This is a genomic window from Caulobacter vibrioides (assembly GCF_002858865.1).
Classification (GTDB): Bacteria; Pseudomonadota; Alphaproteobacteria; order Caulobacterales; family Caulobacteraceae; genus Caulobacter; species Caulobacter vibrioides.
The window spans coordinates 111,481-166,577 of record NZ_PJRR01000012.1 but is presented as its reverse complement, the minus strand read 5'-3'; the positions used below and the strand labels follow the sequence as shown (position 1 = coordinate 166,577).

Below are 55,097 nucleotides of genomic sequence, written 5' to 3'. Positions count from 1 at the left end.
GTCCGGCTTCGGATCGATGGCGTGCTGACCGAGGTGTTGAGCCTGTCGCCGCGGATCGCCGCCATGCTGGTGTCGCGGGTCAAGGTCATGGCCAAGCTGGACATCGCTGAAAAGCGCGTACCGCAGGACGGCCGGATCTCTCTGGCCCTGGGCGGCAAGAGCCTGGACGTCCGCGTCTCGACCCTGCCGGCCCGCATGGGCGAGCGGGTGGTGATGCGGATCCTCGACAAGGACCAGGCGGGCCTGCGTCTGTCCGACCTTGGCATGTCGCCTGATGTGCTGAGCGCGCTGGAGACCGCCGTGCGCGAGCCGCACGGGATCATTCTGGTCACAGGGCCCACGGGCTCGGGCAAGACGACGACGCTCTATGCCGCCCTGGCCGTTCTGAACGACAACAGCCGCAACATCCTGACCATCGAGGACCCGGTCGAATACGCCGTGCACGGCATCGGCCAGACCCAGGTCAACACCAAGGTCGGCATGACCTTCGCCGCGGGCCTGCGCGCTATCCTGCGCCAGGATCCCGACGTCGTCATGGTCGGGGAAATCCGTGACTCCGAGACCGCCCAGATCGCCGTCCAGGCCAGTCTGACAGGCCACCTCGTCCTGTCGACGGTGCACACCAACGATGCGGCGGGCGCGGTGGTGCGTCTGCGCGACATGGGCGTGGAGCCCTTCCTGCTGGCCTCGACCCTGCGTCTCGTGATCGCCCAGCGCCTGGTGCGTCGCCTGTGCGAGCACTGCCGCACGCCCGAGCCGGCGGACGCCGCGACGGCGGCCCTGGTGGGCCTGCCCGAGGGTGAGATCCTGTATCGCCCCGTCGGCTGCGCCCATTGCGGCCACACCGGCTATCAGGGCCGGATCGGCGTCTATGAGGCCTTGCGCGTCGACGACCACCTGCGCCGCCTGATCGGCGGTAACGCCAGTGAGCAGGAGATCACCGAGGCCGGTCTTGATCGCCGTCTGGGGCAGGAGGCGCGGCACTATGTTCTGGCCGGCCTGACGACGGTGGAGGAGGCGCTCCGGATCACGGGGCAAGGGGCGCGCGATGGCGACCTTTGACTATGTGGCCCTGGATCTGTCCGGGCGCACGCGTCGGGGTCAGCTGAAGGCCGTCGACGAGGCCGCCGCAGCCGATCAGTTGCAGCGCAAGCGCCTGGCGCCGGTCAAGATCATGGCGTCCGTCGCCAAGCCGGCCCAGGTCGGCCGCTTCGCCCTGGGTCAGGGTCTGAGCGCCAAGGACCGCTCGATGTTCACCCGCCAGCTGGCGACCCTGACGTCGGTCTCGACGCTGGAAGAGGCGCTGCGCACGATCGCCCTGCAGGCCGACAAGCCGAAACTGAAGCAGGTGATCGGCGAGGTTCACGCCGCCGTGCTGGAGGGCTACCGGCTCTCGGACGCCATGGGCCGTCCCGCCAAGGCCTTTCCGCCGCTGTACCGCGCCATGGTCGCAGCCGGCGAGTCGTCCGGCGCCCTGCCGGCGATCCTGGATCGTCTGGCGGATCTTCTTGAGCAACAGCAGCAGGTCCGGGCCAAGATCACCACGGCCCTGGTCTATCCGATCGTGCTGGCGGTGGTCGCCTGTCTGGTCGTCGCGGCTCTGATGGTCTTCGTCATCCCCAAGGTGGTCGAGCAGTTCGACTCGATGGGACAGACCCTGCCGCTCCTGACCCGGCTCGTCATCGGCCTGTCGACCGGTCTGCAAACCTTCGGCTGGCTGATCGTCGTCAGCGCCGTGGTCGCCGTCTTCGCCTTCCTGCGCGCCCTGCGCCATCGGCCCTTCAAGCTGGCGGTCGATCGCTGGCTGCTGCGCCTGCCGATGATCGGACGCCTGATCCGGGACGTGCACGCCGCGCGCCTGGCCCGTACCCTCGCCACCATGGTCGCCAGCGGCCTGCCGGTGCTGGAGGGCCTGATCCTGACCGCCGGCACGGTGCGCAACGCCGTCCTGCAGGCGGCGCTCGACGACATGATCGCCGCCATCCGCGAAGGGGGCGCGCTGTCGGTGGCCATGCGCCGCGCCGAGGTCTTCCCGCCGGTGCTCGTCTACATGACGGCCAGCGGCGAGAGCAGCGGGCGCGTCGAAGCCATGCTGATGCGGGCGGCCGACTATCTGGAACGCGAGTTCGAGACCTTCACCGCGACGCTGCTGAGCTTGCTGGAACCCGCTATCATCGTGCTGCTGGGCGGCGTGGTGGCGACGATCGTGCTGTCGATCCTGCTGCCGATCCTGCAGATCAACAATCTCGCCCTGACCTAGGAAGCCAAGCCATGTCGACCGCAAACGCTGAAACGAAACGCCGCCGGGCGCGCCGGGCCGGCTTTACGCTGGTGGAGATGATGGTGGTGATCGTCATCCTGGGCCTGCTGGCGACGGTCGTGGCGATCAACGTCCTGCCCAACCAGGAAAAGGCCATGAAGGGCAAGGCGCGCGCCGACGTGTCGGTCCTTGAGCAGGCCCTGGAAAGCTATCGTCTCGACATCTTCGCGTTCCCGACCACCGAGCAGGGCCTGCAGGCCCTGGTGGCCCCGCCGGCCGGCCTGACCCAGGTCGATCGTTATCGTGAGGGCGGCTATATCCGCCGTCTGCCCAAGGATCCGTGGGGCAACGACTACCAGTACCGCGCGCCGGGCGCGCATGGCGCCATCGATGTCTATTCGTTCGGCGCGGACGGCCGCGAGGGCGGCGAAGGCAAGGACGCCGACATTGGCAACTGGAGCTGAGGCCAGACACGCTAAAGCGCGTCGCGTCGCGCAGGCCGGCTTCACTCTGGTCGAGCTCATGGTCGTGCTGATGATCATGGGCCTGCTGGCCACGGCGGTGATCCTGACCCTGCCCGAGGGCAAGATGTCGCTATCGCAGGAGAGCGCGCGGTTCGCCGCGCGCCTGCTGCGGGCGCGCGAGGAGTCTCTGCTGGTCAATCGCCAGGTGCGGGTCAATGTCACCGCCGCCGACTATCGGTTTGATATCCGTGATGGCCGCGCCTGGCGGGCGCTGGACACCGCGCCGTTCGTGACCACGGCGTGGGTCGAGGAGACCCGGGTCTCGGGTCGCGATGGCGCAACGGTGGTGGTCTTCGAGCCGACCGGTCAGGCCAGCGGCGCGGAATTCACCCTGGGGCGCGGTGGGTCTGGCTATGTGGTCAGCGTCGACGTCGCCGGAAATGTTGCCGTCCATGCCGCCCAAGCGCTCTGAAGCCGGCTTCACCCTCATCGAGCTGCTGGTCGCGCTTGCGATCTTCAGCCTGGCGGTGCTGGCCCTGCTCAATCTGGCGGGCGAGAACACGCGCGCCGGCGGCCGCCTGCAGGATCGCATCCTGGCCGAGGTGGTGCTGGACAATCGCGCCATTGAAGCCGTCACCAGCGTCATGCCACCGGCCCTGGGCCGCGTTTCCGGCGCCGACCGCGTCGCCGGCCGCCCCTGGCTGTGGACGCGTCAGGTGAGTCGCACCGATGATCCGTCGATCCTCCGCGTCGACATCGCCGTGATGTCGCCCAACAGCCGCCAGCCGGCGGCGGCGGCGACCTTGTTCAGGGCCGCCCGATGAAGGGCTTCACCCTGATCGAGATGATGGTGGCGCTGCTGATCTTCGCGCTGATCACCGCTGCGGGCGTGGCGGTGATGAGTTCGACGCTCAACAATCAGACCGCCGTCCGGGTTCGCGTGGAACGCTATGCCGAGCTGCAGCGCATGCGGGCCGTCGTCAAGGCGGACCTCTCGCAGGCGGCCACGCGCCGGACGCGCGGCGAGGACGGCCTGCCGTCCCTGACCGCCTTCGCCGGGGTCAGCCCCTGGGCCGCCGCCGGGCCTTTGCTGGCCTTTACGCGGCGCGGCTATGAGAATCCCGACCAGGCTCCGCGCGCCTCGCTGCAGTATGTCGAGTACGCTCTGGTCGAAGGCCGCCTAGAGCGCCGCGCGCGTCCCGCCCTGGACGGCGCGCGCCTTGGCCCGGCCCAGGTGCTGATAACCGACGTCGAAAGCATCCAGTCCGCCTATCTGCTGGACGGGGTATGGCGTCCGACCTGGCGCGGCGAGCCCACGTCCGACATTCCGAGCGCCGTGCGCCTGACCATGAAGCTCAAGGATCTGGGTGAGATCGATCAGCTGTTCCTCACCTCGGGAGAGGGCCGATGAGGCGCGAGGACGAGAAGGGCGCGGCGCTGCTGACCGTCATGCTGATGGTCGCGGTGATCTCGGTGATCGCGGTGGGCGTGCTGGACGATATCCGGTTTGGCGTCCGCCGGACGCTCAATGCGCGCATCGCCAGCCAGGCCCAGTGGTACGCCTTGGGGGCCGAGCAACTGGCGCGCACGCGCATCGCCCAGCTGATGGATCGCGAGCCGAACAAGACCACCCTGGAGGGCGGCTGGAACGGGCGGGTCATTTCATTCCCGATCGAGCAGGGCCGCATGGAGGCCAAGCTCACCGACGCCACCGGCTGCTTCAATCTCAACAGCGTCGTCGAGGCCAATCAGGGCGAGCCTTTCCGGCGGCGGGAGCTCGGCGTCCGGCAGTTCACGACCCTGCTGTCCCTGGTCGGGGTTTCCAACGGGCCAGAGCTTGCGGAAAATCTCGCCGACTGGATGGATAGCAACGACGTGGGCCGGGCCGAGGCCGAGGACCCCGGCTACGCGCAGCTGGCCCAGCCCTACCGCACCGCCGGCGGTCCGTTGGCCGAGGTCAGCGAGCTGCGGGCCATCCGGGGCTTCACGCCGAGCGTCTACGCCGCGCTCCGGCCCTATGTCTGCGCCCTGCCGACGACCGACCTGTCGCCGATCAACGTCAACACCTTGCCGCCCGAACGCGCCCTGCTGCTCACGGCGCTGACCGAGGGACGGATCGGTCGTGAGACGGCGGCCCGCGTGTTGTCCGGCCGCCCCGTCAATGGCTGGCCCGACGCCCAGGCGTTCTGGGGGCAGCAAGCGCTCGTGGCCACGCCGCCCGGCGACGTGGTGCGTGACCAGATCAAGTTCCGGACCCGCTTTTTCGCCTTGGACAGCCAGATTGTCTTCGCCGACATGCCGGTGTTCATGACCGCCCTTTTCGAAACGCCGTCGGCGAGCAAGGTGATCCTGGCTGCGCGACGTTGGACCCCCGAAGAATGACCTTGCTCAGCCTTCTGATCCTGCCGGCCGCACCCGACGAGCCGGCGCAACTGCTCCAGGACTATGGCCTGTCGGTTACACGGCGGACCTTGGCGCCCGACGAGCGGCTCGACGAGGTCGGCGCTGTGATCCTGGTCGCGCCGGGGGAGGAGGTCGTGGCGCGCTGGATGGACCTGCCGATGGGCAGCGCCGCCCAGGCGCGATCGGCGGCCGCCTTCCGCCTCGAGGACGAGGTGGCGCTGGGCGCGGAGGATCTGCACATCGCCGTCGGCGAGGCCGACGCCGCCGGTCGCACCCTGGTGGTATGGACGGCCCGAGACAAGCTGCAGGCCTGGCTGGACATGGCCCAGACCCATGGCCTCGCGCCCCAGGCGGTGATCCCGGACTACCTGCTCCTGCCCGAGGCTGAAGATGGCGTTCTGACGGTCGGACGACTGGGCGCGCGTCTGGCGCTGCGGGAGCCCAGCAAGGCGCTGAGCGCGGATGCGGATCTGGCCGCGCTCTTGTTCGAAAATCGCGAGCATCGCTACCTCGCCGGCAAGGAGCTCGACGCCCAGCTGATCACCGGGGCGCGCGCCCCTGTGATTAACCTGCTGCAAGGGCGCTTCGCCGTGCGGACCACGGGCGGGCGAGGGGGTCTCCGGCGGCTGGCGATCCTGACGGCGGCGGCGGTGCTCTCGCCCTTGCTGCTGATGATCGCCCAGATCGCCCATGATCAATGGACGGCGCGCGCCCTGGAGCGCCAGGCGACCAAGCTGGCGGTGTCTTTGGCCCCGCAAGCGTCGCGTTATGAGGATGCAGTGGGCTATGCCCTTTCCCGTCTGGCGGCTAGCCAGAGCGGTCAGGGTTTCGGCGATCTGTCGGCGAGCTATCTGAGCATGGTCGAGTCGACCCCGGGGGTGACCTTGGACACCCTGGTCTATGGCGAAGAGGGCGCGATCCGGTCGACCATCGTCTACAACAACTATTCGGACATGGATCAGCTGCGCCTGGGGGCCAAGCGCCTCGGGCTGGAGCTGACCGAGCAAAGCACCGCCAGCGAGGGCGGGCGGATCAGCAGCGATCTCATCATCAGGAGAAAGCCATGAACGGACGACTTGAGGCCGCCCGTCTCTGGTGGACCGGGCGCACAGGGCGCGAGCAGGTGCTGCTGGCGGTGATGGTTGCGGCGCTGGTCGTGGTGATCGGCTGGTATGGCGTCGCCACCCCGCTGTGGTCGGCCGCGAAGACCGCGCAGGTCCGGGTGGACAAGGCGGCCACGCAGCTGGCGACCCTGCGCGGTCTCGCCGCCGGGGCCAGCCGAGCCACGGCTGGCGGCGCTGCGCCCCAGGCGGTGGTCGAGGCCGCCGCCAGCCGGGTGGGCCTGCCGATTGCGCGCCATCGCCAGGACGCCAATGGGCGCTTCACCATCTGGATCGCCGCCATCGATTCCAAGATCCTCCTGCCCTGGACTGCGGGTCTGGAGCGTGAGGGAGCCGTCAAGGTCACCGACTTCACCGCTTCTCGTCTCGACAACGGCCTTATCGAGGCCGAGATCACCTTCGCGCGCGCCGCCCCATGAGCCATCGCCTTCTCCTGGTGATCCTGGTGATCGCCACCCTCGTCATGACCGTCGTCTTCGCGCCGATGCGTCTGCTGACCAAGGACCTGGCCGGGTCTTCGGCGGTGGGCGGGGCCGGCGTCAGCGGGGTGGTCTGGGCCGGTCGCCTGAAAGACGTCACGCTGGCCGGTGCGCCGATCGGCAGCTGGAAGGGCGGGCTCGATCCGCTGTCCCTGCTGACCGGCCAGGTCCGGATGGGTCTGCGGCACGATAAGACCGGCTCGGACCAGCGCGCAGTCCTCTGGCTGGCGGGGCGCGACCGGGGCGTTGAGCGGCTCAACCTCCGCACCGGCCTGGACCTCGCGGCTCTCGGCTTGCCGCTCAGCGGCGATGTGGCGTTTCGCGACGCCACGGCGGTGTTCCGCAAGGGGCGCTGCGCGCGGGCGGGCGGCGAGATCCGGCTGCGCCTGATCGGCGACGGGCCTCTGCGCGGCAGCGTGCTCAGCGGGGTGTCGGCGTGTCGCGCCGACAGCTGGTTTGCGACTCTGAGCGGCAAGGCCGGCGCAGCCGATCTGACGCTGGTCGGTCGTGTGGAAGGCGATGGCCGCTACCAGCTGGAGATGTCGGCGGCGACGACCGATCCGGATCTGATCCAGGCTCTCGTCGCCGGCGGCTTCACACGGGATGCGACGGGCGCGCGCCGCACGGTCGCCGGTCGGCTGACGTCGCGCTAGAGCATTTTCCGACGAAGTGGATCCGGTTCGTCGTCAGAAAATGCGTTAATACAAAGGGCTAGAGCATTTTCCGATGCGTTCCGAGGCGGCTATCGGATCGAAAGGAGCCCTAGGTCAGTAGAGCGTGCAGCGGACCCCAGAGCCACGTCAGCCAGGCGCCGATCGCCAGGAAGGCGCCGAACGGGAGTTGCTGATCGCCTGAGAAACGGCGACGGACGAGGGTCTGGGCGATCGCCACGCTCAGGCCTGCGACACACGCCCAGACCAGCACCGACGGCAGGCCTTGCCACCCCACCCAGGCCCCGATCGCGCCGAGCAGGCGCGGATCGCCGCCGCCCATGCCGTCAAATCCCCGGACCGTCTTGTAGAGCCAGGCGATCAGGGCCAGGCCGCCAAAGCCGACGGCGGCGCCGACCAATGGCGTCCAGACCGGGACCTCGCCGATCGCGAGCGTTGCGATGACGCCCAGGGCGCCGAAGGGCAGGGTCAGCCTGTCGGGAAGCCACAGATGCTCGGTGTCGATCGTCGCGATCAGCAGCAACGACCAGCCCATCAGGGCGGTCAGCAGGATCATGCCGCCCGTAAAGGCCAGCACGCTCCAGAGGGCGATCACCAGGCACCCGCCTTCAAGGAGAGGGTAGCGCCTGGGAATGGCCGTCCCGCAGGTCCTGCATCGTCCGCGCTGCACAAGAAAGCTGACCAGCGGAACCAGATCCACGACACCGAGCCGACGCTTGCATGTGTCGCACGCTGACCTCGACATCGCCCAGGGCCGGTCCGCCGGCAGGCGAAGCGTCAGCAGTCCGATGAAGCTGCCGACGAAGGGCGCGAGGATCAGCGCCGAAACAGCCCAGAGATGGTCGATGGTCAAGAGCGGCTCGTGTGGGGTTGGAGGAGCCTTGGCCCAAAGCCGCCCCAACGACAATCGCCTAAGCGATGCGAGGCCCAGTTTTCGTCGCATCGGGATTGGGAGTCACGCAGCGGTGGCTGACTCGATGGGCGTGCTCGCCGATCGGCCGCGCCGGGTCATGGGTCTGTTCGCGCGCGTCACCCATGCCCGGCCGATAGCCTATGATCCCCCTGGCGGAGCCGGGGTTTGGAGCCGTCTGGTTTGGATGGAGCCCTCCAAACCAGATCAAGAGGCTCTAGAACGCCGCCCGTAGGGTCACGCCCCAGGTGCGCGGGTCGCCCGGCTGGCCGGCGATCAGGCCGGTGTTGCTGGGACCCACAGCCAGTTGCTCGAAGTAGTTCTCGTCGAAGGCGTTGCGGACCCAGGCATAGAGGTTGAGTCCCTCAGGCGTGCGGAAGCCGGCCCGGAAGTTGGCGATCGTGTAGCTGTCAACCCAGGTGTAGGCGGAGGGCGAAGGGTTGGACGAGAACTTGCTGCGGTAGCTGCCGTCATAGCCGACATAGAACTCGCCCGTCTTGCCCAGGAAGTCGCCCGGAACATTGGCCTCGGCGCCCAGGGCTACGCTCCATTTCGAAACGCCCGGCAGTCGCTGACCCGAAACGTCGCAGTTGGCGGGGCTGAGCGCGCCGGCCACGCCGGCCGGGCCCGGAACCTGGGTCCCGGTCGCCACCGTGCCGCCCGACAGCTCCGGCGGGCACGGCGCGTCGACAAAGCGCACATACTTGGCGTCGGTATAGGCGGCGTTCAGATAGGTCGAGAAGCGGGCGTTCGGATGATAGGCCGAGTCCAGCTCCACGCCTTGCGTGCGCACCTTGCCGGCGTTGGCCAGATAGCCGCGCAGCACGCCCAGCTGGCCGTTGCTCACCGTGGCCTGGTAGTTCTTGATGTCGCTGCGGAACACCGCGAGGTTGGCCGTCAGGGTGCGGTCCAGCCACTGGGTCTTCAGGCCGCCCTCGAAGTGATTGATGTCCTCGGGCTTGATCGCGCCCGCGGCCTCGATCGGCTTGCCCGCCGCATCGGTCGGCAGGCCGTTCTGGTTGATGCCGCCGGTTTTGAAGCTCTTGGCGTAGGTGGCGTAGGCCAGGACGTCACGGTCCAGCTGGTAGCTGGCCGACAGGTCGTAGGTGAAGTTCCAGTCGTCGAAGCTGGGGGCGCTGACCTGCGGGGTGTAGACCGCCAGTTGGGCGGCGCGGCGCGCGCCGGTGTCGGTGAGCAGCACGGGCACGCCCTGGCCGTCTATGACCTTGCGCTCGTAGAAACCCGACTTCTCGTCGTAGTTCAGGCGCGCGCCGGGCGTCAGAGTGAAGGCGTCGGTGACCTTCCAGCTGAGCTGGCCGAACACCGCAAAGCTCGTGCTCTTCAGCCACTGGGTGTTGCGCGCCGTCAGGCCCGCCAGAACGGTCGGGTCATTGGACAGGGCGTTGCTGGGATTGATGTTCCAGCGGCTGGCGTTGACGCCCTGCTGCTCGGTGCCTTGAGTGTCGATGCGCTGGTGGAAGGCCAAGGCGCCGACCACCAGGTCATGAGAGTCCCAGGAACGGTTGAAGCGCAGTTCCTGGCTGTACTGGTCCTGCTGCGAGGGATTTTGCGACTTGGCCACGATCGACAAGCCCAGGAAATCGCGGTCGTTCTGCGGCTTCCAGTCCCAGAAGCGCCAAGCCGTGACCGAGGTCAGGGTTCCGCCCGCGACGTTCCAGGCCACCTTGGCCGAGGCGCCGCCGACCTTGTTGCCGGCGTTGAGCTCGGCGTCGACGTCCGTGACACGGTCGAAGGCGTTGGTGCTGGGAACGGCATAGCCGAGGGCGGACGTCAAAGCCGCGTACTGGCGGTTCAGCGCCCGCTGGGTGGCGCCGGTGCGCACATAGATCTGGGCGAAGCCCTCGGGGTCTTGGGCGCTATAGTCGGCGGCCAGGGTCACGGCCAGGTCTTCACTGGGCTTGAACAGCAGCTGACCGCGCAGGCCCAGATTGTCCTGCTCGTTGATGTAGCGGCGGCTGGTGACGTTGTAGATCGTGCCGCGCCGATGGGTGCTGGAGACCGCGAAACGGGCGGCCAGCTTGTCGCTCAGCGGTCCCGAGATGGCCGCCTTGGCCTGCTTGTAGTCCAGATTGCCCAGCGACACCTCGGCGTTGGCCTCGAAGTCGAAGGTCGGCTGGCGGGTGGTGATGTTGATCGCGCCGGCCGTGGTGTTCTTGCCGTACAGCGTGCCCTGCGGACCGCGCAGGACCTCGATGCGGTCGACATCGAGGAAGTCGAAGGTCGCAGTGGCGACCCGCGAGTTATAGACGTCGTCGACATAGATGCCGACGCCCTGCTCGAACCCGTCGCTGGTCAGGCCGAACGGCACGCCCAGGCCCCGGATGTTCACCGCCGTGTTGCGGGGGTTGGACGAGTAGAACTGCAGGGTCGGCGTCAATTGTTGCAGGCGACCGACATTGAACGAGCCCGTGCCGTCCAAGCGATCGCCGCCGACCACCGAGACGGCCAGCGGCACCCACTGCACGGTCTCGGACCGGCGACGGGCCGTGATGGTCAGGGCCTCGACCGTCGCGCCGGCCACATTCGAGCCGTCGGACTCGGCGCTCTCGGAGGCGGTCGCCACGGCGCCTGGGACGGTCGAGCCCTCGGTCACGCCGGCATAGGCGCCGCTGGCGCCGCCGCAGAGCAGCGCCGCGAGCAGCAAGGCCTTGGTCGCGCCGTTACGCTGGGTGAAAGACATGTCCAGTCCCCTCGTTAGAAATCCAGGGGAACTGATAGCCACTTAATCCTACGGGAATAATGGGATTTAACTGAGGCGGTCGTTAGCTTATCTCGTAACGGTGTTGTCTCCGGTGGCTGCCGATGGGGGAGCTAAGCAGGACGGAGCCGCGATGCGGCGTGGGCGGCCGAAGCTAGAGTCCGTCGCAGAAACAGGCTCATCTCGTCCTGAATGGAGAACGAGGGCCTTCCCTTGTTCGGGACTATTCCGGGAAATCGCGTCCCAAGCCACCCGACAGCGGCAGCTTGGTTTCCCTCGTCTGTGAACGAGGGCACGCCCCAGGCTAGCGCTGAGAAACCGCTTTTGTTGAGTGAAACTGGCGCACCCGACACGATTCGAACGTGTGACCTTTGCCTTCGGAGGGCAACGCTCTATCCAGCTGAGCTACGGGTGCCTGCGACCGTCCTGGAAACCCAGGAGGCGGGAAGCGGGTCTTAGCCGAAAGGCGAGGCCGGCGCAAACGGTCTCGCGATCAGGCTCACGCCTTTCCCATATAGATGAACCGCAGGACGAACAGGCCGGCCAGCACAAACAGCAGCCAATCCTTCGGCTTGGCCTTGCCGCGCAGCAGGGTGAGGCCCGCATAGGCGGTGATGCCGAACGCCAGGCCGTTGGCGATCGAGAAGGTCAGCGGGATGGCGATCACGGTCAGGAACGCGGGGATGCCTACGCCCGGATCGTCCCAGTCGACGTCGGCCAGGGCGCCGACCATCATCGCGCCGACGACGATCAGGGCCGGCGCGGTGGCCGCTACGGGGATGGCCTGGACCCAGGGGGCGAAGAACAGGGTCAGCAGGAACAGCACGCCGACGACGACGGCAGTCAGGCCCGTGCGGCCGCCCTCGGCCACGCCCGAGGCGCTTTCGATATAGCTGACAACGGTTGAAGTGCCGGCCAGCGAGCCGCCGATGGTGGCGATGGAATCGGCGGTCAGGATGCGGTTCAGGCGCGGGATGGAGCCGTCGGGCTGGACGAGGCCGGCCTTCTTGGTCACCGCCACCAGGGTGCCGACATTGTCGAACAGGTCGACGAACAGAAAGACGAAGATCACCTCGGCCAGCGCCATCCCGAACGCGCCGTTCAGGTGCAGGGCGGCGGGGACGTCGAGCTTGAAGGCCGTGGCGGTCAGGGCCGCCAGGCCGTAGTCGCCAGGGGCGATCTTGGCCAGGCCCAGCGCCCAGGCCACGCCGGCGGCGACGAGGATGCCGATCAGGATGGCGCCCTTGACCCGCCAGGCCATCAGGGCGCCCATCACCAGGAGACCCAGGATCGCCAGCACCGCCGTGGGCTTGGTCAGATCACCAAGAGCCACGGTCGTGGCGGGATCGGCGACGATGATGCCGGCTTCCTTCAGGCCGATGAAGGCGATGAACAGGCCCACCCCGGCGGCGACGGCCGAGAACAGCGGGCGGGGAATGGCGCCGACGATCAGCTGGCGGATGCCGGCGACCGTCAGGATTAGGAACGCCACGCCCGACAGGAACACGCAGCCCAGCGCCGTCTCCCACGGCAGGCCCATGCCCTTGACGACCGTGAAGGTGAAATAGGCGTTGAGGCCCATGCCCGGCGCCAGGGCGATCGGGTAGTTGGCGATCAGGCCCATCAGGATGCTGCCCAGACCTGCGGCGAGACAGGTGGCGGCGGCGACGGCGGCGATGGGCATGCCGGCCTGGCCCAGGATCGCCGGATTGACGATCACGATATAGGCCATGGTCAGGAAGGTGGTGACGCCGGCCAGCACCTCGGTGCGCACCGTGGTTCCCTGCGCCGACAGCTTGAAGGTCTTCTCGATCATTTCGCCGTCCCCCCGATGGCGGTCATGTCCGGTGTGTTGGCCTCGTAGCGGTCCCAGCGGGCGGTCAGTTCGCGCACCACCACCGAGCCGACACGATAGGCCGAGTCGAATGCGGACACTGCGCCCTCGTCATGGAAGGCGCGCGGAAAGGCCGGCGCGCCGAGCGGCGGACGCGAATAGTTGCTGGCGGTCCGCAGGACCATCACGCGCTGGAAGTCGACCCTGCCCGCCTTGGCGTAGAGATCGAGCACATCAAGAATGCCCTGGTCCTCGCAGTCGGTCATCACGAAGACCCCGGCGCCGTCGGTCCAGAGCTTGACCCAATCCTGCGCCCACTGGGTGCGCTTGGCGCCGTGCCAGAACCGGGTCGCGCCCAGGGCTTCGCCCTTGAGCACGAAGGGCGGCCTTTGGGCGTTGGGCTCTCCGGCGTAGGGGGCGCGCAGGGCGGCCAGGCCAGGATGATCGGGGATCTCGACCTTGGCGGTCAGGCCGTAGGCCCAGTCGACCAGTCGCCAGTTGAGCGCCCAGACCATGCCCGAAGAGCCCTCGGCCGAGCCCTTGACGTTCGGACGCTCGGTCTCGAGCGCATAGAGGCCGTAGGGCCAGTCGGCGGGGATTTCGCGATCGTCGACCTCGTAGATCGGATCGGCGTCGACGACATAGCGGGCCCAGGCGGCGCTACCGATCGAGGCGGCCTTGGGGTCGACGCCGGCGATCCCGGCCACCAGCCAGTAGGTCTTTGAGAAGTCGAAACGCTTGTCGAGCAGCAGGGCCGCGACGCTTTCGCGAGCCCGGGCGCGCATGTCGGTCATCACGCCCAGCACGCCGTCCTTGGGCGAGTAACGGGCCGGATGGCGGAGGCCGGGAACCGCGATGGTCTCGGTGAGCGGCAGCCCCTCGACCCAGGGCTGGAACTCGCCGGGTCTGTCGCCGGTGACCGCGCCGATCTCGAAGGTGGTCAGGACCACCACCTTGACCGGGATGGGCTTGGCGGGCTGGGCGTGCGCGACAGCGCCGAGCCCCAGCCACAATCCCAGGATCAGTCCCACCAGCCGCATCGCCCGCACGCCCCATCGCACCCCGAAGGCTGCGAAGCTGGCGCGCGCCGTCCAGGCTGGCAAGCGCGCTTCGTCGCGACAGGACGCTGATGAGGCGGGTGATCAGTCCTTGGTCGGATCGGCGGCGTTGGGATCGCCGTAGGTCAGGGCGACGAAGACGTCTTCCAGATCGGGATCCTCGGTGGCGATGTCCTTGATATGGACGCCGCTGGCGCGGACGGCCGCCAGCACCTGCTCGACGCTGGACTGGCCGGTGCGGTAGCTGACCGAGAAGGCGCCGCCCGAGCGCAGCTTGGTCTCGAAGCCCTCCAGGACCGGGGCGGCGGTCACGGGGCTTTCGGGCGTCACCACGACGTTGCGGCTGTCCATGCGGCCCAGCAGCTTGGCCGTCGGCTCGCAGGCCACGACCTCGCCCCGGTTGATGATGGCGATCTCGTCGCAGAGCTCCTGGGCCTCTTCCAGATAGTGGGTGGTGAGCACGATGGTCACGCCCAGTTCGTTGAGGCTGGTGACGTACTGCCAGAGCTGGCGGCGCAGCTCGACATCGACCCCGGCGGTGGGCTCGTCGAGGATCAGCACCGGCGGCTGGTGGACCATGGCTTTCGCCACCATCAGACGGCGCTTCATGCCGCCCGACAGCTGGCGGACATAGGCGCCCGCCTTGTCGCCCAGGCCCAGGGCGTTCAGCAGCTCGTCGGTGCGCCGCTCGCTCTTGGGCACGCCATAGAAGCCGGCCTGCACCTCCAGCGACTCGCGCGGGGTGAAGAATACGTCGGCGGCCAGCTCCTGCGGCACTACGCCGATCGCGGCGCGGGCGTCGCGCGGCCGCTGGTCGATGTCGCGGCCCCAGATGCGCACTGTGCCCGAGCTCTTGCGGACCAGGCCCGCCAGGATGTTGATGAAGGTCGACTTGCCCGCGCCGTTGGGTCCCAGAAGGCCGAAGATGGAGCCTCGCGGAATCTTCAGGTCGATACCGTTCAGGGCCCGCTTCTCCGGCGAGGTCTTGGTGCCGGCATAGGTCTTGTACAGGCCTTCGGCTTCGATGGCGTAGGCGGGCAGGTCCATGGAATGTCCAAAGCGGGGCGGCGAAGGGCCGCGAAACGTCATTAGAGGCGTGCGTCGATTGACGGCGCCTTTCAGCGTCGCATAGGTATGCCTCGTTCGCCGCCGCGCCAAGGCCGCGTTCGGAAATCTCGAGGATCCGCCTGATGGCCAAGACGCCCGCCGCCGCCCCGACCGCCACCGATCCCGTCGCGATTGCTGGACCGGCGCCGGAGACCATCGCCGTTCACGGCCACCGCATCGCCTGCGATGGCGTCGGCGGCGCCCTGGGCCATCCGCGGGTCTGGCTTGAGATGGGCGCGGCCGGCTTCGTCGACTGCCCCTATTGCGACCGCCGCTTCGTCGCCGCGACGGACGCCGGCCATGACGAGCATCTGGCCCCCGGCGTCTATGTCGACGCCGCCGGGCACTAGCTTGGACGGCGACGCCATCGCGGCGAACGCGCGGGCCGAGACGCTCGCCGAGGCGTGGGAAAAGGCCGAGTGGCCGCAGGAGGCGCCGGTGCTGCGCGCCATCGCCATGCCGTCCGACACCAATCCCGAGGGCGACATCTTCGGCGGTTGGCTTTTGTCGCAGATGGACCTGGCCGCCGCCTCGATCGCCTTCCATCGCGCGGCCGGCCGCTGCGCCACCATCGCGATCGACGGCATGACCTTTCTCAGCCCGGTGTTCGTCGGCGACGAGGTCAGTCTGTTCGCCAAGGTGGTCCATACCGGCCGCACCTCGCTGAAGGTCGCCGTCGAGGCCTGGCGTCGCCGGCGGGACGGCGAACAAGCTAACAAGGTGACCGAGGGCGTCTTCACCTTCGTGGCCATCGACGAGAACCGAAAGTCTCGCCCCCTGCCATAAAGGCCTCCGACGCTATCCATCGGATCGTTCGTCCGAACCGGCTTGCGTGACGTGGCGAGACGGGCGTCACATGCGCCGATGAACACGCCCGTCTTTGACCTGAACCTCTTGCCGTTCGCCGCCCTGATGGGCGTGACGATGACCCGTGTCGCGGTGGTCACCCAGACCCAGATGACCGTGGAATAGCCGTGATGATCCTGCGCACCACACGGCCGGGAGACCTCGGCTGGATCATCCAGCGGCATGGCGCGCTGTACGCCGCCGAGCAGGGCTGGGACCATCGGTTCGAGGGCGTCGTGGCCGGCGTCGTCGCCGACTATGTGAAGACCCATGACCCGGCCCGCGAGGCCTGCTGGATCGCCGAACATGAGGGAAGGCCGGTCGGTTCGATCATGCTGGCCAGAGAGACCGATACGGTCGGCCGCCTGCGCCTGCTGCTGGTCGAGCCCTCGGCGCGGGGGCTGGGCGTCGGCGAGGCCCTGATCGCCGCCTGCATCGCCCGGGCCCGAGAGGCCGGCTACGCCGAGATGGTGCTGTGGACCCAGAGCATCCTGCTGCCGGCCCGTCGCCTCTATGCCCGCTTCGGCTTCGTGCTGGAGGACAGCTGGGACTATGACGGCTTCGCCGACGGGCTGGTGTCGGAGAGCTGGCGGCTGAAGCTGTGATCAGCCGATCAGGTGATCCTTCCACGCCTGGCGCAGCACCTTCTTGTCGATCTTGCCCGTTGCGGTCAGCGGCACGGTGGCGAAGACCACGTCGTCGGGCGTCCACCATTTGACGATCCGGGGCGCTAGGTAGTCGAGCACGGCGGCCCTGGTGACCTCCGCGCCTTCGTGAGCCTCGATGACCAGCAGCGGGCGTTCCTCCCACTTGGGATGCGGCACGCCGATCACGGCGGCGATCTTCACGCCGGGACAGCCGACGGCGACGTTTTCCAGGTCGATCGAGCTGATCCATTCGCCGCCCGACTTGATGACGTCCTTCTGGCGGTCGGTGATCCGCATGAAGCCGTTGGCGTCCAGCGTGGCGATGTCGCCGGTGTCGAAGAAGCCGTCCTCGCGCGCGGCGTCGGTGTCTTTCCGGAAATAGCGCTTCACCACCCAGGGGCCGCGCACCAGGAGCGCGCCGGAGGTCTCGCCGTCCCAGGGCGCGGCCTGGCCGTCCTCGGTCTCGACCTTCAGCTCGATGCCGAACTGCAGGCGGCCCTGGCGGGTCCAGATCGCCTCGTCCATCGCCTCCTCGCCCAGCGCCGCCAGGGCCGGGGTGGGGGTGGCGACGACGCCGATCGGACAGGTCTCGGTCATGCCCCAGATCTGCAGGGTCTGGACGCCGTAGCGGCGCTTGAAGGTCTCGGCCATGGCGCGGGGTACGGCGCTGCCGCCGATGACCACCTTCTTCAGGCTGTCGGGCCGACGGTCGTTCTTGTCCAGCCAGTCCAGGTACATGGTCCAGATGGTCGGCACGCCTCCAGTGAAGGTGACGCCCTCGCCCTCGATCAGCTGGTGCAGACTGGCGCCGTCCATCTTGTCGGCGGGCAGCACGAGCTTGGCGCCGCAGATCGGGGCGCTGAACGGCAGGCCCCAGGCGGTGGCGTGGTAGAGGCTGGAGCAGGGCATCACCACGTCGAACGCCGTGAAGCCGAAGGCGCTGTTTAAGCCCCCCGCCATGGCGTGCAGCACCACGGCCCGGTGCGAATAGAGCACCCCCTTGGGATCGCCGGTGGTGCCCGAGGTGTAGCAGAGGAAGGCGCCGGCGTTCTCGTCGAAGCTGGGCCAGGGAAACGCGTCCGGCTCGCCTTCGATCAAGGTCTCGTAGCTGATCGCGCCGACCGCGCCGGGGACGGTCCGCTCGGCGTCTGACAGCATGACGAAGGTCTTCACCGTGGTCAGTTGCGGCGCGATGCGCTCGACCAGGGCCTGGAAGTTGCGCTCGAAGAAGAGCACGCCGCTTTCGGCGTGGTTGATCGTGTAGACGATCTGCTCGTCGAACAGCCTGGGGTTGGCGGTGTGCAGCACGGCGCCGATCCCCGGAACTGCGTAGAACAGCTCCAGGTGCCGGTGCGTGTTCCAGGCCAGCGAGGTGACGCGGTCGCCGGCCTTGATCCCCAGCCGCGTCAGGGCATTGGCCGCCTGGGCCGCGCGGCGCGCCAGGCCGGCATAGTCGTAGCGATGCAGGGGCTCGTCGATCAGCCGCGAGACGATCTCGCGCGCGCCATGGGCCTGGGCGGCGTAGGTCAGGATGCCGCTGATCATCAACGGCTTCGTCTGCATCAGGCCCGGGATCATGGGCGCCTCCCAATTCTTGTCGTTGGGAGGAGGTTAGGGGGTGAGACGGGGGTGGGGGAAGGCCCCGCGTCCTTTGAAGCGCGCTTAGGAGCGCACACCTCAGGATGAGGAAATCAATGCAATGAATCCCTCATCCTGAGGCGCCTGCGTAGCGGGCCTCGAAGGACGCAGTAAGCCTAAAGCGCCGCCAGCACCGCATCACCCATCTGGGCGGTGGTCAGCGAGCCGCCCAGATCACGGGTGCGGGCGCCGTTGTCGAGCGCGGCCTTCACCGCCGCCAGCAGGGCGTCGGCGGCCTGCGTCTGCTTGAGCGACCAGCGCAGGGCCATCTCGAACGACAGGATGGCGGCCAGCGGATTGGCCAGGCCCTTGCCGGCGATGTCGGGGGCCGAGCCGTGGATCGGCTCATAGAGGCCCGGCTTGCCCGGCGCGCCCAGAGCGGCCGAGGGCAGCATGCCCAGCGAGCCGGTCAGCATGGCCGCCGCGTCCGACAGGATGTCGCCGAACAGGTTGTCGGTGACGATCACGTCAAACTGCTTGGGCGCGCGGACCAGCTGCATGGCGCAGTTGTCGGCCAGGATGTGCTCCAGCTGGACGTCCGGATATTCGCGGGCGTGCAGCTCGGTGATGACCTGCTTCCACAGCAGGCCCGACTCCATGACGTTCGACTTCTCGGCCGAGTGGACCTTGTTGGTGCGGCCACGCGCGAGCTCGAAGGCCACGCGTCCGACGCGCTCGATCTCGCTGGTCGTATAGACCTGGGTGTCGAAGCCTTTCTTCTGGCCGTCGGCCAGGTCTTCGATGCCGCGCGGCTGGCCGAAATAGACGCCGCCCACCAGTTCGCGCACGAACATGATGTCCAGGCCCGAGACCAGTTCCGGCTTCAGGCTGGAGGCGCCGGCCAGGGCCTCGAAGCAGTAGGCCGGGCGCAGGTTGGCGAACACGTCCATCGCCTTGCGCAGGTTCAGAAGGCCCGCCTCGGGGCGCAGGTGGCGCGGGGCGTCAGCCCATTTGGGACCGCCGACCGCGCCCATCAGCACCGCGTCGCTGGCGAGGGCCTGGTCGCGGACCTCGTCGGTCAGCGGCGTGCTGTGCGTATCGTAGCTGGCGCCGCCATAGAGCGCTTCCTCGACCTTCAGGTCCGGGGTGAGGGCGGCGGCCACGCGGCGCACCTCCGCGCAGACTTCCGGGCCGATGCCGTCGCCGGGCAGGAGGAGAAGAGTCGCCATCTTAGATCTCGCGATAGTCTGAAACGTCGAAGGAGGACATGCGGCGCTCGTGAACGCCCAGCGCGGCGCAGGCCGCGCGCCACGCCGCCATATGCGGGCTGGCGCGGTGGAATTCCAAGGCCGCCGCGTCGGTGAAGTGCTCGAAAACCCGGATCAGGCCGCGATCCAGCGGGTCTTCGGACAGGGCGTAGGCCAGGCAGCCCGGCTCGCCGCGCGATCCCTCGACCTGCGCGGCAAGATGCGGACGCAGCTCGGCGAGGCGCTCTGGCGCGATGCGGATCGAACCGGCGAGGATGAGGGTCATCTCGGCATTCTCCCGAAGCTGCTTGTCATCCCGGCCGCAGCGAAGCGGAGAGCCGGGACCACGGCAAACGCCGGCGCTTCCCGCGGTCCCGGTTCGGCGCGCTCCGCGCTTGACCGGGATGACAGATTTTAAGGACTACGCCTCCAGCCAGGGCTGGCTGATGGCGCGCTTGCTTTCGAACAGATCGATGTCGCCGCCGTGCATCATCGTCTCGCCGATGGCGTCGAGACCCTTCAGCATCTTTTCCTTGCGCACGGGGTCGATGTCGAAGCCGATCGTCTTGCCCGAGGGCGAGATGACGGTCTGGGCTTCCAGATCGACGCTGACCATGTGGTTGCCGCCCTTGGCCTCGTCCATCAGCAGGGCGAGGTCCTCGGGGCTGACCACCACGGGCAGCAGGCCGTTGTTGAAGCAGTTGTTGTTGAAGATGTCGGCGAAGCTGGTCGAGATCACGCACATGATCCCGAAGTCCATCAGCGCCCAGGGCGCATGCTCGCGCGAGCTGCCGCAGCCGAAATTGTCGCCGGCGATCAGCACGCTGGCGCTCTTGTACTCCGGCTTATTCAGCACGAAGTCGCTGATCTCGTTCCCGTCGGCGTCGAAGCGGAAATCGTAGAACAGCCCCTTGGCCAGGCCCTCGCGCTCCACGGTCTTGAGGAACTGCTTTGGGATGATCTGGTCGGTGTCGATATTGGCCAGCTCCAGCGGAGCCGCGCGGCCGTCGAGGCGGGTGAAGGCCTTCATTGGGCGGTCTCCGAGAAGAGGGTGCGCACATCCACCAGATGCCCCGCGATCGCCGCCGCCGCCGCCATGGCGGGGGAGACGAGGTGGGTGCGGCCGGCGCGGCCCTGGCGGCCCTCGAAGTTGCGGTTGCTGGTCGAGGCGCAGCGCTCCTGTGGGGCCAGCTTGTCGGGGTTCATGGCCAGGCACATCGAGCAGCCGGGTTCGCGCCAGTCAAAGCCGGCGGCCTTGAAGATGGCGTCCAGGCCTTCTTCTTCGGCCTGTTCTTTCACAAGGCCTGAGCCCGGCACGACCATGGCCTTGACGTGCGGGGCCACGAGGCGCCCGTGCAGGAAGGCTTCCTGCACCACGGCGGCGGCGGCGCGCATGTCCTCGATGCGGCTGTTGGTGCACGAGCCGATGAAGACGCGGTCGATACGGGCTTCCGAGATCGGCTGGCCGGCCTTCAGGCCCATATAGTCCAGGGCCCGGTGGGCGGCCGCGCGCTTGTCGGGCGTGGCGAAGCTTTCCGGGTCGGGCACGTTGCCGGTGACCGGGATGACGTCCTCAGGCGACGTGCCCCAGGTGACCATCGGCACGAGGGCCGAGCCGTCGATGACGACCGTGCGGTCGAAGACGGCGTCCTCGTCGGTGAAGAAGGTCTTCCAGTGGCTCAGCGCCATGTCCCAGGCCGCGCCCTTGGGGGCGGCGGGCTTGCCCTGGATATAGGCGAAGGTCTTGTCGTCCGGGGCCACCAGGCCGGCCTTGGCGCCGCCCTCGATGGTCAGGTTGCAGAGGGTCATGCGGCCCTCCATCGACAGGCTGCGAATGGCCTCGCCGGCGAACTCGATGACATAGCCGGTGCCGCCGGCCGTGCCGATCTCGCCGATCACGGCCAGGGCCACGTCCTTGCCGGTCACGCCGGGCGGCAGCTGGCCGTCGACGCGGACCAGCATGTTCCTGGCCTTCTTCTGGCGCAGGGTCTGGGTGGCCAGGACGTGCTCGACCTCGGACGTGCCGATGCCGTGGGCCAGGGCCCCGAAGGCGCCGTGGGTCGAGGTGTGGCTATCGCCGCAGACGATGGTCATGCCCGGCTGGGTGCGGCCCTGCTCGGGACCCACCACATGGACAATGCCGTTGCGGATGTCGCCCATCGGGAAGAATTCGATGCCGTTGTCGGCGACGTTGCGGGCCAGGGTCTTCAGCTGCAGGCGCGCTTCTTCGTCGGCCACAGCGTCGACGCCCAGGGCCTGGCCCTCGGTCGGGATGTTGTGGTCGGCCACGGCGAGCGTGCGATCGGGCCGGCGCACCTTGCGGCCGGCCGCGCGAAGGCCTGCGAAGGCCTGCGGGGTGGTCACCTCATGGATGAGGTGCAGGTCGATATAGAGGATCGCTTCGCCGCCTGCTTCGCTGACGACGTGAGCGTCCCAGATCTTGTCGTAAAGGGTTTTGCCGGACATGGCGGGGATATAGGGCGGATCGTGCGTCAAAATCCAGAGGCGGGCGGGCCTGGGGCCAAATTCTTGCGCCGCTGATCGCGGTGTGACGACGCAAGGCGGGCTGGAACGCAAAGGGCGCACCCGTCTTTATGACCTGTCGGCGCGCCCTCGCATCGTTTTCAGCCTTCGGGGGCCGATGGGCTCCGCCCGAAGAGGGCCGTCCACTAGAAAGAAGACGGTCTGGAAGCCCGAGCGACAAGCGCCGGGGGTGACATCAGCTTCTCACGGAACGGTGGTTTGTCAATCTATGTGTGGTTGCACCCAAGCTTGACCGTACGGCGCGGGCAAGGGCGAGGGCTATTTTGACGTTGAGTGTTGTCAGCGTCGTGGAAACCGTCCTCGCCCTTCGACAAGCTCAGGGTGAGGACGACTAATGGCCACGGTTCGCACGAAATCCTCATTCTGAGCTTGTCCCCCGGGACCGACCGAAGGTCGGCCCGAGGATAAACTCCGGACGAGGATTTCCATCCAGGCTAGCGCCAACAGCCAGCGCGAAGTCAGCCAAAGAAAAAGGCCCCGGTGTCTCCACCGGGGCCTCGTTCATTTCCGAAGGTCGGAAGCTTAGGCTTCGGTCGAAGCCGAAGCCTTCGGGCCGCCCGCGCGCTCGGCGATACGGGCCGACTTACCGCGACGGTCGCGCAGGTAGTACAGCTTGGCGCGACGGACGACGCCGCGACGCTTGACTTCGATGCTTTCGATGCTCGGCGACAGCAGCGGGAACAGACGCTCCACGCCTTCGCCGAACGAAATCTTACGGACCGTGAAGCTCTCGTGCACGCCCGTGCCGGCGCGGGCGATGCAGACGCCTTCATAGGCCTGAACGCGCTCGCGCTCGCCTTCCTTGATCTTCACGTTGACGCGCAGGGTGTCGCCGGGACGGAAGTCCGGGATCGCGCGGGCGGCCAGCAGACGGGCCGATTCTTCTTGCTCGAGCTGAGCGATGATGTTGATCGCCATGATCATTACTCCTTGGGCTTACCCGTTTTCGGGTCGCCTTTTGCCTGTTGATTGGCGAGATGGGCCTCCCAGAGATCCGGGCGCCGCTCGCGGGTCGTCTCTTCACGCATACGCTTGCGCCATTGGTCGATCTTCTTGTGATCGCCCGACAGCAGCACCTCGGGGATGTCGAGCCCTTCGAACGTCCGCGGTCTGGTGTACTGCGGATGCTCGAGGAGACCGTCCTCGAAGCTTTCTTCCAGCGTGCTCTCGATATTCCCCAGAACCCCCGGGGCAAGTCGAACGCACGCCTCGATCACGACCATCGCCGCCGCTTCGCCACCGGCGAGTACGGCGTCTCCGACCGAGACCTCTTCGAACCCTCGGGCGTCGAGCACCCGCTGGTCCACCCCCTCGAAGCGGCCGCACAGCACCACGATGCCGGGCGCCTTGGACCACTCCCTCACGCGCGCCTGGGTCAGGGGCCTGCCCCGGGCGCTCATGTACAAAAGCGGCCGCCCATCGCGTTCGAGGCTGTCCAGCGCCGAGGCGATCACGTCCGCTTTGAGTACGGCTCCTGCGCCGCCACCCGCAGGGGTGTCGTCGAGGAAGCCGCGCTTATCCTTGGAAAAGGCGCGAATGTCCAGTGTTTCCAAACGCCACAGGTCCTGCTCCTTCCAGGCGGTCCCGATCATCGAGACGCCGAGCGGGCCGGGGAAGGCCTCGGGGAACATGGTCAGGACGGTGGCGGTGAACGGCATGGCCGCTGTTTAGCGGCTGGACGCTCCAGAGTCGAAGCCCCGCGCGGCGCGGGGGTTCATCAAGCGCATTTTCCAGTTGTTCACCGTCATCGGCGAAGTTCGGCGGATAAACTGAGGTCCACTTCGTCCCATGCCGACCAAGAGCCGTTTTCTTCGACGCCTTCGCGAGGGCGTCGCTGCTTTCGCCCGCCGTCTGAGACGTGACGACCGCGGGGCGATCGCGATCCAGTTCGCGCTGTTGGCCCTGCCGCTGTCGATCCTTCTGTTCGGTCTCTTGGATGTGGGCCGCCTCAGCCTGCAGCGGCGCCAGATGCAGGACGCGCTCGACGCGGCGACCCTGATGGCCGCCCGTTCCACGGCGACGAGCAGCGCTGATCTCGACACGACCGGCGATGCGGCGTTCCTGGCCGAGATCGCAGGCATGAACCTGGGGCTGACGGCTTCCAGTTCGACATTTTCGGCGGGAACCAACAACCGGGTTATCGGGACGGCGACGGCGACGCTGAGACCAATCATCGCCAACCTTTGGCAAAGCGGGAACTTTACCGTCACCGCCAGCTCGGAAGTCGTGCGCGCGTCCAAGAACCTGGAAATCGCCTTGGTTCTCGACATCACCGGCTCGATGGGTAACGGGACGCGGATCGCCGACCTGAAGGTCGCCGCCGCCGATCTTGTCGACGTTCTGGTTCGGGATACACAGACGCCCTTCTATTCCAAGATGGCGCTGGTGCCCTACTCTGCGGGCGTCAATGTCGGCGCCACCTATGCCGATGCGGTGCGTGGTCCCGTGCCGGTCAAGACCATTACTGGCGCCGCTTGGGCCTCGGGGTCGGCCAGGTCGATCACAGGGATCACCAGAGCCAACCCGGCAGTCGTCACCGCCAGCGGCCATGGCCTCTCCACAGGTGACTACGTTTACATCACCGGCGTCCGCGGCATGACCTCGGTGAACGACAAGATCTACAGGGTGACGAGATCTGACCCGGACAAGGTCAGCCTCAACAGCACCAACACATCGTCGGCCTCAAATTACACCAACGGCGGGACGATCCAGAAATGTCTGACGTCGACGTGTCAGGTCGTCATCACCACGAGCACCAGTCACGGATTTACAACAGGGGACGAGATCCGCTTCGCGGGCATGTCCGGCCTGACCAGCCTGAACGGCACGACCAGGACCATCACCGTCCTTACGAATACGACCTTCGATTCGAGCCTGACGGGACCGGGGAGCTCGACCTACAGCAGCGGTGGGACGGCGACCTGCGAAGAGAGCACCGTTCCGGGCTGTGAGAAGATACGCTTCACCAATGCCGATGGCTACGAGAGGGTCAACAGTCAGAGCACTTGCGCGACCGAGCGCATCGGCAGCCAGGCCTATACCGACGCCGCGCCCTCCACGGCCTATGTCGGGTCCCACTATCCGACTGCGGGCTCCAGCAGTTCCACCGTCTGCCCCACGGCGACGATCACGCCGCTCTCGACCGACAAGACGGCGCTGAAGGCCCAGATCAACGGGCTGACCGTTGGCGGGGCCACGGCCGGCCATATTGGCCTAGCCTGGGGCTGGTACATGGTCGCGCCGAATTTCGGCTATCTGTGGCCCAACGCCTCGCAGAGGCCCGCCGCCTACAAGGCCAGGGACCTCATGAAGGTCGTCATCTTGATGACCGACGGCGGATTCAACATGACCTACTGCAACAGCGTCGTCGCTCGGAACATCGGCTCTGGCACGAACATCGGGGATGACGAGAGGATCAACTGCGACGCCACCAACGGCAGCTCTTTCGATCAGGCCGCCGAGCTATGCGACTCCATCAAGGCGTCCGCGAACGACATCACGCTCTATACCGTCGGCTTCACGGTCGGGAACGACCAGACGGCCCGCAATTTCCTGACGAACTGCGCGTCGAGCACCGACAAGGCCTATTTCCCGGCCACGGGCCATGAACTCAAGGCCTCTTTCCAGGCCATTGCTCAGGAGATCTCCAACCTGCGGATCTCCAAATAGAAAAGCCCCGCCGGGGTCGGCGGGGCTTGTCCATCTTCGCAGGCGATGACCGTCAGGCCAGCTTGATCTCGCGCAGGCGCTGCTGGAGGAACTCATCGGCCGTGATCGACTCCGGATAGCGGTCCGGGTTTTCGGCCGTGACGCAGTTTTGCAGCGTCTTGATCTCGTAGTCCGAGGCGAAGTGCAGGAAGAACGGCGTCGAGTAGCGCGGCACGCCGCGACGTTCCGGCGGCGGGTTGACCACGCGGTGCACCGTCGAGGGCAGGAGGTTGTTGGTCAGGCGCTCCAGCATGTCGCCGATGTTGATGACCAGGCAGCCCGGGGGCGGGTTGATCGGCAGCCACTGGCCGTCGCGGTCCAGCACTTCCAGGCCGCCTTCCTCGGCGCCCAGCAGCAGGGTGATGGTGTTGATGTCGCCGTGGGCGCCGGCCCGCACGCCGGTGGCGTCCTTGGGGATCGGCGGATAGTGCAGCAGGCGCAGCACCGAATTGCCGTCCTGCACCGTCGGCTTGAAGAAGTCGCGCTCCAGCTTCAGGTAGGTGGCGATGGCTTCCAGCACCTTGCCGCCCATCCCGTCGAGGCTGTTGTACAGCCAGCTGACGTCGTGCTTGAAGGCCGGGATCTCGGCCGGCCAGACGTTGTCGGCCATGTGGGCGCGGAACCGGTGGCCGGGCGGCAGGTCGCGGCCCATGTGCCAGAATTCCTTCAGGTCGTAGTGGTCTGCGCCCTTGGCGGTCTCGACGCCGAAGGGGATGTAGCCGCGCGCGCCGCCCTTGACCCCGGCGTACTGCTTCTTGGTCTCGACCGGCAGGGCGAAGAAGGCCTTGGCGGAGTCGACGGCCGCGTCGATGCGCGCCTGATCCAGATCATAGTCGGACAGCACGGCGAAGCCGTAGCGTTCGAACGACGCGCCGAGCTCCTGGGCGAAGCGCGTGAAGTCCTTGGCGTAGAGAGAAAACGAAACCGGGTCGATGGCGGAGGTGGACACGTCTGCGAGCCTTGGAATGAGTAAGTTCCTTATTACTACACCGGACGCGGGTCGAAACGAAGGCTGTTCGTCTGCGTGCGGCGTTGCGGTCGGGAACTTGACCATAAGACGGGCGTTTGCCCGGGTGACTTGATCTACAGCAAAGATGCGAGGGTTGCGAGAATGCCGAAATTCGCTCGAAAGACGACGCTGGCGGTGGTGCTGATGAGCGCCGGCGCCTTGGCCGCCTGCACGACCACCGATCCCTATACCGGCATGCCGGTCCGCAATAATACCGGCACGGGCGTGCTGACCGGCGCGGGCGTCGGCGCGGTGCTGGGCTATCTGACCAATACCAACAAGGGTGAGCAGGGCCGCAAGAACGCCCTGATCGGCGCGGGTATCGGCGCGCTGGCCGGCGGCGCCATCGGCAACTACATGGACCGTCAGCAGGCCGACTTCCGTCGCAGCCTGGAAGGCTCGGGCGTAATGATCCGCCGCAATGGCGACCAGATCGTGCTGGTCATGCCCAGCGACGTAACCTTCGCGGTCGACCGCTCGGACGTGCAGCCCCCGTTCACCCGCGTGCTGGACGACGTGGCCCGCACCCTGAACGCCTATCCGCAAACCACCATCGACGTGGTCGGTCACGCCGACTCCAGCGGCCCGGACGACTATAACCAGACCCTGTCGGAGCGCCGGGCCAGCGCCGTCGCGGGCTATCTGACCGGACCTGGCGGCGTGCTTGTCGACCGCGTCTTCGTCGCCGGCATGGGCGAGCGCGCGCCGATCGCCGACAACGCCACCGCCGACGGCCGCGCCCAGAACCGCCGGGTCGAGATCATTCTGCGTCCCCTGACCTGATGGCTCTACGGGGCGGCGTTCGCGCGCCGCCCCGCCCCTTAGGGGCATGAAGCGGTTGCTTTTCCCGTGCTTCGTCGCCAAGTCGTCATCCTTCAAGGGCGCGGCGCGAGGAAGACGTGGCGAAAACGGCGAGCGATATCAGTCTGACCCGGCAGGCCATGAGCCTGACCGAGGACCTGATGACGCCGAACGCGGCCATCTACTGGACCGACCTGGCGATTTCGGCTGCGGTCATGTGGGGCGGCTTCCTGATCGCCGCGACGACGTCCAGTCTCGCCCTGGGTCTTGGCGCCGCGCTTCTGAGCATGCTCGCGCTCTACCGCGCGCTCAGCTTCATCCACGAACTGACCCACATTCGCGATGACGAGGCCCCGGGCTTCCGCGTCGGCTGGAACGTGCTGGTGGGCGTGCCGCTGATGACGCCGTCCCTGATGTACGAGGGCGTGCACAACATCCACCACATCAAGGATCGGTTCGGGACCAGGCTGGACCCGGAGTACCTGCCGCTGTCGCGCTTCACGCCGCTGAAGCTGGCGGGCTTTCTCTTCATCGCCCTGCTGGCGCCGCTGGGCGTGATCCTGCGCTCGGCGATCCTGATCCCACTGTCGTTCCTGGTTCCGTCGCTGCGCCGCTATCTGAAGACCAAGCTGTCGGCGCTGATCATCAATCCCGACTTCGTCCGCGAGGATCTGGGCCGCTGGCGCAAGGCGTGGGTGATCCAGGACGTCGCCTGCTGGCTCTGGTCATGGGCGGTGATCGCGGGCTTGGCCTTGGGCGTCGTTCCCGTGCGCGTCGTGCTGACGGGCCTGGCGATCTTTTCCCTGGCCACCTTCCTGAACCAGGCGCGCACCCTGGTGGCCCACCACTGGGACAATGACGGGGACAAGATGACGCTCGAGGAGCAGTTCCTCGACTCAGTCAACGTGCCGCCGCCGAACCTGGCGTCCGCGCTATGGGCGCCGGTCGGTCTGCGCTACCACGCCCTGCATCACCTGTTGCCCCGCCTGCCCTATCACAACATGGGCAAGGCCCACGCGCGGCTGGTCGAGGCGCTGGGAGCGGACTCGCTCTATCATCGGGCGTCCGAGCCCGGCCTCTTCGAGGCGCTGGGCGATCTCTTCCGCCGCGTTCGCCAGAAGAACGCTGAAGCGCGGAACCAGCCCGCGCATTAAGCGGCGGTTGAGGCGTCTTCGCTAAGACGGGTCCGTTTCACACGGAGACCGCAGGGCGTGGGCATCGCGCAGCCAGGGTTTGACTTCGCCGCCGCCGGTCATCGGCTGGTCGCGCCTCTGCTCGACACCCTGCTGCCGCTGGGTTCGACCTTTTCCCTCGCATCCCTGATCTGCGCGCTGCTGATCGCCACGGCTCATGTGGTCTCAAGCCGCCGCACGCGCGGCCGTCGGACCTCGGTGCGCCTGCTGCTCCGGGCGTTGTTTCCCCGCAAGGTCTGGCTGACGGCGTCCAGCCGCCTGGATCTCGTCTTCTTCGTGTTCAACGTCTGGTGCGCGGGCATCTTGCTGGGCGCAGCGCTTTTGTCGGGCCAGGCGATCACCAAGGTGTTGTCGGGATGGCTGGGGGCGAACCTCGGCGAAGGGCCCCTCGCAGCCACCCCATGGCCCATTGTGGCGGTGGTGGGGACGCTCGCGGGCTTCCTGGCCTACGAGCTTGGCTACTGGATCGATCACTGGCTGAGCCACAAGGTCAAGTTCCTGTGGGCCTTCCACAAGGTCCATCACACCGCCGAGGTGCTGACGCCGCTGACGGTCTATCGCGTCCACCCCATCGAGAGCCTGAAGTTCGCCAACATCGCCGCCCTGGCCACCGGCGGGACCGGTGGCGTGCTGGCCTGGGCGTTCGGCCCGGCCTGGCACCAGCCGTTGATCTTTGGTCAGAACGCCATCTTCCTGGTGTTTGCGATGAGTGTGATCCACCTGCAGCACTCGCACGCCTGGATGACGTTCCGGCCGTTTGGAAAGTGGCTGCTCAGCCCCGCCCACCACCAGATCCACCACTCGGCCGACCCGGCCCATTTCGGTAAGAACCTGGGCAGCTGTCTGGCCGTTTGGGACCGGCTGTTCGGGACGCTCCATGTTCCCGATAAGCGCCCGGCGTCTCTGACCTTCGGCGCCGTGGCGACCGACCCCCACAGCCTGACGGGCGGCTTTGCGACGCCCTTTGTCGAGGCCTTCAAGGGCGAGCCGATCCCCAGGGCCGTTCCGCTGCCTGCGGAGTAGGGGTCAGTCGGCGCCTTCCTGCTGAGCCCGTTCGCGCAGCTCTTCGTCCAGGCTGGCCGTATCCCAGGCGCCGCTGACGTCGCCGGGGCGCATGCGGTGAAGGTCGGCGTCCAGCAAGCGGTCCATGGTCTTGGCTGCGTCGCGCGAGGCCAGGATATAGGCCTCCTCCTGCCCCCACATCGGTCGCAGCTCCTCGAACACCCGACGATCGTGGCGGCGGAAGAAGGCCGCCGCGCGATGGGCGCGGTGAGCGCGGAAGCCCAGCTTCTGCAGGGCCGTGGCGCCCAGGGTCAGGGCGGATTCAAAGGTCTCGCGCTCGACCGCGTCGGCGCCGTTCGAGAGCAGGTCGTAGGCGTGGCGACGGTCCCAGGCCCTGGCCAGGATGGTCAGGTTGGGGAACGCCTTGCGGGCGGTCTCGACCAGTTCGACGGTCTTCTCGCGGTCATCCAGGGCCACGATCAGCATCCGCGCCCGGTCCGCGCCGGCCTGGCGCAGCAGGTCCAGGCGCGTGGCGTCGCCATAGTGCACGCGCCGGCCAAAGCGCCGCAGCAGCTCGATCTGCTCGATATCGGTGTCCAGCACCGTCGACTTGAAGCCGTTGGCGGCCAGCAGACGGCCGGTGACCTGCCCGAACCGGCCAAAGCCGGCGATGATGATGTCGGGCTCGCCCTCGTCGAAGTCGCCGGTGTCGGGCGTGACATCGGGGATCGCCGCGTCCATCAGGGCCGCCACCCGCTCGTAGAGGATCATGGCCACGGGCGTCAGGGCCATCGAGACGGCGATGGCGGCGGTCAGCAGCGCGGCTAGCTCGGCGCCGATCACCCCGGCGCCGACGGTGAAGGTCAGCAGCACGAAGGCGAACTCGCCGCCCTGGGCCAGCGCCGTAGCCACCGCCAGGGCCCCGCGCTTCTGCGCCCCGAACAGCCGGGCGATGCCGTACATGACCAGGAACTTCAGGACCATCAGGCCGATGACCAGGCCCACCAAGGTGAGGGGTTGGCGCGCCACCAGCGGCAGGTCGACCCCCGCGCCGACGGTCATGAAGAACAGGCCCAGCAGCAGGCCCCGGAACGGCTCGATGTCGGTTTCCAGCTCGCGGCGGAATTCGCTCTCGGCCAGCACGACCCCGGCGAGGAAAGCGCCCAGCGCGGGCGAGAGGCCGACGGTCTGCATCAGGCTGGCCACGGCCACGACGATCAGCAGGGCCGAGGCGGTGAAGATCTCGCGCAGGCGCGCCTTGGCGATGAAGCGGAACAGCGGACGCACCAGATAGCGCCCGCCGCCGACCACGGCCGCCACGGCGGCGAACACCGACAAGGTCTGAGCCCAGACCGGTAGGGTCGCCACGAGGCTGCCGCCATGGCCGCTGGCTTCGGCCGCGTGCTGGGGCGCGCTGATGGCCAGCAGGGGCAGAAGGGCGAACAGCGGAATGACCGCCAGGTCCTGCAACAGCAGTACGCCGAAGGCCGCCCGGCCGACCGGCCCCTGCCTTAACCCCTTCTCGTCCAGGGTCTGCAGCACGATGGCGGTGGAGGACATCGCCAGCACCAGGCCAACGGCCAGCGCGGTCTGCCAGGGCAGTCCCAGGCCCAGCGCGACGGCGGCGATCGCCAGAGCCGTGCCGACCACCTGGGCTCCGCCCAGGCCAAAGATCGCCTTGCGCATGTCCCACAGCGTCGAGGGCTGAACCTCAAGGCCGATCAGGAACAGCAGGATCACGACGCCGAACTCGGCGAACTTCATCACGTCGGCCTGGTCGCCGACGAGCGACAGAGCGAACGGACCGATCAGTACGCCGGCGATCAGGTAGCCCAGCACCGAGCCGAGCCCGAGCCGCTTGGCGATCGGCACCGAGACGACGGCGGCGCCCAGATAGACGAGGGTCTGGGTCAGGATGTTTTCCATGGCTCAGGCCTCCGTCTTGGCCGGGAGCAGCGAAGCGACGCGGGCGCGGTAGCGTTCGGCCTCGGCCTTCAGCGCCGCATCGTCCTTGACCGCCGCGCCATGCACCACGAAGGGCGTCTCCCAGACCATGCCGCACAGATGCGCCGTCTGTTTGAGGGGGCGCAGGAACTCGTCCATCGAGAAGCGGTTGTAGCCGTGGGCGTGATAGGCTTTCGCGCCGGCGCCGGTGGTGCAGGCCACGAACAGTTTCTTGCCCTTCAGAGCCTCGCCGCCCTCGCCATAGGCGAAGCCGTGCAGCCAGACCAGATCCAGCCACTCCTTCATCAGGGCGGGCGTCGAGTACCAGTAGAGCGGGAACTGTAGCGCCACGACGTCATGGGCGCTCAGCGCGGCCTGCTCGCTCTCGATGTCGATCACGAAGTCGGGATAGATCTCGTAGAGATCCTTGAAGGTGACGCCGGAAAGGCCCTTGGCCGCCTTGGCCAGAGCCCGATTGGCGCGAGACCGTTCAAGCGCCGGATGGGCCAGCACCAAAAGCACGCCCGAGGTGGCGGGCGTCATCTGGCCGGTGCTAGCGTTCGTCATCAAGCAGCCCTTCGGGAAAATAATTCATCAAGGGTTGAATTTATTCGCGGCTCGGGCGACACGCTGCGCCCAGCGCCAGACGTATAAGTCTGGGAACAGGGAGACACCATGGTCGACAAGGTGAAGAAGGACGCCGTCGAAGCCCTTGCCGGGCTTTTGTTCGACGGCATGACCATCATGGCCGGCGGGTTCGGCCTCTGCGGCATTCCGGAGAACCTGATCGCGGCGATCCGCGAGGCGGGAACCAAGGACCTCACGGTCATCTCCAACAACTGCGGCGTCGACGGCTTTGGCCTCGGAATCCTGCTCGAGAACCGCCAGATCAAGAAGATGGTTTCGTCCTATGTGGGCGAGAACAAGCTGTTCGAACAGCTCTATCTCTCGGGCGAACTGGAGCTGGAGTTCAATCCGCAGGGCACCCTGGCCGAGCGTATCCGCGCCGGCGGCGCGGGCATCCCGGCCTTCTTCACGCGCACCGGCTACGGCACCCTGGTGGCCGAGGGCAAGGAGACCCGCGAGTTCGACGGCGAGATGTATGTGATGGAGCGCGGCCTGACCGCCGACCTCTCGATCGTCAAGGCCTGGAAGGCCGACGCTGAGGGGAACCTGATCTATCGAAAGACCGCTCGGAACTTCAATCCGATGATGGCCACGGCGGGCAAGAAGACTGTCGTCGAGGTGGAAGAGCTGGTCGCGATCGGCGATCTGGACAAGGACGCCATCCACACCCCCGGCATCTATGTCGACCGCCTGATCAAGGGCGCGAAGTTCGAGAAGCGCATCGAGCGCGTGACCACTCGCCAGAAGGAAACCGCGTAATGGCCTGGACCCGCGACGAGGTGGCGGCCCGCGCCGCCCAGGAGCTGCAGGACGGCTTCTATGTGAACCTGGGCATTGGCATCCCGACCCTGGTGGCCAACCACATTCCGGAAGGCATGCATGTGACGCTGCAGAGCGAGAACGGCATGCTGGGCATGGGCCCCTTCCCCTATGAAGGTGAAGAGGACGCCGACCTCATCAACGCCGGCAAGCAGACGATCACCGAGCTGGACTCTAGTTCGTATTTCTCGTCGGCCGACAGCTTCGCCATGATCCGCGGCGGCCATATCGCCCTGTCGATCCTGGGCGGCATGCAGGTCTCGGAGAACGGCGACCTCGCCAACTGGATGGTGCCGGGCAAGATGGTCAAGGGCATGGGCGGGGCCATGGACCTAGTCGCCGGCGTCAAGCGCGTCGTGGTCGTCATGGACCACTGCGAGAAGTCGGGCGCGCCGAAGCTCCTCAAGCAATGCTCGCTGCCGCTGACCGGCGCCGGCGTGGTCGACCTCTTGATCACCGAACTGGGCGTCTTCGAGATCAATCGCGGCAAGACGCCGGTGAAGCTGATCGAGCTGGCCCCGGGCGTCACCGTCGACGAGGTCAAGGCCAAGACCGAGGCGGCGTTCGAGGTGGCCGTCTAGTCATTGCCCTAGCCAGTACGGGTGCTCCAGGGTGAGCGCCACATAGCGCGCCGTCGCCTTGCCATAGGCGGCGGCGATCGCTTTGAGGGCGGTGGTCGGATCGCCGTCCTTCGGGTCGATGGTCCGAGCCGCGCGCGGCGGCTTGGCGGGCGCGATGATCGTCAGGCCATGGCGCGAGGTCGCGCTCCGGCTGGCGAAGGCCTCCGACCGGTTGGTGCGCGACCAAGCGTCCAGGGCGGTGGCGAAGGCCAGGTCATCGAAGCCGTCCGCGATCCGCACCGCGACCTTCTCCGCCCGCCAGACGTTGAGCCAGCCCGCCAGCCCTGACATGGCCGCGTCGGTTCCGACGCGGAACGCCGCGCCGTCGTGCCGTTGGACGGGCAGGGGCAACTGGAGCCGCGCGGCCGTCTCCCGCATCACTGCGTCCCCGGCCAGATCGTGCAGCAGGGCCAGGCTGGCGGGAATGGAGGCTGTGACCCCGGCGGTGGTCGTGACAGGGCCGTCGACAATCCAGCGCTGGTCGCGCCGCCAGCGCACCTTCGGAAACGCCTTGGCCAGACGGTTCAGTTCGTACCAGTGGGTGGTGGCCTCACGGCCGTCCAGCAGCCCGGCCCTGGCCAGGGTTTCCGCCCCCGCGCAGATCGAGACGATCCGGGCGCCCGCCTGCGCCTGGGCGCGGAGCCAGGCGTCGCGGCTCGGATCATAGGCGGGCATGAGAAAGGGCACGATCACCACATCGGGTCGACGGGTCAGAGCGGCATAGGTCGTTTGCGGGCGAACCCAGGCCTGCCCGGGCATCAGCCGGACCGGCGCCAGGGTCGGCGCGACCACGCGGACATCGACGGCTCCTGACTCCGCCAGCACTGCATAGGGGGCGATCAGGTCCGTCGTCTCGACGCCTCGCTGGTCAGCCAGGATCACGACCAGCGGCTTGGCGACGCCGGGGGTGGCGGCCAAGAGAGCAAGCAGAAACACAAACAGTCGAACCATCGATACCTCCCGTGACGGCGGGAAGCATCGCTGCGAACGCTTGCGGGGAAAGGACGGTGATCCCTCGAAACCCGCCAGACCTAGCGCGCGGCGGTCTTGGGCTTGGGCGGCAGGCCGGTGATCGGATCGCGCGGCAGCGGCGCGAAACCCTCGGCGATGAACAGGTCAATCCGCCGCGACCGTGTCTTGTCCAGCCGCACGCGCGCGATCTGAAGTCCGGACACCGCCTTGAAGTCCTGTTCGATCTCGGGGCGATAACCGCCTTCCAGGCTGACGATCAGAGCGCGGCGGCCATAGTCGGCGTCGAGCGGGGTCTCGGTTTCGGCCTGGTTCTGGGGATAGGCCTCATGCACCCACATGCGCAGCGGCGGCGCGCCGGGCTGGCCGAAATAGTCGCGGCCGTAATAGGCGGCGGCGTTGTAGACAAAGCGGTCGTCCATCGCCACGGCGCTCAAGGGGCCGCGCAGCGCCTGCTCTTCGCGCACCCGTGCGATGACGGCCTCGACCGTCTGATCCCAGCCTCGCACCCGCTTGAAGCCGTTGGAAAGGCCCGCGGCGTCGGCGACCTTGGGATTGACCATGCACGCCACGAAGAACGCCGCGAACGCCGCCTGGAGAACAAGGCCGCCGATCAGCCAGCGACGGGCGTTCCAGCGCAGCAGCCAGCCGGCGACGATCACCGAGCCGGAGACAAAGGCCGCTCCCGCCCAGTTGGCGTTGGCCCGCGAGACGAACGCCTCGCCCGCCACCACGATCAGCGGCGGCAGGGCGAAGCACAGCAGCAGCAGGTCCGGCGATTGCAGCTTCCTCTTCACGCCCAGCCAGATCGCGCCGCCGATCAGGACGGCGAAGGGAACGGGGCCGAAGACGCCGAACTGCGAGCCGACGAACTCGATCAGCTCGCGGACATTGAACAGCTGGTGCGCGTTCCAGTTCGCATTCGCGGCGGTGTGCTTGACCGTCGAAAACTGGTTGGCGGCGTTCCAGAGAAGGTTGGGCGCCAGCACCAGGGCGAACGCGACGATAAACAGCCCGACGAGCGCGGGCGACCAGCGCCGCCGTGCCTCGGACGAGATCGCGAAATGCAGCGCCACGCTGCCCAGCGCATAGACCGCCGCATATTTGGACAGGAACGCCAGGCCCAGCGCCGCGCCCATGCCGGCCGCGAGCGCATAGCGTCGACGCGCCGAGGCGTCCGGCAGGCTGACATAGGCCCAGACCGTCAGGGACAGGAAGAACAGCAGCGGCGCATCGGTGGCGATCAGGCCGGACGACAGCACCACCCCGGGCATCAGGCTGTAGATCGCCGCCGCAGCAAGCCCAGCCCAGCCGCCATAGAGACGGCGGGCGATCCGATGGATCACCAGCGCTGTCGCACCGTGGAGAAAGGGCGCTGAGAGCCGCACCCAGGCTTCGGTGTCGCCGATCTGGGTCGTCGCCCAGATCAGCCAGGCGATCATCGGCGGCTTGGAGAAATAGCCGAAGGCCAGTTCCCGCGACCAGAGCCAGTACTGGGCCTCGTCAGGATAGAGCTCCAGCGGGGTGAGGAACAGCGCCGCCAGCCGCACGATCGTCAGCCCGCCGATCATCAGCAGGGTCAGCCGCCAGGCGCGGTTCTCGATCGGGGGTGACGAAGCGTCAGGAGCGGTCTGCATGACGCCTGATTAGCCAAGTAAAAAAAATCTGACCACTTCTTCCGCGTTTCCAGGGGTTTGTGACACTTTGTGGGCCGGCGTGGCCTTTCCGTCACCAAACCTTCTAAATCTTTCGATAAATGGCCGCCAAAGGCACGAAACTATGCGACCCAACGCAAGCGTGTTGATGAATGAGGGGTTCCTTCAGATGAACATGAAACATTTCGCCCTGGCGACGACCGCTCTGGTCGGCGCCCTGTCGGCATCCGGCGCGGCCATGGCCCAATCGACCGGCACCGAAGTCGTCGAGCAAGTGATCGTCACGGCTTCGACGGTCCGTAACCAGAACGGCGCCATCGTCGCCCAGTCGGTGCCGAAGGCTCGCTCGAGCATCACGCAAGACTTCATCTCCCGCCAGATCCCGGGCCAGACGATTCTGGACTCGCTGAACATGCTGCCGGGCGTCAACTTCACCAACAACGACGCCTTCGGCTCGGCTGGTGGTGACATCAACATCCGCGGTTTCGACTCGCAGCGCGTGGCCCTGCTGCAAGACGGCATCCCGCTGAACGACAGCGGCAACTACGCGATCTATCCGAACCAGCAGATGGACTCGGAGCTGATCGCCAAGGTTGACGTCAACCAAGGCACGACCGACGTCGACAGCCCGACGGCTGCGGCCGCCGGCGGCACGATGAACTACGTGACCCGCAAGCCCTACAACGACTTCGGCGTGACCGTCGAAGGCCAGTACGGTGAAGAAAACTTCCGCCGCTTCTTCGCGGTGGTCGACACCGGCAAGGTCGGTCCCTGGGGCACCAGCGCCTGGTTCAGCTACGCCAACGCCAAGAACGACATCTTCAACGGCCCCGGCAAGATCTATAAGCGCCAGTACAATGCGCGGATCTATCAGCCGATCGGCGACAACGGCGACTTCATCAGCCTGATCGCCAACTACAACCAGAACCGCAACAACTTCATCAACCGCATGAGCCTGGCGGCGTTCCAGTCGAACACCGGCGTGGGCTTCCGCGAAGACACCTGCGCGCGTCCGACGCCGGGCGCCGGCGCCCAGATCGAGACCAACCCGGGCACCTGCTACAAGTACAACATCAACCCGTCGAACACGGGCAACCTGCGTGGCCAGTCGCTGTTCCACATCGGCGAAAACATCATCATCACGGCCGACCCGTACTTCCAGTACACCCTGGCCAACGGTGGCGGTCGCGCCCTGTTCCGCGAAGACGGCTCCAACACCGGCAGCGGCCTGGTCCGTGGCTCGGCCCTGACCGGCGGTCTGGACCTGAACGGCGACGGCGACACCCTGGACACCGTCCTGGTCTACGGGCCGAACACGACCAACACCCGCCGCTACGGCGTCACCTCGTCGCTGATCTGGAAGTTCTCGGACAGCCAGAGCGTTCGCGCCGCCTACACCTATGACGACGCGCACCACCGTCAAACCGGTGAGTACACGCGCTTCAGCCAGGACATGCAGCCGACCAACGTGTTCGGCGGCAAGGATGGTTACGGCGAGCCGATCAAGACCGCCGATGGCGGGATCATGCGTCGTCGCGACCGCGTCTCGCAGGCGACCCTGAACCAGTTCTCGGCCGAGTATCGTGGCCGCTTCATGGAAGACAAGGTGCTGGTGAACGTCGGCGTCCGCGCGCCGTTCTTCAAGCGTGACCTGAACAACTTCTGCTACCAAGCCGATACGTTCAACGCCTACTGCTCGACTCAGGCCCCGACCGCCGTTGCGGGTTCGGACGACGGCGCCGGCCAGACCCTGGTCACCCTGCCGGGTCAAGGCACGACCCAGTACGGCCGTCCGCGCAAGTTCCAGCGCAAGTACGACGACGTTCTGCCGAACGTCGGCGTCAGCTACGAGCTGGCCAAGTATCAGACGGTCTACATCAGCTACGCCGAAACCATCTCGGTGCCGCGGACCGACGACCTGTATGACCGCAAGCTGACCCGTCCGGAGCCGGAAACGACCCAAGCCTACGACCTGGGCTATCGTTACCAGTCGCCGACCATCCTGTTCGCGGCCTCGCTGTACACGAACAAGTTCCAGAACCGCATCGAGCGCGCCTTCAACGAGCAGGACAACATCGCCTTCTCGATCAACGTCGGCGACGTCGTCTACAAGGGCTTCGACGCGCAACTGGGCTACAAGCCGGAACAGTATCTGAGCTTCTACGCCTCGTTCTCGTATATCGACACCGAGCTGAAGGCGAACATCCCGGGCACGACCCTGGGTTCGGTCCTGCCGACCAAGGGCAAGGAAGTCTACGAGACCCCGAAGTATCAGGGCGGCGTGGGCGTCAACTGGGACATCACCGAGGCGCTGAGCCTGGGCGTCAACGCCAAGATCGTCGGCGAGCGCTGGACCAACCTGACGAACACGGAAAAGGCGCCGGGCTACAGCCTGGTCAACATGGACGTGCGTTACGAGCTGGACGGCCTGGGTCTGAAGGACACCTACCTGCAGATCAACGCCCGCAACCTGTTCAACGAACGCTATCTGGGCGACCTCGCGGTCAACCCGAGCGGCACGGGCCTCGGCCAGCCGGGCGCGCCGCGCACGTTCGTGGCGACGATCCACGCGCGCTTCTAAGCGTCGGGATCCAAGACCTAGAGAAGGGCGGCCCGGTCGGGCCGCCCTTTTTCTTTGTCACCATCGTTTGCTAAGGAGGCTCGGCTTGACCCCGGCGTCGTGAGGGGCCATCTGCGCCCCCTTCGTTTTTCCCTGACCGCTTTCCACTGGGCTTGTCGAATGACCGTCACTGTTCCCGCCGAATGGGCGCCGCACCGCGCGATGTGGGTGGGCTTCCCGAGCCACGCCGAGCTTTGGCAGGAGGACCTGGAGCAGGCGCAGCAGGAAGTGGCTGATCTGGCGCGGGCCCTGGCCGGGCCGGGCGCCGAACGCGTGCGCCTGATGGTGGTGGGCGACGAGGCCGAGGCTGCGGCGCGCGCCCTGCTGTCCGACACCACCGTCGAGATCGTCCGGGGCCAGTTCGGCGACATCTGGCTGCGCGACACCGGCCCGATCTTCGTCGACGACGCCGGCAAGGCGGTGGCGGCCGGCTTCAAGTTCAACGGCTGGGGCGGCAAATACAGCCTCGAAGGCGACGACATCGTCGCCGAACAGATCGCCGCCGCCTCGGGCGCGCCGCTGGTGCGCAACGACTTCATTCTGGAAGGCGGGGCGCTGGACCATGACGGCAACGGCACGATCCTCACCACGCGCCAGTGCCTGCTCAACGACAACCGCAACCCCGGCTGGGACGAGGCCACGGCGAACGCCGCCCTGACGGAGGCGCTGGGCGCCAAGAAGGTGCTGTGGCTGGGCAAGGGCCTGAAGAACGACCACACCGACGGTCACGTCGACAACCTGGCCCGTTTCGTGGCGCCGGGCGTTGTAGCGTGTCCGATGGGCTATGGCCTGGATGATCCGAATGCGGACATCTATGGCGACACCGCCAAGATGCTGGCCGGCATGACCGACAGCCGCGGCTCGCCGCTGCAGGTCGTCCGCATCCCGTCGCCCGGCAAGCTGCTGGACGAGGACGGCGAGCCGATCCCGGCCTCGCACATGAACTTCCTGATCGCCAACGAGGCGGTCATCGTGCCGATCTACGCCGAGGAGTCGGGCGCGTTCGCCGTCGAGGTGATCAAGGGCCTGTTCCCCGAGCGTCAGGTCATCGGCCTGCCGTCCACCGCCATCCTGACGGGCGGCGGTTCGTTCCACTGCATCAGCCAACAAGAGCCGGAGACCGCCTGATGGCCCGCACGCTGAGCGTCGCCGCGATCCAGACCTCGTACGGCATGGATCTGCAGGCCAACATCAAGAAGACCGAAGGCTTCATCCGCGAGGCTGCGTCGAAGGGCGCGCAGGTCATCCTGCCGTCGGAGCTGTTCCAGGGACCCTACTTCTGCGTCGCCCAGGAAGAGCGCTGGTTTGCGCAGGCCCATCCGTGGCGCGAGCACCCGGTGGTCAAGGCCATCGCGCCCCTGGCCGGCGAGCTGGGCGTGGTGATCCCGATCTCGATCTTCGAGCGCGAAGGCCCGCACTATTTCAACAGCCTGGTGATGGCTGACGCCGACGGCTCACTGATGGGCGTCTATCGCAAGAGCCATATCCCCGACGGTCCGGGCTATATGGAGAAGTACTACTTCCGGCCCGGCGACACCGGCTTCAAGGTCTGGGACACCCGCTTTGGCCGGATCGGCGTCGGCATCTGCTGGGACCAGTGGTACCCCGAATGCGCCCGCGCCATGGCCCTGATGGGCGCCGAGGCCCTGTTCTACCCGACCGCGATCGGCAGCGAGCCGCATGACGCCAGTCTCGACACCGCCCTGCCGTGGCGGCGGGCCATGCAGGGCCACGCGGTCAGCAACATCATTCCGGTGATCGGCGCCAACCGCATCGGCTTCGAGCCGTGGGACGGCTATCCGAACGGCGGCCAGACCTTCTATGGCTCCAGCTTCATCGCCGATCATCGCGGCGATCTGGTCAGCGAGCTGGGCCGCGCCGACGAAGGCCTGGTCAGCGCGACGTTCGACCTCGACTTCCTGACGACGCACCGCGCGGCCTGGGGCTTCTTCCGTGATCGCCGGCCGGAGCTCTATACGGCCCTGGCCAACGGTCGCCCTGCATGATCGAGACCGACCGCCTGGTGTTGCGCCCGGCGGTCGACGCCGATCGGGACGCGATCGCCGACCTGAACGCTCGGCCCGAAGTGGGCGCTTGGCTGGGCGGGGTGCGTTCGCGCGCCGAAAGTGACGCCTTCGTCGATCGGGTTATGGCCCACGAGGCCCAGCATGGCTTCGGCTTCTGGGTGGTCGAGCGCAAGGCGGACGTCCGCCTTGTCGGCATGACCGGCGTCTGGCGGGTCCCGCCCGCGATGAACATGCCCGACACGACCGAGATCGGTTGGCGCTTTCTGCCCGAGGTTTGGGGACAGGGCTACGCCACCGAAGCCGCCGGAGCGGCGCTTGCGCATGGCTTCGGGGTCTTGAAGCGGCCGGAGATCATCGCCTTCACGGCCCGAACCAACCTCGCGTCCCAGGCCGTGATGCGCCGGATCGGCATGACGCCCGCGCCGGCGCGCGATTTCCTGCATCCCAGATTGGCGGAGGGCGATCCACTGCGGCCTCATGTGACGTTCGTGGCGCATCCTCAAGTCGGTCGCGACGGCGACTGAGGCTATCCGCCCACGGACCGACAAGAAGTTCTCCCGCGAAGTGAAAGCGGATTGACGGGAAGATATGTTATTTCATAACAGTTTCCCTAGCAGTCTCTAGGCGGTCGCTCCCCCGACCGCGCATCTCGTGGTTTCAGGACCCAACATGATCCGTCGCGTCGCCCTCTCCGCCGCGAGCCTCCTTGTGCTCGCCGCCGCCACCGCCGCTCACGCCAAGGACGCCGCCGCGCCGCCCGCTTCGGCGCAAGACGCCGAGGTCTCGAAGGTCATCGTCACCGCCGCACCCTACGGGGTCTCGGCTGATGCGCTCACCGCCAGCGTCGCCGTGCTGGATCGTACCGACCTGGATCTGGCGGCCCCCAAGGGGCTGGGCGACGCCCTGGCCGGTCTGCCGGGCGTGCGTTCGACGACGTTCGGCGCGGGCGCCAGCCGGCCGGTGGTTCGCGGTCTGGCGGGGCCGCGTGTCCAGGTCCTGACCAACGGCGTGGGCCAGATCGACGCCAGCGCGCTGTCGCCCGACCACCAGGTCGCCACCGATCCCGGCGAAGCCGAGCGGATCGAAGTGCTGCGCGGTCCGGCCGCGCTGGCCTATGGCGGCTCGGCGATCGGCGGCGTGGTCAACATCATTGATGATCGGATCGCCACCCAGCAGCCGACCGACGGCATGAGCGGTCGCCTGCTCGCCTCGCGCGGGACCGGTGACGACAGCTACGCGCTGTCGGGCGCCGTCCACGCCACGGTCGGGCCGATGGTCCTGACGCTCGACGCCCTGAAGCGCGAGAGCAAGGACTACAAGATCCCGGTCTATCCGGAGTCCGCCCGTCAGTTGGCCCTCGAGGGCGAGACGGCCGAAGGTGGCGCGGGTCGCCTTGAGAACAGCGCGGTCGATCTGGAAACGTTCGGCGCAGGCCTCTCCTATGTCGGCGACAAGGGCTTTGTCGGCATGTCGATCAAGCGCACGGACTCCACCTATGGCGTTCCGGGCCACGCCCATGAGCATGAGGGCGAGGCGGAGGCCGGGCACGAGGAGGAAAGTGCGGTCACCATCGGTCTGAAGCAGACGCGTATTGACCTGCGTGGCGAGTACGACGCCGATCTGGGCCCCTTCGCCAAGGTGCGCTTCTCGGGCGGCCACGCGGACTACACCCACACCGAGTTTGAGGGTGACGCGGTCGGCACCAAGTTCACCTCGGATGGCTATGAGGGCCGCCTCGAGCTGGTTCAGACCGAGCGTGGCGGGTGGAAGGGCGCTGTGGGCGTCCAGGCTCTACGCCGCAACTTCGACGCCATCGGCGACGAGGCCTATGTGCCCAAGACCAAGATCACCGAGTTCGGCGCGTTCACCCAGCAACGCCTCGAGCTTGACGGTTACGGCTACGAGGGCGGTCTGCGGATCGATACCCGCGAACTCGATAGCCTGAAGGGCAAGGCTGACTTCACCAACCTGTCGGGCTCGGTCGGCGCCTTCTGGCGGCCGACCACCGAGAGCTTCGTGGGCCTGGCGCTGTCGCGCTCCAGCCGCGCGCCCACCGAGTCGGAGCTGTTCGCCGAAGGGCCCCACGCGGCGACGCGTGGGTTCGAGATCGGCGACGCCGATCTGAAGGAGGAGACCGCCACGTCCCTGGAGGCGACGCTGCATTACGGCGGCGAGCGCGTTTCGGGCGATCTGCATCTCTATATCGCGCGCTACGACGGTTTCATCGATCTGCGCCCCACCGGTGACGAGGAAGATGGTCTGGCCGTCTATCGCTACGTTCAGACCGATGCTGAATTCCGCGGGTTCGAAGCCGAGCTCGCCTATCGCGTCTGGACCGATGGCCAGCGGTCGGTGAACCTGCATGCGGGCGCGGACTTCGTCCGGGGCTCGTCCGACCTTGGACCGCCCGCCCGGATCCCGCCCTACTCGGTCTCGCTCAAGGCGTCTTACCAAGCGCCGATGTGGTCGGGCGATGTGGAGGTGCGCCGCACCGGTGGCCAGGAGCGCGTCGCGCAGATGGAGCTGCCCACCGACGGCTACACGGTGCTCAACGCCACCCTGGCCTGGAAGCCGGCCGGTAGTGCGCGCGTGCGCCTGTTCCTCGATGGCCGCAACCTGACGAATGAGGAAGTGCGCGAGCATGTCTCCTTCCTGAAGGACATCGCGCCGTCGCCGGGCCGCCAAGTTCGCGCCGGGATCGCGCTGCGCTTCTAGACGCCTCACCGACAGCCGCCGTGCGGCTGTCGGATGATGCTCCCGGCCTAGAGATCAGGGTCTGCGTATTCAACGGACAGTGTCCAACCGTTCGGCGCAGACTCTTGCGTCGGCCGCAGGCAAGCACGCTCAGCCCCCCTGCGGGCTTGCCCAGCGCCGGGGCCCGGATCCTCCCCCGGGCCCCGGATTCGCCTGTAACGGTGGCCAGATTGCCGCATGCGGCGGGATCGGCTAGAACCGCGAGCCTTTGCGGTCGTCTTCGAAGTGTTCGAGCGTCCGTTTCCAATTTTTTTGTCGTAGAGCTCTTCATGACAACGACCCAGTCCGCCGGCGAAATCACCGGAAACGTCCTGTTCTACAACGCGCCCGAGCCGCTGAACCGCGAGCAGCACGCCAAGCTGGCGCTGGTCCACAAGGACAAGCCGTACGCGTTCGCCGCCGCCGGCACCGCCGTGCCGCTGACCGTCTCGGAATTCGCCCCCGCCGCCCTGACCTTCCCGGTGATCTTCGCCGGTGACGACCGGGTGCCGCTGGCCGTGATGGGCCTGAACCAGCAAGAAAACCTGTTCATCGGCGCCGATGGCTCGATCGAAGCCAACGTCTACATCCCGGCCTATATCCGCCGCTATCCGTTCGTGCTGGCCAACGACGACACGCAGGACCGCCTGATCGTCTGCATCGATCGCGGCAGCGATCTGCTGAGCGAGCAGGGCCAGACCCCGCTGTTCGACGCCAAGGGCGAGCCCACCGAATACACCCAGAACTGCATCAAGTTCTGCGACGACTTCGAGGTCGAGCGTCGCCGCACCGACTCGTTCGTCCAGATCCTGAAGGACAACGACCTGTTCGAGCTGAAGAAGGCCACCTTCCAGCCGACCGACGAAGTCGGCGCTCCGGTGGGCGAACCCGTCACCGTCGCCGAGTATTTCGGTGTCTCGGAAGAGAAGCTGAACGGCCTGTCGGCTGAGAAGCTGAAAGAGCTGCAAGAGAACGGCGCCCTGGCTCAGATCTACGCGCACCTCGTTTCGCTGCTCGGCTGGGACCGCCTGATCAACAAGACGATGATGAAGCAGGCTGAAGCCGCGAACCTGAACTAAGGTTCAGCGTCAGCTGAAATCGAAGAGGGCGGCGGGCTGGACCCGTCGCCCTTTTTCTTTGGCCGGTTTAGCGCGCGAAAATGCTGCGCGTCAGGCACGAGAAGACCAGGCGGCCGGCCTCGTCGAGGAGGTCGTGCTGGGCGATGACGATACCCTTGCCCTCGCCGACCGGGTCCTTGCCCATCACCGTCATGCGGCCGCGCAGAAGCTCGCCGACCGGCGGATTGCGCATCCAGCGCAGGGCGTCGACGCCCAGGCGCTTGGTCTGCGGCCAGGCCGCGCTGGCTTCGGAATCCAGCCGGGTCCAGATCGCGAAGATCATGGCGTCCGGCGCCCCGCTGTCGACCGGCCAGCCCGGCGAGAAGGCGGCGATGAAGGCGTCCAGGGCCTTGGCGTCGACCGCGCGTGTGCCCAGCGAAACGACCTGACCGATCTCGATATCGTCGAAGGCGGCGGGCATGGGCGTCTCCAGGATGATTCCTAGACCAACTGTCCGTTGGGGCTTGGCCATTGTCGAGAGCGGGCTGGCGGTCCATGTGTACCGTGACGTTCTTTTCCGTGTCCGGGCCCGCGCATGTTCCTGAAGAAAGCCGTTCTCGCCCTGCAAGCCCTGGTGATGGGGGCCATGCTTGGCGGACATGCCCTGGCGGGTCCCGTCGTGAACTCTGGCCATGTCGAGTCCGAGCTCGTGGCCCAGGAGGCGGGGATTGCGCCGGGCGGCACGATCTATGTGGCGCTCCGCCAGAAGATCGCGCCCGGCTGGCACACCTACTGGCGCAATCCGGGCGACGCGGGCGAGCCGACCAAGATCACCTGGACCCTGCCGGAAGGCTGGAGCGCCGGCGACATGGTCTGGCCAACGCCCGTGAAGACCCGCCTGGGGCCGTTGCTGGACTACGCCTACAAGGGCGAGGTGCTGATCCCGGTGCCGATCACGGCGGCCGCCAACGCCCAGCCCGGCACGACCCTCAGCCTGACCGCCGACGTCTTCTATCTGGTGTGCGAGCAGGTCTGTATTCCGGAACAGGCCAAGCTCTCGCTGCTGCTGCCCGTGGTGGCCGGCACGCCGGCGCCGGATCCCAAGTGGGGCGCGGTGATCGGCAAGGTGCTGGCCGACGCGCCCAAGCCCGCCGGTCTCAAGGCGGTCTTCAAGCTGGAGGGGCAAGCCCTGAAGCTTGCCGTGACCGGCGGTCCGCTGAAGGGCGCGGACATGGCGGGCGCCTACTTCTTCCCCTATTCGTCGAAGGTCATCGAACATGCGGCCGAGCAGGCGATCGAGCGCGGCGCCGAGGGGCTGACCCTCACCTTGAAGCCCGGTTATGACTTTGTCGGTGGTGGCACGCCGCCGGCCGAGCTGGTGGGCGTTCTGGCGACCAAGGCCGGGGCCTGGGAAGTGACCGCGACCGCCGGTGAAGCGTTGGCGGGCGCCTCTGGCCTGGGGCCGCCGCCGGCGGAAGCCGCCCCCGGCGGCGCCCTGGCCGGCGGTCTCGCCGGGGCGTTGCTGTTCGCCTTCTTGGGCGGTCTGATCCTGAACCTGATGCCCTGCGTCTTCCCGGTTCTGTCCATGAAGGCCGCGAGCCTGGCGGGGCACGCCCACGAGGCGCCCAAGGCGCGACTGCAGGGCCTGGCCTTCCTGCTCGGCGTCGTCGCCACCTTCCTGGCCCTGGCCGGCGCCCTGCTGGCGGTTCGCGCGGGTGGCGCGGCGGTGGGCTGGGGCTTCCAGTTGCAATCGCCGCTGGTGATCGCGGGTCTGGCCCTGCTGATGCTGCTGGTGGCTCTGAACATGTCCGGCATCTTCGAGATCGGGACGTCCGTTCAGGGCGTCGGCGCCGGCGCCTCGGCGAAGGGCGGCGTCGGCGGCGCCTTCTTCACCGGCGCCCTCGCGGTCGTGGTGGCGGCGCCGTGCACGGCGCCGTTCATGGCCGGCGCGCTGGGCTATGCGCTGACCCAGCCGCCGGTGATCGCCTTGGGCGTCTTCCTGGCCCTGGCGCTGGGCTTCGCCGCGCCGTTCGTGGCCGTCACCTTCATCCCCGGCGCGTTGAAGCTGCTTCCGCGCCCCGGTGGCTGGATGGACGTGCTGAAGAAGGGTCTGGCCTTCCCGATGTACGGCGCGGCCCTGTGGCTGGTCTGGGTCTTCGCCCAGCAGACGGGGCCGATGGCCTTGGGCCAGATCTTGGCTGCGGGGATCCTGGCGGCGTTCGGCGCGTGGCTCTACGGCCTGGCGCAGGCGCGGCGAGCCGCCGGCCGGGGCTGGGCCCTGACCAGCGGCGCAGGCGTTCTGGCGGTTGTTCTGGCCTTGGGTCTTGCGGGCGCTGCGGCGGTGGCGGCCAAGCCGCCTGCGACGACCGCCGCCGCCGAAGCCTCGACGCCCAGCGGTCCAGGCCTCACGGCCGAGGCCTGGTCGCCAGAGAAGGTGCAGGCTCTGCAGGCCGAAGGCCGCCTGATCCTGGTGGACTTCACCGCCGCCTGGTGCGTGACCTGCCAAGTCAACGAGAAGGTCGCGCTCTCCGGTCCCAAGGTCGCCGAGGCCTTCAAGGCCCAGAACGCGGTGCTGCTGAAGGCCGACTGGACCAATCGCGATCCGGTCATCGCCAAGGCGCTCGCGGACTTCGGCCGCGTCGGCGTGCCGCTCTACCTCGTCTATCCGAAGAACGGCGGCGAGCCCGTCATCCTGCCCCAGCTGCTGACCGAGGGCATGGTGATCGAGGCGATCGAGAAGGCGGGAAGCTAGAGCCTGTCTGGTTTAGATGGAACCATCTAAACCAGATAAACAGGCTCTAAAATCAAACACTTAGAGCCCTTTCAAACGCTTTAGATGATTCCATCTAAAGCTGAAGGGCTCTAGCCCCTATCTCTTCTTGTCGCCGCCGAACGGGAGCTTTTCCTTGACCTGGTCCAGCGGGGTCTTGGTCACCACTACCGGCGGCGGCACGTTCACCGGCGCGGTCTTGATCGGATAGGCGCGCCAACCGGTCTGGATCAGGGCGTTGAAGCCCTGGCACCTGGGCAGGTAGCGCACCATGCCCGCACGCGGCTTGGCGAAGGGCGCCGGCTGGGTGAAGTCCTGACGCTTGGGATCGATGAAGCGCCAGTCGGTCGGCAAGCCATAGCCCTTCTCGCCGCCCAGACGCACCGCCTTGAACGCGACATTGGCCTGGAACGGTTGAACGCCATACTTCAGCATGGCCCGCAGGAAGATCTGGTCGGCTTCCTCGCGCTTGCCCGGCTCACCGATGGTGTAGAGCCAGTCGTGAATGATGGCCGCGCGCGCCGTCGGGCCCTGGGGGTCGATGAAGGCTTGGCCATACCAAGGCACGCTGGCGAAGTCGGTGACGTACCAGCGCGGCACCACGATCACCTTGCCGGTCTCGACGTCGCAGTAGGGGAACTCAGCGTCCAGCGTGAACAGCTTGCGGCCGTCCTTGGTCTGGTTGAACAGCATGATCGGTTGCGGCGTCAGCGAACTGGGCGGCGTCGGCGTGACCACGGGCACGAAGACGGTCGTGCTGGTCTGCGTCGCGCAGGCGCTCAACAGCAGGGCGACGCCGATCAAGGCGGGGGCGGTTCTCGAACGGGACATCGGCGCTTGGGACATGGAGGCTGGAGATGGTCTTCTGGGCGGCCAGGGCCTGTGGATCAAGTCTGTATGGCGAAGTTTCGACCCTCCACAAGATTGCGACTGCGAATCTTCCGCAGATCGCGGGTTTGTGAGAGCTTAAGCGCCGTTTTTCCTGCTGGAGACTCGACATGTCGATCACGCGCCGCCTCGTCGCCGCCGCCCTGCCGTTGGCCGCCTTCGTTCCCGCCGTCGCCCATGCCCGCCCCGCGCCCGACTTCACGGCGATTGACGCCGACGGAAAGACCCGGTCGCTCTCGGAGTTCCGGGGCAAGACCGTGGTGCTCGAGTGGACAAATGAGGGCTGCCCCTATGTTCGCAAGCACTATTCCGGAAACATGCAGGGCCTGCAGCAGGCCGCGCGCGCCGACGGCGTGGTCTGGCTGACGATCGCCTCGTCCGCGCCCGGAAAGCAGGGCCATTTCGCCGACGGCGCCGCCGCCAAGGCCTGGATGAACGCTAGGGGCGCCAAGCCCACGGCCCTCCTGCTCGACGCCGACAACAAGGTCGCCACCCTCTACAAGGCCAAGACGACGCCGCACATGTTCGTCATCGATAAGACCGGCGCGGTGGTCTACGAGGGCGCGATCGACGACAAACCGACCAACAAGGTCGAGGACATCCAGGGCTCCAAGAACCTGGTGGCCGCGGCGCTGGGCGATCTGAAGGCGGGCCGCAAGGTCGCCACGCCGTTCGTCACGCCCTATGGATGCTCGGTGAAGTACAAGGACGCTTAAGGCCCCTTAGGCCGCCGGCTGTGGCGGTGCGGTGATGACCTCAACATTGTCGTTCAGCAGATAGACCATGTCGCGCAGGGCCAGATCCTGCGCCTTGATCGTGGTGGCGGCGCGGACGGCGGTGAGCTTCTCGGGCAGGTCCTGGCTGATGCCGCGCAGGATGCACTTGAGGTCGTCGACTGCGCCGCGCTCCTTCAGCGTCACGTGGCCCTTCATGTCGAGCGCTGCGAGGTCACCGATCCGTCCGGCGAAGGCGTCGAAGCCCTTCAGCGGCGAGGCGGCGGCGGCTTGGTCGGTCTTGGCCAGATGGGCGCGATAGGCCTCGGTCTGCGCCTTGAGTTGGCGCGCCCGCTTGACGATGTCGATGAACAGCGGCTCGCCGGCGACCGACGCCGGCGCGGCGGGCGCTTGGGCGACGGCGAGGGCGGGGCCGGTCGTCTGCCCCGGATTGAACGACGCCATCCAGAGCATGGCGGAAAAGGCGACGGCGTCACAGGACATCGGGAGCTCCCGCAAAAAACGTCATTGGTCTGCCATGACGCGGCGGCGCCTGTTTGATAAGCCCGGGTCCGTAAACAGCGATTTACCAAACCTGTGAGGACGACATGGCTGATCTCGACGCCGCCTGGACCCGCCTGGAAGCCGCCGCCAAGGCTGCGGGCGACAAGCGCATCGTCGAGTTCTTCGACACCGAGCCGGGACGCCTTGAAGCTCTGACCTTGGACGTGGCGGATCTGCACCTGGATCTTTCCAAGCAGGCCTGGGATGAGGCGGGCCTTGAGGCCGCGCTCGATCTGGCCCACGCGGCCGATGTCGAGGGCGCGCGCGCCCGCATGTTCGGCGGCGAGGCGATCAATTCGTCCGAAGGCCGGGCTGTGCTGCACACGGCCCTGCGTGCTCCGGCGGGAGCGGACGTCAAGGCCCTGGGCCAGCCGGTCATGGCCGAGGTCGATGCCGTCCGCCAGCGGATGAAGGCTTTCGCGCAGGCCGTGCGTTCGGGAGCGATCAAGGGCGCGACGGGCAAGCCGTTCAAGGCGATCCTGCACATCGGCATCGGCGGCAGCGACCTGGGCCCACGCCTGCTGTGGGACGCCCTGCGACCGGTGAAGCCGTCGATCGACCTGCGCTTCGTCGCCAATGTCGACGGCGCCGAGTTCGCCCTGACCACCGCCGACATGGATCCGGAAGAGACCCTGGTCATGGTGGTCTCCAAGACCTTCACGACCCAGGAGACCATGGCCAACGCCGGCGCGGCGCGGGCCTGGCTGGTGGCGGCCCTGGGCGAGCAGGGGGCCAATCAGCATCTGGCCGCCATCTCGACCGCGCTGGACAAGACCGCCGCCTTCGGCGTGCCGGACGATCGCGTGTTCGGGTTCTGGGACTGGGTCGGCGGCCGTTATTCGCTGTGGTCGTCGGTCAGCCTTTCGGTGGCCGTCGCCGCGGGCTGGGACGCGTTCCAGGGTTTCCTGGACGGCGGCGCGGCCATGGATGAGCACTTCCGCACCGCCCCGCTGGAGCAGAATGCGCCGGTGCTGGTGGCCCTGGCCCAGATCTTCAATCGCAACGGCCTGGACCGCCGGGCCCGCTCGGTCGTGCCGTACTCGCACCGCCTGCGCCGCCTGGCCGCCTTCCTCCAGCAGCTGGAGATGGAGAGCAACGGCAAGTCGGTCGGCCCCGACGGGCAGCCGGCCAAGCGCGGCACGGCCACGGTGGTGTTCGGCGACGAAGGCACCAATGTTCAGCACGCCTATTTCCAGTGCATGCACCAGGGGACCGACATCACGCCGATGGAGCTGATCGGCGTCGCCAAGTCGGACGAAGGCCCGGCCGGCATGCACGAGAAGCTGCTCTCGAACCTCTTGGCCCAGGCCGAGGCCTTCATGGTCGGGCGGACCACGGACGATGTCGTGGCCGAGCTCACGGCCAAGGGCGTCTCTGACGCCGAAATCGCCACCCTGGCCCCGCAGCGAACCTTCGCCGGCAACCGGCCCTCGACCCTGGTGCTCCTCGACCGCCTGACGCCCCAGACCTTCGGCGCCCTGATCGCCCTCTATGAGCACAAGACCTTCGTCGAGGGCGTGATCTGGGGGATCAACAGCTTCGACCAGTGGGGCGTCGAGCTGGGCAAGGTGATGGCGAACCGCATCCTGCCGGAGCTGGAGAGCGGCGCTTCGGGCCAGCATGACCCTTCGACCGCAGGGTTGATCCAGCGCCTGAAGCGCTAGGCGATCCCATGCGAGGGCTGACGATCAGCGGCGTTTTCGCCGTCCTGGTGCTGACGGCCTCGTTGGCGCAGGCCGGCGAGGTGACGGTCGACGGGCGCAAGGTCGCTTATCGCGAATGGGGCGGTGGCGAGCGGACCCTGGTGATGGTCAGCGGTCTTGGCGACGGGGCCGAGACGTTCGAGACGGTCGGCCCCCGGCTGGCCCAGGGCTGGCGCGTCATCGCCTATGACCGGGCGGGCTATGGCGGCAGCGCCGATGATCCGCGTGTGCACGACGCCGAGCGGGCGGAGGCTGAGCTGAAGGGGCTGCTGGCGGCGTTGAAGGTGCGAAAGCCCGTGCTTCTGGGGCATTCGCTGGGCGGCGTGTTCGCCGCCCACTTCGCGGCCCGCAATCCGGGAGAGGTCACGGGCCTCGTGCTGGAGGAAACCCGGCCGACCGGCTTCACTGCGGCCTGTAAGGCTAAGCGTATGCGCGGGTGCGCGTTCCCGCCGCTGCTCAAATACGCGTTTCCGCCGGGCGGGCGCCGCGAGGTCGAAGCGCTGGACCGTATTGAGCGGCAAGAGGCTGAGACGCCTGGCGGTGCGACGCCGACCCTGATCCTGACACGCGCCAATACCGGGCAGGGCGGCTTCGATGGGCTATGGCTCGAGCAGCAGGCCAAGCTGGTTCAGCGTTGGCCCGCCGCGCGTCTGGTGGCCGCCCCGAAGGGCGGCCATTACATCCACCGCGACGCCCGCGACTGGTTCGTCGCCGAGGTCAGCGGTTTTCTGGCGGGTTTCCCCACACGCTAGAACGTCTGGCGGATCCGCAGCTGCCAGAAGGTGCGCGGATTGATCGCGCGGTCCTCGACAAAGGCGATCGCGCGGTTAGGGCCGCGGTTGGCGAAGACCGTGCGACGGATACTGAAGTCATCCCACAGGTTCAGCTGCGCACGGATCGCCAGGGTCGGGGTCGGCTTGTACTCGGCGAAGGCCTCATAGTACTGCGCCCCGCGCCAGACGCTGGTCTGGTCGACGTCGTACGTGCCCTGGCCCAGCAGCGGCAGCCAGTTGATCCCCCACTGGGTCTTGTACTTCAGCAGGTCCTGCTGGAAGCCGATATTGGCCTGGGTCGGGCGCACGCCGGAGATCGGACGATCCTTGCCGGTCGTGGGGTCCTTCACGTGGGTCTCGTTCCAGTCGTTCTTGAAGGTGAAGCGGCCGCCCGTGATCCCCAGCTTGTCGGTCGGGACCACGATGTTCAGGCTGAGCCGGTCCAGAGTGGCGTCGCCGATATTGCCGACGGCCGACAGGTTGCCTGGCAGGGGCAGGCGGTCGATCACGCCGATGATCTCGTCATGGCGGTAGGTGATCGCGAAGATGCCCTCGCCCCAGAAGCGACGCTCATAGCCGATCTCGGTGATCCAGCGCTGCTCGGGTTTCAGCTCGACATTGCCGCCATAGACATTGCCGTCTTCAAGGTCCGACGAGGCGGCGAAGTCGTCGAAGTCCAGCTGGCCCAACTGCCGTTCGAAGCGGAAGCGTAGCTGGTTGTTGGCCACAGGCGTCCAGGTCGCCAGGAACCGGGGCTTGGCGTAGAAGAAGCTCTTCTCGTTCTGCGCATCGCCCGACTGCTTGATCGTCGAGGTCTCCAGGCGCAGGCCGCCCTCAAGCGTCAGGCGCGGATTGACCCGCCAGGTGGCCTTGGAGAAGGCCTCGCCGCGCAGTTCCTCGACCTTGACCGAGGCGCTGGGCAGCGGCACGGCGGCGCCCCCGACCGAATAGGCCTGTTTCACATCCAGCATGTTGTAGGCCACCTCGCCGCCGGTCTCGACGGTGATGGCCTTGCTCCAATCGTGGCGGAGCTGGGCGCGGAAGATCGACTCGCCGCTGTCGCCCTCGGCGGTGAAGCGCTGCTGCGCCGCCTTGACCCCGTTCAGCGTTTCGTCGCTGGTCGAGGCGCTTTCGAAGTTTTCGAAGCTGTGGATGGCCCGCGTCTCTAGGGCCCAATTGGGCGCCAGCGGGCGGGTGTAGGTCAGGCCCAGCTCCCCCGACTGCTCGTCATCGACATAGTTGCTGCGACGCTCGGCGATCGCCGAAGTCAGGGTCTGCCACTGATTCCAGTCGTTAACGCCAAAGCGGGCCGTCGCTTCGATCTTGCCGCCGGCCAGGGGCGCCGAATAGTTGCCCCGGATGCTGCGTCCGCCGCCCCAGCTGTCGTTCAGGTACTTCTCGTCGCGGATGATCTTGCCGGTACTATCGCGGCGAATGTTCGTCCCCGGACCATTGGAGTCGCTGCTGCCGATGCCGTCGCTCAGCGTCACGCCCCAGCTCTTGTCGCCGTCGGTGGCCGTGAACTGGTAGCTGCCGCCGTAGAGGTCACGGCCGCCGTCGAACTGGCTGGTGTTCCAGCTCACGATCGACTGGCGGTTGGCGCCCTTCTTCAGGATCACATTCACGACCACCGAATAGCCCTGCATGTCGACGCCCGGCGCGCCGCCACGGATCAACTCGATCCGCTCGACCCGGTTGGCCTGGGTGCGCGACAACACGTTGCTGCCCGTGTCGTTCTTGGAGGCCGGGCGAGCGCCGTTGATCAGAATATTGCCGACCGCTCCCTCGAAACCCCGGGCGCCGCTGCCGTCCTGCACCGAGAAGCCGGGCACCCGCTGCACCATCTCCAGCGCGGTGTTGGGGCGCTGGGCGGCGAAGAAGTCGGGCTGAAAGATCAGCACGCCCCGCTGTGCGGCTTCGGCCTGGGCGGCGACTTGCTCGGGCGTCAGGTCGGCGGCCTGGGCGGCGCTGGCCAGCAGAATGGCGGCCGCGCTGGCCAGAAGCATGGTCTTGGTCATCACTGGTTCCCCTCAGTGGCGACAGGTCTGAACGCCCCGAACATTCATCTCAAGTTACAAGCCTGACATGTAGATTACATATCCGATAGCATTACGAGATTTTCATCTTTCTACAATCGATTGCCCGGCGTCATTACTTGGATGATCGCGATTTGCTTATGATCAGTGCTTTATTTCCGCCATCTTTCTGAGCTCGCCGCTCCCTTGGAGCGAGCGCAAGTTTTCGCCGCATCGCCTCGCAAACGACGTCTGCCGAGGGCCGGCGCCCTGGCGTGCTTGAGCCTTGGCGCGGCTTGGCGCATGGTTGCGTCGTCAACCTCTCTTGTGTGGTTCATGTCCGAGATTGTGCGCGAGGCCCGGGCCTAACAGGCTCCGAACCTCGGTTCGAAAGTCGTCAGGCCCGCTCCGCCCGCGTTTCCCGCTTGGTGGAAGCGCGATCGTACGCCTCGATCTCTCGGACAATCCCTTGAACATCTCAAAGCCGCAGCAACGCACGCTGCACGCGCTGGCCCAAGGCGGCCGCATTGAACTCGAACGTGATGACAATGGCCGGATCATCTCGGCCGACTGCCTCACCCGCGACGGCTGGGCGCTGACCGACTGCACGGTCGCCGTCTTCCAGTCCCTGAAGCGGAAGCGGCTGATCGCCAGTCAGGACGGCGGGCCCTACCGGATCACCCGGCTGGGCCTGGCCAACCTTCGCGCCCAACTCGATAACCGGGTCGGCGCCAAGGCCTGGTGATCTTTCTGGCCTCTGGGTCCCGGACAGCCTCTCAGAGGCTTCCGGAATGACGAGCCCTTAGCCCGTCAGCTTGAAGAACAGGATGCGCGCGGCGCCATAGTCGCGCGCGTCGATCTGCTCGAAGCCGTCCAGCGCCGGATCGACCTCGCCGCGCCCCCGCTCGAACATCAGGATCGCGCCGGGGGCCAGCCAGCCGTGCGTGCGCAGCTCCGCCACGGCCTTCTCGCCCAGACCCTTGGCGTAGGGCGGGTCG

53 protein-coding genes, 1 tRNA gene and 2 pseudogenes (2 of these 56 only partly in view) are annotated in these 55,097 nt (G+C 67.2%); 30 read left to right on the top strand and 26 right to left on the bottom strand.

Features of this window, described 5'->3' with window-relative positions; translation table 11 throughout:
- The 10 genes in view from gspE to gspN are tightly spaced (at most 11 nt apart) and all read left to right on the top strand, a layout consistent with a single transcriptional unit that may run on beyond the window.
- A protein-coding gene (gene gspE / locus CVUC_RS07370; protein ID WP_096032201.1) for a type II secretion system ATPase GspE crosses the window boundary here: on the top strand, positions 1 to 1,062 show its 3' portion. It extends 414 nt beyond the left edge of the window; 1,062 of the gene's 1,476 nt are visible here — the last part of the coding sequence; its start codon lies beyond the left edge, outside the window; it ends in the stop codon at positions 1,060 to 1,062.
- Positions 1,049 to 2,260, top strand: a complete 1,212-nt coding sequence (gene gspF / locus CVUC_RS07365) for a type II secretion system inner membrane protein GspF (RefSeq protein WP_096032202.1) — start codon at positions 1,049 to 1,051, stop codon at positions 2,258 to 2,260. The genes gspE and gspF overlap by 14 nt, the downstream gene beginning before the upstream one ends.
- 11 nt (positions 2,261 to 2,271) lie before the next feature.
- A complete protein-coding gene (gene gspG, locus CVUC_RS07360) occupies positions 2,272 to 2,724 on the top strand; it encodes a type II secretion system major pseudopilin GspG (RefSeq protein ID WP_010918065.1) in 453 nt (150 codons plus the stop codon).
- Complete coding sequence (locus CVUC_RS07355; protein WP_096032203.1) at positions 2,639 to 3,196, top strand: GspH/FimT family pseudopilin; 558 nt, start codon at positions 2,639 to 2,641, stop codon at positions 3,194 to 3,196. Before gspG ends, CVUC_RS07355 begins: the two co-directional genes overlap by 86 nt.
- Positions 3,165 to 3,548, top strand: coding sequence for a type II secretion system minor pseudopilin GspI (gene gspI / locus CVUC_RS07350; RefSeq protein WP_096032204.1), 384 nt, complete (start codon positions 3,165 to 3,167; stop codon positions 3,546 to 3,548). Before CVUC_RS07355 ends, gspI begins: the two co-directional genes overlap by 32 nt.
- Positions 3,545 to 4,135, top strand: coding sequence for a type II secretion system minor pseudopilin GspJ (gene gspJ / locus CVUC_RS07345; protein ID WP_010918068.1), 591 nt, complete (start codon positions 3,545 to 3,547; stop codon positions 4,133 to 4,135). The genes gspI and gspJ overlap by 4 nt, the downstream gene beginning before the upstream one ends.
- Positions 4,132 to 5,106 (top strand): type II secretion system minor pseudopilin GspK, encoded by a 975-nt coding sequence (gene gspK / locus CVUC_RS07340; RefSeq protein WP_010918069.1) that lies wholly within the window; start codon positions 4,132 to 4,134, stop codon positions 5,104 to 5,106. The genes gspJ and gspK overlap by 4 nt, the downstream gene beginning before the upstream one ends.
- A complete protein-coding gene (gene gspL / locus CVUC_RS07335) occupies positions 5,088 to 6,194 on the top strand; it encodes a type II secretion system protein GspL (protein WP_010918070.1) in 1,107 nt (368 codons plus the stop codon). Before gspK ends, gspL begins: the two co-directional genes overlap by 19 nt.
- Positions 6,191 to 6,667 carry a type II secretion system protein M gene (locus CVUC_RS07330; protein WP_010918071.1) on the top strand — a complete coding sequence of 159 codons (477 nt, stop codon included), beginning with the start codon at positions 6,191 to 6,193 and terminating at the stop codon, positions 6,665 to 6,667. Before gspL ends, CVUC_RS07330 begins: the two co-directional genes overlap by 4 nt.
- A complete protein-coding gene (gspN, locus tag CVUC_RS07325; protein ID WP_096032205.1) occupies positions 6,664 to 7,380 on the top strand; it encodes a type II secretion system protein N in 717 nt (238 codons plus the stop codon). Before CVUC_RS07330 ends, gspN begins: the two co-directional genes overlap by 4 nt.
- 109 nt (positions 7,381 to 7,489) lie before the next feature.
- On the opposite strand, the gene CVUC_RS07320 is transcribed toward gspN, so the two are convergent.
- The 7 genes and pseudogenes from CVUC_RS07320 to CVUC_RS07290 form a co-directional block, all read right to left on the bottom strand.
- A complete protein-coding gene (locus CVUC_RS07320) occupies positions 7,490 to 8,251 on the bottom strand; it encodes a prepilin peptidase (protein ID WP_164468037.1) in 762 nt (253 codons plus the stop codon).
- A 58-nt stretch (positions 8,252 to 8,309) separates the two neighbouring features.
- A pseudogene (locus CVUC_RS07315) lies at positions 8,310 to 8,509 on the bottom strand (hypothetical protein).
- 16 nt (positions 8,510 to 8,525) lie between these two features.
- Entirely contained in the window at positions 8,526 to 11,051 is a 2,526-nt protein-coding gene (locus tag CVUC_RS07310) for a TonB-dependent receptor (RefSeq protein ID WP_164468038.1), read from the bottom strand.
- A gap of 314 nt (positions 11,052 to 11,365) precedes the next feature.
- A tRNA-Arg gene (locus tag CVUC_RS07305) sits at positions 11,366 to 11,442 on the bottom strand.
- Between the two features lie 84 nt (positions 11,443 to 11,526).
- Positions 11,527 to 12,843: an NCS2 family permease gene (locus tag CVUC_RS07300; RefSeq protein WP_096032207.1), complete on the bottom strand. Its 1,317-nt coding sequence runs from the start codon at positions 12,841 to 12,843 to the stop codon at positions 11,527 to 11,529.
- Complete coding sequence (locus CVUC_RS07295) at positions 12,840 to 13,922, bottom strand: purine nucleoside permease (RefSeq protein WP_101685805.1); 1,083 nt, start codon at positions 13,920 to 13,922, stop codon at positions 12,840 to 12,842. Before CVUC_RS07295 ends, CVUC_RS07300 begins: the two co-directional genes overlap by 4 nt.
- Positions 13,923 to 14,003: 81 nt before the next feature.
- Positions 14,004 to 14,966, bottom strand: a complete 963-nt coding sequence (locus CVUC_RS07290; RefSeq protein WP_096032208.1) for an ABC transporter ATP-binding protein — start codon at positions 14,964 to 14,966, stop codon at positions 14,004 to 14,006.
- A gap of 143 nt (positions 14,967 to 15,109) precedes the next feature.
- On the opposite strand from CVUC_RS07290, the gene CVUC_RS07285 reads away from it, so the two are divergent.
- From CVUC_RS07285 to CVUC_RS07275, 3 genes are all read left to right on the top strand, one after another.
- The gene (locus CVUC_RS07285; RefSeq protein WP_010918078.1) at positions 15,110 to 15,376 is read left to right on the top strand and encodes a zinc-finger domain-containing protein; all 267 of its coding nucleotides are present in this window, start codon (positions 15,110 to 15,112) and stop codon (positions 15,374 to 15,376) included.
- A 1-nt stretch (position 15,377) separates the two neighbouring features.
- Positions 15,378 to 15,812 carry an acyl-CoA thioesterase gene (locus CVUC_RS07280; protein ID WP_024265510.1) on the top strand — a complete coding sequence of 145 codons (435 nt, stop codon included), beginning with the start codon at positions 15,378 to 15,380 and terminating at the stop codon, positions 15,810 to 15,812.
- Between the two features lie 191 nt (positions 15,813 to 16,003).
- A complete protein-coding gene (locus CVUC_RS07275) occupies positions 16,004 to 16,477 on the top strand; it encodes a GNAT family N-acetyltransferase (protein WP_233279800.1) in 474 nt (157 codons plus the stop codon).
- Here the strand turns inward: CVUC_RS07275 and CVUC_RS07270 are convergent, their stop codons facing one another.
- The 8 genes and pseudogenes from CVUC_RS07270 to trmD form a co-directional block, all read right to left on the bottom strand.
- Positions 16,478 to 18,097, bottom strand: a complete 1,620-nt coding sequence (locus tag CVUC_RS07270) for a long-chain fatty acid--CoA ligase (protein WP_096032210.1) — start codon at positions 18,095 to 18,097, stop codon at positions 16,478 to 16,480.
- 176 nt (positions 18,098 to 18,273) lie between these two features.
- Entirely contained in the window at positions 18,274 to 19,326 is a 1,053-nt protein-coding gene (gene leuB, locus CVUC_RS07265) for a 3-isopropylmalate dehydrogenase (RefSeq protein ID WP_096032211.1), read from the bottom strand.
- Position 19,327: 1 nt separating this feature from the next.
- Positions 19,328 to 19,630, bottom strand: a complete 303-nt coding sequence (locus CVUC_RS07260) for a putative quinol monooxygenase (protein WP_096032212.1) — start codon at positions 19,628 to 19,630, stop codon at positions 19,328 to 19,330.
- A 135-nt stretch (positions 19,631 to 19,765) separates the two neighbouring features.
- On the bottom strand, positions 19,766 to 20,374 hold the full coding sequence (gene leuD, locus CVUC_RS07255; protein ID WP_010918084.1) for a 3-isopropylmalate dehydratase small subunit: 609 nt from the start codon (positions 20,372 to 20,374) through the stop codon (positions 19,766 to 19,768).
- Positions 20,371 to 21,810: a 3-isopropylmalate dehydratase large subunit gene (gene leuC, locus CVUC_RS07250; protein WP_096034711.1), complete on the bottom strand. Its 1,440-nt coding sequence runs from the start codon at positions 21,808 to 21,810 to the stop codon at positions 20,371 to 20,373. The genes leuD and leuC overlap by 4 nt, the downstream gene beginning before the upstream one ends.
- Before the next feature lie 360 nt (positions 21,811 to 22,170).
- Positions 22,171 to 22,317 (bottom strand): annotated as a pseudogene (locus CVUC_RS20360) (hypothetical protein); the annotation flags it as partial.
- Between the two features lie 93 nt (positions 22,318 to 22,410).
- The gene (rplS, locus tag CVUC_RS07245) at positions 22,411 to 22,806 is read right to left on the bottom strand and encodes a 50S ribosomal protein L19 (protein WP_010918086.1); all 396 of its coding nucleotides are present in this window, start codon (positions 22,804 to 22,806) and stop codon (positions 22,411 to 22,413) included.
- A gap of 5 nt (positions 22,807 to 22,811) precedes the next feature.
- Complete coding sequence (gene trmD, locus CVUC_RS07240; RefSeq protein ID WP_096032213.1) at positions 22,812 to 23,546, bottom strand: tRNA (guanosine(37)-N1)-methyltransferase TrmD; 735 nt, start codon at positions 23,544 to 23,546, stop codon at positions 22,812 to 22,814.
- Positions 23,547 to 23,676: 130 nt separating this feature from the next.
- Between trmD and CVUC_RS07235 the strand changes: the two genes are divergently transcribed.
- Positions 23,677 to 25,557: a ubiquitin-activating E1 FCCH domain-containing protein gene (locus tag CVUC_RS07235; RefSeq protein ID WP_096032214.1), complete on the top strand. Its 1,881-nt coding sequence runs from the start codon at positions 23,677 to 23,679 to the stop codon at positions 25,555 to 25,557.
- 52 nt (positions 25,558 to 25,609) lie between these two features.
- On the opposite strand, the gene CVUC_RS07230 is transcribed toward CVUC_RS07235, so the two are convergent.
- Complete coding sequence (locus CVUC_RS07230) at positions 25,610 to 26,545, bottom strand: isopenicillin N synthase family dioxygenase (RefSeq protein WP_096032215.1); 936 nt, start codon at positions 26,543 to 26,545, stop codon at positions 25,610 to 25,612.
- A 162-nt stretch (positions 26,546 to 26,707) separates the two neighbouring features.
- Between CVUC_RS07230 and CVUC_RS07225 the strand changes: the two genes are divergently transcribed.
- From CVUC_RS07225 to CVUC_RS07215, 3 genes are all read left to right on the top strand, one after another.
- The gene (locus CVUC_RS07225; protein WP_096032216.1) at positions 26,708 to 27,388 is read left to right on the top strand and encodes an OmpA family protein; all 681 of its coding nucleotides are present in this window, start codon (positions 26,708 to 26,710) and stop codon (positions 27,386 to 27,388) included.
- 116 nt (positions 27,389 to 27,504) lie between these two features.
- Positions 27,505 to 28,560 (top strand): fatty acid desaturase family protein, encoded by a 1,056-nt coding sequence (locus tag CVUC_RS07220; protein ID WP_096032217.1) that lies wholly within the window; start codon positions 27,505 to 27,507, stop codon positions 28,558 to 28,560.
- A 57-nt stretch (positions 28,561 to 28,617) separates the two neighbouring features.
- Positions 28,618 to 29,622, top strand: a complete 1,005-nt coding sequence (locus CVUC_RS07215; RefSeq protein WP_096032218.1) for a sterol desaturase family protein — start codon at positions 28,618 to 28,620, stop codon at positions 29,620 to 29,622.
- 3 nt (positions 29,623 to 29,625) lie between these two features.
- On the opposite strand, the gene CVUC_RS07210 is transcribed toward CVUC_RS07215, so the two are convergent.
- The 3 genes from CVUC_RS07210 to CVUC_RS20355 are packed head-to-tail and all read right to left on the bottom strand — an operon-like array spanning position 29,626 to position 32,318.
- Positions 29,626 to 31,527: a monovalent cation:proton antiporter-2 (CPA2) family protein gene (locus tag CVUC_RS07210; protein ID WP_096032219.1), complete on the bottom strand. Its 1,902-nt coding sequence runs from the start codon at positions 31,525 to 31,527 to the stop codon at positions 29,626 to 29,628.
- A 3-nt stretch (positions 31,528 to 31,530) separates the two neighbouring features.
- A complete protein-coding gene (locus CVUC_RS07205; RefSeq protein WP_096032220.1) occupies positions 31,531 to 32,112 on the bottom strand; it encodes an NAD(P)H-dependent oxidoreductase in 582 nt (193 codons plus the stop codon).
- Complete coding sequence (locus CVUC_RS20355) at positions 32,112 to 32,318, bottom strand: hypothetical protein (protein WP_233279801.1); 207 nt, start codon at positions 32,316 to 32,318, stop codon at positions 32,112 to 32,114. Before CVUC_RS20355 ends, CVUC_RS07205 begins: the two co-directional genes overlap by 1 nt.
- On the opposite strand from CVUC_RS20355, the gene CVUC_RS07200 reads away from it, so the two are divergent.
- Together CVUC_RS07200 and CVUC_RS07195 are read left to right on the top strand one after the other, a co-directional pair.
- On the top strand, positions 32,221 to 32,931 hold the full coding sequence (locus CVUC_RS07200; RefSeq protein ID WP_096032221.1) for a CoA transferase subunit A: 711 nt from the start codon (positions 32,221 to 32,223) through the stop codon (positions 32,929 to 32,931). The genes CVUC_RS20355 and CVUC_RS07200 overlap by 98 nt on opposite strands.
- Positions 32,931 to 33,572 (top strand): 3-oxoacid CoA-transferase subunit B, encoded by a 642-nt coding sequence (locus CVUC_RS07195; RefSeq protein ID WP_096032222.1) that lies wholly within the window; start codon positions 32,931 to 32,933, stop codon positions 33,570 to 33,572. The genes CVUC_RS07200 and CVUC_RS07195 overlap by 1 nt, the downstream gene beginning before the upstream one ends.
- On the opposite strand, the gene CVUC_RS07190 is transcribed toward CVUC_RS07195, so the two are convergent.
- Both CVUC_RS07190 and CVUC_RS07185 read right to left on the bottom strand, forming a co-directional pair.
- Complete coding sequence (locus CVUC_RS07190) at positions 33,573 to 34,562, bottom strand: DJ-1/PfpI family protein (protein WP_096032223.1); 990 nt, start codon at positions 34,560 to 34,562, stop codon at positions 33,573 to 33,575.
- A gap of 80 nt (positions 34,563 to 34,642) precedes the next feature.
- Positions 34,643 to 36,217: an ArnT family glycosyltransferase gene (locus CVUC_RS07185; RefSeq protein ID WP_096032224.1), complete on the bottom strand. Its 1,575-nt coding sequence runs from the start codon at positions 36,215 to 36,217 to the stop codon at positions 34,643 to 34,645.
- A 187-nt stretch (positions 36,218 to 36,404) separates the two neighbouring features.
- On the opposite strand from CVUC_RS07185, the gene CVUC_RS07180 reads away from it, so the two are divergent.
- From CVUC_RS07180 to CVUC_RS07155, 6 genes are all read left to right on the top strand, one after another.
- Positions 36,405 to 38,816 carry a TonB-dependent receptor gene (locus tag CVUC_RS07180; protein ID WP_164468040.1) on the top strand — a complete coding sequence of 804 codons (2,412 nt, stop codon included), beginning with the start codon at positions 36,405 to 36,407 and terminating at the stop codon, positions 38,814 to 38,816.
- A gap of 159 nt (positions 38,817 to 38,975) precedes the next feature.
- Positions 38,976 to 39,983 (top strand): agmatine deiminase family protein, encoded by a 1,008-nt coding sequence (locus CVUC_RS07175; protein WP_012639908.1) that lies wholly within the window; start codon positions 38,976 to 38,978, stop codon positions 39,981 to 39,983.
- Complete coding sequence (aguB, locus tag CVUC_RS07170; RefSeq protein WP_096032226.1) at positions 39,983 to 40,861, top strand: N-carbamoylputrescine amidase; 879 nt, start codon at positions 39,983 to 39,985, stop codon at positions 40,859 to 40,861. The genes CVUC_RS07175 and aguB overlap by 1 nt, the downstream gene beginning before the upstream one ends.
- On the top strand, positions 40,858 to 41,406 hold the full coding sequence (locus CVUC_RS07165; protein WP_096032227.1) for a GNAT family N-acetyltransferase: 549 nt from the start codon (positions 40,858 to 40,860) through the stop codon (positions 41,404 to 41,406). Before aguB ends, CVUC_RS07165 begins: the two co-directional genes overlap by 4 nt.
- A gap of 145 nt (positions 41,407 to 41,551) precedes the next feature.
- Entirely contained in the window at positions 41,552 to 43,597 is a 2,046-nt protein-coding gene (locus tag CVUC_RS07160; protein ID WP_096032228.1) for a TonB-dependent receptor, read from the top strand.
- A gap of 308 nt (positions 43,598 to 43,905) precedes the next feature.
- Positions 43,906 to 44,694 carry a SapC family protein gene (locus CVUC_RS07155; protein ID WP_012639909.1) on the top strand — a complete coding sequence of 263 codons (789 nt, stop codon included), beginning with the start codon at positions 43,906 to 43,908 and terminating at the stop codon, positions 44,692 to 44,694.
- A gap of 67 nt (positions 44,695 to 44,761) precedes the next feature.
- Here CVUC_RS07155 and CVUC_RS07150 read toward each other — a convergent pair whose 3' ends face one another.
- The gene (locus tag CVUC_RS07150; protein ID WP_012639910.1) at positions 44,762 to 45,154 is read right to left on the bottom strand and encodes an acyl dehydratase; all 393 of its coding nucleotides are present in this window, start codon (positions 45,152 to 45,154) and stop codon (positions 44,762 to 44,764) included.
- A gap of 114 nt (positions 45,155 to 45,268) precedes the next feature.
- On the opposite strand from CVUC_RS07150, the gene CVUC_RS07145 reads away from it, so the two are divergent.
- Entirely contained in the window at positions 45,269 to 47,425 is a 2,157-nt protein-coding gene (locus CVUC_RS07145) for a protein-disulfide reductase DsbD family protein (protein WP_096032229.1), read from the top strand.
- A gap of 117 nt (positions 47,426 to 47,542) precedes the next feature.
- On the opposite strand, the gene CVUC_RS07140 is transcribed toward CVUC_RS07145, so the two are convergent.
- On the bottom strand, positions 47,543 to 48,289 hold the full coding sequence (locus tag CVUC_RS07140) for a DUF1353 domain-containing protein (RefSeq protein WP_101685802.1): 747 nt from the start codon (positions 48,287 to 48,289) through the stop codon (positions 47,543 to 47,545).
- 152 nt (positions 48,290 to 48,441) lie between these two features.
- Here CVUC_RS07140 and CVUC_RS07135 point away from each other — a divergent pair, with 152 nt between their 5' ends.
- A complete protein-coding gene (locus CVUC_RS07135; RefSeq protein ID WP_010918109.1) occupies positions 48,442 to 49,047 on the top strand; it encodes a thioredoxin family protein in 606 nt (201 codons plus the stop codon).
- A 6-nt stretch (positions 49,048 to 49,053) separates the two neighbouring features.
- Here the strand turns inward: CVUC_RS07135 and CVUC_RS07130 are convergent, their stop codons facing one another.
- Entirely contained in the window at positions 49,054 to 49,548 is a 495-nt protein-coding gene (locus CVUC_RS07130) for a hypothetical protein (RefSeq protein ID WP_096032231.1), read from the bottom strand.
- Between the two features lie 104 nt (positions 49,549 to 49,652).
- Between CVUC_RS07130 and pgi the strand changes: the two genes are divergently transcribed.
- Together pgi and CVUC_RS07120 are read left to right on the top strand one after the other, a co-directional pair.
- On the top strand, positions 49,653 to 51,272 hold the full coding sequence (gene pgi / locus CVUC_RS07125; RefSeq protein ID WP_096032232.1) for a glucose-6-phosphate isomerase: 1,620 nt from the start codon (positions 49,653 to 49,655) through the stop codon (positions 51,270 to 51,272).
- 8 nt (positions 51,273 to 51,280) lie between these two features.
- A complete protein-coding gene (locus CVUC_RS07120) occupies positions 51,281 to 52,063 on the top strand; it encodes an alpha/beta fold hydrolase (protein WP_010918112.1) in 783 nt (260 codons plus the stop codon).
- Here the strand turns inward: CVUC_RS07120 and CVUC_RS07115 are convergent.
- Complete coding sequence (locus CVUC_RS07115; protein WP_096032233.1) at positions 52,060 to 54,105, bottom strand: TonB-dependent receptor plug domain-containing protein; 2,046 nt, start codon at positions 54,103 to 54,105, stop codon at positions 52,060 to 52,062. The two genes, CVUC_RS07120 and CVUC_RS07115, sit on opposite strands and share 4 nt — an antisense overlap.
- A 463-nt stretch (positions 54,106 to 54,568) precedes the next feature.
- Here CVUC_RS07115 and CVUC_RS07105 point away from each other — a divergent pair, with 463 nt between their 5' ends.
- On the top strand, positions 54,569 to 54,844 hold the full coding sequence (locus CVUC_RS07105; protein ID WP_012639915.1) for a YjhX family toxin: 276 nt from the start codon (positions 54,569 to 54,571) through the stop codon (positions 54,842 to 54,844).
- Between the two features lie 57 nt (positions 54,845 to 54,901).
- On the opposite strand, the gene rsmD is transcribed toward CVUC_RS07105, so the two are convergent.
- A protein-coding gene (rsmD, locus tag CVUC_RS07100; RefSeq protein ID WP_096032235.1) for a 16S rRNA (guanine(966)-N(2))-methyltransferase RsmD crosses the window boundary here: on the bottom strand, positions 54,902 to 55,097 show its 3' end. The gene runs 371 nt beyond the window's last position; only the last 196 of its 567 coding nucleotides appear in the window; the start codon falls outside the window, past its right edge; its stop codon occupies positions 54,902 to 54,904.

What these genes read in the sequence shown, in the direction of transcription:
- gspF (WP_096032202.1), top strand. Translation starts at nt 1,049, where the DNA reads ATGGCGACCTTTGACTATGTGGCCCTGGATCTGTCCGGGCGCACGCGT.
- gspG (WP_010918065.1), top strand. Translation starts at nt 2,272, where the DNA reads ATGTCGACCGCAAACGCTGAAACGAAACGCCGCCGGGCGCGCCGGGCC.
- CVUC_RS07355 (WP_096032203.1), top strand. Translation starts at nt 2,639, where the DNA reads ATGGCGCCATCGATGTCTATTCGTTCGGCGCGGACGGCCGCGAGGGCG.
- gspI (WP_096032204.1), top strand. Translation starts at nt 3,165, where the DNA reads ATGTTGCCGTCCATGCCGCCCAAGCGCTCTGAAGCCGGCTTCACCCTC.
- gspJ (WP_010918068.1), top strand. Translation starts at nt 3,545, where the DNA reads ATGAAGGGCTTCACCCTGATCGAGATGATGGTGGCGCTGCTGATCTTC.
- gspK (WP_010918069.1), top strand. Translation starts at nt 4,132, where the DNA reads ATGAGGCGCGAGGACGAGAAGGGCGCGGCGCTGCTGACCGTCATGCTG.
- CVUC_RS07330 (WP_010918071.1), top strand. Translation starts at nt 6,191, where the DNA reads ATGAACGGACGACTTGAGGCCGCCCGTCTCTGGTGGACCGGGCGCACA.
- gspN (WP_096032205.1), top strand. Translation starts at nt 6,664, where the DNA reads ATGAGCCATCGCCTTCTCCTGGTGATCCTGGTGATCGCCACCCTCGTC.
- CVUC_RS07300 (WP_096032207.1), bottom strand. Translation starts at nt 12,843, where the DNA reads ATGATCGAGAAGACCTTCAAGCTGTCGGCGCAGGGAACCACGGTGCGC.
- CVUC_RS07290 (WP_096032208.1), bottom strand. Translation starts at nt 14,966, where the DNA reads ATGGACCTGCCCGCCTACGCCATCGAAGCCGAAGGCCTGTACAAGACC.
- CVUC_RS07285 (WP_010918078.1), top strand. Translation starts at nt 15,110, where the DNA reads ATGGCCAAGACGCCCGCCGCCGCCCCGACCGCCACCGATCCCGTCGCG.
- CVUC_RS07275 (WP_233279800.1), top strand. Translation starts at nt 16,004, where the DNA reads ATGATCCTGCGCACCACACGGCCGGGAGACCTCGGCTGGATCATCCAG.
- CVUC_RS07270 (WP_096032210.1), bottom strand. Translation starts at nt 18,097, where the DNA reads ATGATCCCGGGCCTGATGCAGACGAAGCCGTTGATGATCAGCGGCATC.
- leuB (WP_096032211.1), bottom strand. Translation starts at nt 19,326, where the DNA reads ATGGCGACTCTTCTCCTCCTGCCCGGCGACGGCATCGGCCCGGAAGTC.
- CVUC_RS07260 (WP_096032212.1), bottom strand. Translation starts at nt 19,630, where the DNA reads ATGACCCTCATCCTCGCCGGTTCGATCCGCATCGCGCCAGAGCGCCTC.
- leuD (WP_010918084.1), bottom strand. Translation starts at nt 20,374, where the DNA reads ATGAAGGCCTTCACCCGCCTCGACGGCCGCGCGGCTCCGCTGGAGCTG.
- leuC (WP_096034711.1), bottom strand. Translation starts at nt 21,810, where the DNA reads ATGTCCGGCAAAACCCTTTACGACAAGATCTGGGACGCTCACGTCGTC.
- rplS (WP_010918086.1), bottom strand. Translation starts at nt 22,806, where the DNA reads ATGGCGATCAACATCATCGCTCAGCTCGAGCAAGAAGAATCGGCCCGT.
- trmD (WP_096032213.1), bottom strand. Translation starts at nt 23,546, where the DNA reads ATGCCGTTCACCGCCACCGTCCTGACCATGTTCCCCGAGGCCTTCCCC.
- CVUC_RS07235 (WP_096032214.1), top strand. Translation starts at nt 23,677, where the DNA reads ATGCCGACCAAGAGCCGTTTTCTTCGACGCCTTCGCGAGGGCGTCGCT.
- CVUC_RS07225 (WP_096032216.1), top strand. Translation starts at nt 26,708, where the DNA reads ATGCCGAAATTCGCTCGAAAGACGACGCTGGCGGTGGTGCTGATGAGC.
- CVUC_RS07210 (WP_096032219.1), bottom strand. Translation starts at nt 31,527, where the DNA reads ATGGAAAACATCCTGACCCAGACCCTCGTCTATCTGGGCGCCGCCGTC.
- CVUC_RS07205 (WP_096032220.1), bottom strand. Translation starts at nt 32,112, where the DNA reads ATGACGAACGCTAGCACCGGCCAGATGACGCCCGCCACCTCGGGCGTG.
- CVUC_RS07200 (WP_096032221.1), top strand. Translation starts at nt 32,221, where the DNA reads ATGGTCGACAAGGTGAAGAAGGACGCCGTCGAAGCCCTTGCCGGGCTT.
- CVUC_RS20355 (WP_233279801.1), bottom strand. Translation starts at nt 32,318, where the DNA reads ATGCCGCAGAGGCCGAACCCGCCGGCCATGATGGTCATGCCGTCGAAC.
- CVUC_RS07195 (WP_096032222.1), top strand. Translation starts at nt 32,931, where the DNA reads ATGGCCTGGACCCGCGACGAGGTGGCGGCCCGCGCCGCCCAGGAGCTG.
- CVUC_RS07190 (WP_096032223.1), bottom strand. Translation starts at nt 34,562, where the DNA reads ATGGTTCGACTGTTTGTGTTTCTGCTTGCTCTCTTGGCCGCCACCCCC.
- CVUC_RS07185 (WP_096032224.1), bottom strand. Translation starts at nt 36,217, where the DNA reads ATGCAGACCGCTCCTGACGCTTCGTCACCCCCGATCGAGAACCGCGCC.
- CVUC_RS07180 (WP_164468040.1), top strand. Translation starts at nt 36,405, where the DNA reads ATGAACATGAAACATTTCGCCCTGGCGACGACCGCTCTGGTCGGCGCC.
- CVUC_RS07175 (WP_012639908.1), top strand. Translation starts at nt 38,976, where the DNA reads ATGACCGTCACTGTTCCCGCCGAATGGGCGCCGCACCGCGCGATGTGG.
- aguB (WP_096032226.1), top strand. Translation starts at nt 39,983, where the DNA reads ATGGCCCGCACGCTGAGCGTCGCCGCGATCCAGACCTCGTACGGCATG.
- CVUC_RS07165 (WP_096032227.1), top strand. Translation starts at nt 40,858, where the DNA reads ATGATCGAGACCGACCGCCTGGTGTTGCGCCCGGCGGTCGACGCCGAT.
- CVUC_RS07160 (WP_096032228.1), top strand. Translation starts at nt 41,552, where the DNA reads ATGATCCGTCGCGTCGCCCTCTCCGCCGCGAGCCTCCTTGTGCTCGCC.
- CVUC_RS07155 (WP_012639909.1), top strand. Translation starts at nt 43,906, where the DNA reads ATGACAACGACCCAGTCCGCCGGCGAAATCACCGGAAACGTCCTGTTC.
- CVUC_RS07150 (WP_012639910.1), bottom strand. Translation starts at nt 45,154, where the DNA reads ATGCCCGCCGCCTTCGACGATATCGAGATCGGTCAGGTCGTTTCGCTG.
- CVUC_RS07145 (WP_096032229.1), top strand. Translation starts at nt 45,269, where the DNA reads ATGTTCCTGAAGAAAGCCGTTCTCGCCCTGCAAGCCCTGGTGATGGGG.
- CVUC_RS07140 (WP_101685802.1), bottom strand. Translation starts at nt 48,289, where the DNA reads ATGTCCCAAGCGCCGATGTCCCGTTCGAGAACCGCCCCCGCCTTGATC.
- CVUC_RS07135 (WP_010918109.1), top strand. Translation starts at nt 48,442, where the DNA reads ATGTCGATCACGCGCCGCCTCGTCGCCGCCGCCCTGCCGTTGGCCGCC.
- CVUC_RS07130 (WP_096032231.1), bottom strand. Translation starts at nt 49,548, where the DNA reads ATGTCCTGTGACGCCGTCGCCTTTTCCGCCATGCTCTGGATGGCGTCG.
- pgi (WP_096032232.1), top strand. Translation starts at nt 49,653, where the DNA reads ATGGCTGATCTCGACGCCGCCTGGACCCGCCTGGAAGCCGCCGCCAAG.
- CVUC_RS07120 (WP_010918112.1), top strand. Translation starts at nt 51,281, where the DNA reads ATGCGAGGGCTGACGATCAGCGGCGTTTTCGCCGTCCTGGTGCTGACG.